Raw genomic sequence first — 57,671 nt, 5'->3', positions numbered from 1 at the left:
CTGCAGCTACGACTTCCAGGGCTTCATGGAGGGCGGTGCCACCGAGGGCGAGAGGGCGGCGCGGGAGGTGATCGCGGCCCTCACCTGAGGTGCCTCAGGCCGGCCGGATGTTGTGGTTGAAGCGGAAGACGTTGTCCGGGTCGTACTGCCGCTTCACCCGGCCCAGCCGGCGCATGTTGTCCGCGCCGAGCCCGGAGACCACCCGGTCCGAGCCCTCGTCCCCGGTGAAGTTCAGGTACACCGCGCCGGTGCTCCACGGCTGCACGTCCGCGCGGACGTCCTTGACCCACTGCCGGCAGCGTTCGTCGTCGGCCGGGTCCTCCCAGATCCCGAACGGGTGCACCGCCCAGGGGGAGTCCCGGTACGGCACCGGATAGTCGGCCGGGCCGGAGGCGATCGCGCCGCCCTGCGGGAACAGGATGTGCTGGGTCCCGGTCGGCACAGGCATCGACGAGGCCCTGGAGCAGAACACGTCGACGAACGCGTCCGGTGCGGCGGTCAGGTACTCCGCCGACCAGTAGTTCCGCATTCCCGGCGGGTCGTCGATCATGCACTGGAGATCGGCGTACGGGATGGCGGTGACCATCGCCGCCTCGTGCGGCAGCGCCAGCAGCGGCTCGGCCAGCCTGCGCAGCCGGTCCTCCGGCCCCGCGTACGTGAGCAGCGCCGCGCACACCAGCCGCCCGGCGAGGTGCGGGGGCACGAGGTCGTCGTCCGGGGGGCCGGTCAGGTAGATCACGCCCCCGCCCGCCTCCGCCGGCCCGTTCTCGAGCAGGTCCCGGTAGGTCCGCACCACCTCGGGGCCGCTCTCCGGCAGGTACAGGACGAACGCGATCGCCATGGCGGGCAGTTCGTGCAGCCGCAGGGTGATCGCGGTGGCCACGCCGAAGTTCCCGCCGCCGCCGTGCAGGGCCCAGAACAGCTCCGGGCGCTCCTCCGCGGTGGTCTCCACGACCGATCCGTCGGCCGTCACCAGCTCCACGCCCAGCAGGTTGTCCACGGCCAGCCCGCACTTGCGGTCCAGCCAGCCGCTGCCGCCCCCCAGGACGAAGCCGCCGACCCCGGTCGTGGAGGCACGGCCCCCGGTGGTGGCGAGCCCGTACGGGGCACAGGCCCGGTCCAGGTGGCTCATCGTCGCCCCGCCCCCGACCCGGACCGCGCGGGCGCCCGGGTGGACGGTGACCTCCTGCATCCGGCGGAGGTCGATCACCAGGGCGCCGTCACCGAGGGCGGAACCGGAGACGCTGTGCCCGCCGCCGCGCACGGCGATGTGCAGGTCCAGCTCCCTCGCGAAGCGCACGGCGGTGACCACGTCCTCCGCGCTCTCGCACCGGGCGATCACCGCAGGCCTGCGGTCGATCATCGCGTTGAAGACGGTCCTGGCCTCGTCGTAGCCGGGATCCTCCGGAGCGAACACCTCACCGGACAGATCCTCGCGGAGCGCGGTCAGGGCCGCGCCCGCCTTCGAGAGGGGAGCCATGGCTGCCCCTTCCAACGGAGGGAGGGCATAAGACCCTTCCAGCCTAGGCCCGCGGGATCAGCCGGGCGCGGTGGGCGCCGGGCACCGCCGGACGGCGGTTCGGGTGTCCGCCCGCAGGCCCTCAGCCCCCGTACGCGCCGCTGGCGGTCAGCCGCAGGGCCGTGTCGATCAGCGGAACGTGGCTGAACGCCTGCGGGAAGTTCCCCACCTGCCGCTGGAGCCGCGGATCCCACTCCTCCGCCAGCAGGCCCAGGTCGTTGCGCAGCGCGAGCAGCCGCTCGAACAGCCGCCGCGCCTCGTCCACCCGGCCGATCATCGCCAGGTCGTCGGCCATCCAGAACGAGCAGGCCAGGAAGGCTCCCTCGTCGCCCTCCAGGCCGTCCACACCGGCCTCCTCGCCCGCGGTCGGGTAGCGGAGGATGAAACCGTCGGGGGTGGACAGCTCGCGCTGGATCGCCTCGATCGTGCCGATGACCCGCTTGTCGTCCGGCGGCAGGAAGCCCATCTGCGGGATCAGCAGCAGCGAGGCGTCCAGCTCCTTCGACCCGTACGACTGGGTGAAGGTGTTGCGTTCCTTGTCGTAGCCCTTCTCGCACACGTCCTGGTGGATCTCGTCGCGCAGCTCCCGCCACCGCTCCAGCGGGCCGTCCGCGTCCCCGCTCTCGATCAGCTTGATCGTGCGGTCCACGGCCACCCAGGCCATCACCTTGGAGTGCACGAAGTGCCGGCGCGGGCCGCGCACCTCCCAGATGCCCTCATCCGGCTCGGACCAGTGCGTCTCCAGGTACCGGATCAGCTTGAGCTGGAGCAGGGAGGCGTAGTCGCTGCGGGCCAGGCCGGTCATGTGGCCCAGGTGCAGGGCCTCGGTGACCTCGCCGTACACGTCGAGCTGCAGCTGGCCGGCGGCGCCGTTGCCGACGCGGACCGGGCGGGAGCCCTCGTATCCGGGCAGCCAGTCCAGCTCGGTCTCGCCGAGCTCCCGTTCGCCTGCGATCCCGTACATGATCTGCAGGTTCTCCGGGTCGCCGGCCACCGCGCGCAGCAGCCACTCGCGCCAGGCGCGGGCCTCCTCGCGGTAGCCGGTGCGCAGCAGCGAGGAGAGGGTGATGGCCGCGTCCCGCAGCCAGGTGTAGCGGTAGTCCCAGTTGCGGACTCCGCCGATCTCCTCCGGCAGGGAGGTGGTCGGCGCGGCGACGATCCCGCCCGTGGGGGCGTACGTGAGGGCCTTGAGGGTGATCAGGGAGCGGACCACGGCCTCCCGGTAGGGCCCGTGGTAGGTGCACTGGTCGACCCACTCGCGCCAGAACTCGGTGGCCGACTCCAGGGCAGCCTCGGCGTCCGGGGCCTCGGGCGCGCCGCGGTGCGAGGGCTGCCAGCTGATGCTGAAGGCCACCCGGTCGCCGGGTCCGACGGTGAAGTCGGAGTACGTCGTCAGGTCCTTGCCGTACGTCTGCGCCTCGGTGTCCAGCCAGACGGAGTCGGGACCCGCGACGGCGACGGTGCGGCCGTCGACCTTGTGCACCCACGGCACCACCCGGCCGTAGCTGAAGCGCATCCGCAACGTCGAGCGCATCGGAACACGCCCGCTGACGCCCTCCACGATGCGGATCAGCTGCGGCGCGTGGTCCTCGCGGGGAGGCATGAAGTCGATCACGCGGACGTTGCCCCGCGGGGTGTCCCACTCGGACTCCAGCACCAGCGAGTCGCCGCGGTAGCGGCGGCGGGTGGCACGCGGGGCCTCGGAGCCCGCCGGGAACGACGGCCCGATCCGCCAGAACCCGTGATCCTCGGTGCCGAGAATGCTCGCGAACACGGCATGGGAGTCGAAGCGGGGCAGACACAGCCAGTCCACCGCCCCGTCCCGGCAGACCAGCGCCGCGGTCTGCATGTCACCGATCAGTGCGTAATCCTCGATGCGCCCGGACACGTGCATCTCCAGTCGAACGGCCACGTCCGCCCCGAAGGGCGCTTGCAATGCGCGTTTGCGCGGTCTCCTGTGTGCAGGGATCTCCGCGTGAGCCCATGATTCCGTATATCGGGCCGGTTAGGCCGTCCGACGGACTGCCCGGCGGTGATGTGTGCAATATCCGAGCAGGATATGTCGGCACCCTAGTGATCTTCTCGAGGCCGCGGGCAATGCCGTTCGGCCGAACGGGTGAGCCGCGAGATCTCCGCCCCGGCCCCGATCGGCGCTCTGCTACGAGCCGTCGACGCCGCGTGGCCGGAGGCGGACCGCCCCGGGCGCTGATAGGCTGGTACCCCGTGGACCGGTGGTCTGCCTGTGCGAATCAGGGGCCCCGAAACCGCAGCTTCGGCGCCCCCTGAGACCCTTCCGGATCGACGGTGGCCGGCGCCGGACGCACCTCACCTCGCGACCACGGGAGCCCCCTCTTGGCGATGCCGCCCAAATCCATGACGACCAAGCACATCTTCGTCACCGGGGGTGTCGCTTCCTCCCTCGGCAAGGGCCTGACGGCCTCCAGCCTGGGGGCGCTCCTGAAGGCGCGCGGCCTGCGGGTCACGATGCAGAAGCTCGACCCGTACCTGAACGTCGACCCCGGCACCATGAACCCGTTCCAGCACGGCGAGGTGTTCGTCACCAACGACGGCGCCGAGACCGACCTGGACATCGGCCACTACGAGCGCTTCCTCGACGTCGACCTCGACGGCTCGGCCAACGTCACGACCGGCCAGGTCTACAACACCGTCATCGCCAAGGAGCGCCGCGGCGAGTACCTCGGTGACACCGTGCAGGTCATCCCGCACATCACCAACGAGATCAAGCACCGCATCCGCCGCATGGCGACCGAGGACGTCGACGTCGTCATCACCGAGGTCGGCGGCACCGTCGGCGACATCGAGTCGCTTCCGTTCCTGGAGACCGTCCGCCAGGTCCGCCACGAGGTCGGCCGCGACAACGTCTTCGTCGTGCACATCTCGCTGCTGCCCTACATCGGCCCCTCCGGCGAACTGAAGACCAAGCCGACCCAGCACTCGGTCGCGGCCCTGCGCAACATCGGCATCCAGCCCGACGCCATCGTGCTGCGCGCCGACCGCGACGTCCCCACCAGCATCAAGCGCAAGATCTCGCTGATGTGCGACGTGGACGAGGCGGCCGTGGTCGCGGCCATCGACGCCAAGTCGATCTACGACATCCCCAAGGTCCTGCACACCGAGGGCCTGGACGCGTACGTCGTGCGCAAGCTCGACCTGCCCTTCCGCGACGTCGACTGGACCGTCTGGGAGGACCTCCTCGACCGCGTCCACAACCCCGATCACGAGGTCAAGGTCGCGCTCGTCGGCAAGTACATCGACCTGCCCGACGCCTACCTGTCGGTGACCGAGGCACTGCGCGCCGGCGGCTTCGCCAACAAGGCCCGCGTCCAGATCAAGTGGGTCACCTCCGACGACTGCAAGACCCCCGCGGGCGCGGCGGCCCAGCTCTCCGACGTGGACGCGATCTGCGTGCCCGGCGGCTTCGGCGACCGCGGCGTGAACGGCAAGGTCGGCGCGATCACCTACGCCCGCGAGAACAAGATCCCGCTGCTCGGTCTGTGCCTGGGCCTGCAGTGCGTGGTCATCGAGGCCGCGCGCAACCTCGCGGGCATCGAGGACGCCAACTCCACCGAGTTCGACGCCTCCACCCCCCACCCGGTCATCTCGACCATGGAGGAGCAGCTGGCCTTCGTCGAGGGCGCGGGCGACCTGGGTGGCACCATGCGCCTGGGCATGTATCCGGCCAAGCTCGCCGAGGGCTCCATCGTGCGCGAGGTCTACGGCGACCAGGCGTACGTGGACGAGCGCCACCGCCACCGCTACGAGGTCAACAACGCCTACCGCGGCGAGCTGGAGAAGAAGGCGGGCCTCGTCTTCTCCGGCACCTCCCCGGACAACAAGCTCGTCGAGTACGTCGAGTACCCGCGCGAGGTCCACCCCTACCTGGTGGCCACCCAGGCCCACCCGGAGCTGCGCTCGCGCCCCACGCGCCCGCACCCGCTGTTCGCGGGTCTGGTCAAGGCGGCCGTGGAGCGCCAGCAGTCCGCGAAGTGAGCGTCTGACCGCATAACGTAGACGGCCGGGGTACGGAAGATCCGTACCCCGGCTGTCGCGCGTTGTGGAGGGCTTCGGGCATGAACATCAAGGACACGGCGGAATCCTGGGAGACGCTGTCGACCCGGCGGCCGTTCCAGGGCGCGAAGACGGCGGTGGACTCCGACGAGGTCCGGATGCCGGACGGCTCGACGGCCCGCCGCGACTACCAGGTCCACCCCGGTTCGGTGTGCGTGCTCGCGCTGGACGAGGAAGGACGGGTGCTGGTCCTCAGCCAGTACCGGCACCCGGTGCGGCGCCGGCTGTGGGAGCTGCCGGCCGGCCTGCTGGACGTCCCCGGGGAGAACCCGCTGCTCGGCGCGCAGCGCGAACTCTACGAGGAGGCGCACGCCAAGGCGGAGGACTGGCGGGTGCTCGTCGACTTCTACGCATCGCCGGGCGGGTCCGACGAGGCCGTCCGGGTCTTCCTGGCCCGGGGCGTCTCGGATGCGGACGGCGAGCGCTACTCCGAGGCCGGCTCGGAGGAGGCGGACATGGAGGTGGCCTGGGTCCCGCTGGCGGAGCTGGTGCGGGGGATCCTGGCGGGCGAGCTCGGCAACCCGGGGCTGGTGACCGGGGTGCTGGCGCTGTCCGCCGCACTGGCCTCGCAGGGCGGTGTCGACGCCCTGCGCCCGGCCCTCGCTCCCTGGCCGGCCCGGCCGTACGAGGCGTAGCCGCGGATACCGCTCGTGGCGCCGATGCGGGGCGCAGGCCCGAACCCGCCCACCGGCGGGCACGGGTTCTCCCGGCCCTGCCGGCGATCGGGGCGCGGGGGCCGGGGCAGAGCCCCGGGGGAACGGCGGAAGGGCGGGCAGGGACGGCCCCGGGCACGGCCAACCCGGCCCGTGCGGCGGGCCCCCGGCCCCGCGGGCAGCGGCACCTGCGCCCGCTGCCCGCCCCGGCAGCGGGGGTCCTTCCCTCGCGGCGACCAGAAAAGCGGACCATCCGCTGATCCGATCGGGGGATTTACCCGCCGCGCTCCACACGGGCCGTCGCTCTGCGTGAACTACGCTCGCCATCCGAAGGCAGGGAGAGGAGCGGATCCGTGACGGATTTCGTCGGGCGGCGGCGTGAGCTCAAAGAGCTGCGCGAGGACATCGCGCGGACCGGGCTCGACACCCTCTCCGGCCGCAAGGCCAAGGCTCCCCGGGCGCGGGTGCTGCTCGTCGCCGGACGCCCCGGATCCGGCCGGACCGCCCTCGCCGAGACGTTCGTGCGCGAGGTCGCCGACCAGTACCCCGACGGGGTCCTGCGCACCAGGCTCACCGCCCCCGGCGGGGAGCCCGTGGCCACCGAGCGCGCCCTGCGAGGCCTGCTGGCGGAACTGGGACGGAGCACCCCGCCCGGCGCCGGCGAGGAAGAGCTCAGCTCCGTCCTGCGCACCGCGCTCCAGGAGCGGAAGGCGATCATCCTGATCGACGATGCGGCCGATCCGCACCAGGTCGACGCCCTGCTCCCCGACACCCCCGAATGCCTCGTGGTGGTCACCGCCGAGGGCCCGCTCACCGGCATCCCCGACGTGCGCCCCTGCACCCTCGGCGGCCTGGACGCCGTCTCCGCCGTCGGGATGCTCGCCCGCTGCATCGGCGACACCCGCATCGCCGCCGACCCGCGGGCCGCCGAATCCCTCGCGGAGGCCTGCGGGGGCCAGCCAGCGGCCCTCGAACTCGTCGGCGGCTGGCTCGCGTCCCGCCCCAAGGCCGCCGTCGCCGACGTGGCCAAGCAGCTCCACGACATGCCGGCCGGTGCCGGCGGCCCGCTCGGCCGCGCCTTCCGGCTCGTGTACGACTCCCTGCCGCAGCCCGCCCAGCGGACCCTGCGCCTGCTGCCGCTCGCCCCCGCCGGCCTCGTCGACTCGCACACCGCCTCCGCCCTGGCCGGCTGCTCCGTGGCCGCCGCCCAGTCCACGCTGGACGACTTCGCCGGGCTGGGACTCGTCCGGCACGCCCCGGACGGCCTGTTCCTGCTGCCGGGCAGTCTCGCGCCGATGCTCCAGGCGCTGCTGGAGGCCAAGGAGCGCCCCGCCGAGGTCCAGCTGGCCCGAGCCCGGATGCTGGAGCGGACCGTCCGGCTGCTGCACTCCTGCCGGGCCATGGCGGCCGCCGAGGGCGACGACCTGGACCCGGAGCTGCAGGAGCTGCTGGACGGCCTCCCGCGCGCCCTGCGTTTCCCCGACCGGCGGGCCGCCGCCGTCTGGCTGGACACGCGCCTCCCGGCGCTCACCGCGGCCGCCTCCCTGGCGGTGGCCGACGGCGAGTTGGACACCCTGGCCCGCCGGCTGGTCGCCGCCCTCGTACGGGCCCTCGCGGACCACCGCGGCACCGCGGCGGCCGCCCCCGAGCTGTACGGGCTGCACCGCCTGGTCCTGGACGTGGCCGAGCGCCGCGGCCTGTACCGGGAGCAGGCCGCGGCGCTGTTGAACCTGGCCGACCTGGACGCCGAGACCGGCCGCACCCAGGAGGCCCTGGAGCGCTACCGGGCCGCCCTGGACGCCGGAAGGGCGGCGAACGACCCGTACGCGACGGGCCGCGCGATGGAATCCGTAGGCGGGGCCTACCAGGAGCTGGCGGACTGGCACCGGGCCTCCGACTGGTTCGGCCGGGCGCTCGCCCAGGCCCTCTCGCGCGGGGAGCGCGCGGACGAGGCCCGGCTGTACGGGCGGCTGGGGAACGTGCACACGTACGCGGGCCGCTACGGGGACGCGCTGCGCAGCTGGCGGGCCGCTGCCGCGGGCTACCGGAAACTGGCCGATGTCCCGGGCCAGGCCAAGGCGTTGAGCGAGATGGCGCGTATCCAGGAGTACGCCGGCCGGCCCGAGGAATCCCTGCACACCTGCCGCGAGGCGGTGGAGCTGGCGCGCCGGGCCGGCGACCAGCGGCTTCAGGCCGCGCTCCAGGTCCGGCTGGCCGACACGCTGGACCGGCTCGGGGACCCCGCGGCCGCGAGGCTGCACCGTTCCGCGGCAGACAGATTGCTGGGAGACGACCCCGCTGCCTGCGAAATCCGCAGTGGATCCGACTGAGATTATTGGTTTGCAAGGCTAGACAGCGACTCATCCTTCATTAAACTGGCTTCACCACGTCATCTCGTGGTGCATCCCGTTGCGCACTCTTGTGGGCGGGTATGTATGGAAGTGCCCCGTTATTTCCCCCTGAGTCAAGGACCGTGATCGACGATGAAGGTCGGCATCCCCCGCGAGGTCAAGAACAACGAGTTCCGGGTCGCCATCACGCCCGCCGGCGTGCATGAGCTGGTCCGCAACGGCCACCAGGTCTTCATCGAGCAGAACGCCGGCGTCGGCTCCTCGATCACGGACGCCGAGTACGTCGCGGCAGGCGCGGAGATCCTCGGCACCGCCGACGAGGTCTGGGCCACCGCCGACCTGCTGCTGAAGGTCAAGGAGCCGATCGCGGAGGAGTACCACCGCCTCCGCAAGGACCAGACGCTCTTCACCTACCTGCACCTGGCGGCCTCCCGCGAGTGCACGGACGCCCTGCTGGAGTCCGGCACCACCGCCATCGCGTACGAGACGGTCGAGCTCGCCAACCGCGCGCTCCCGCTGCTCGCCCCGATGTCCGAGGTCGCGGGCCGCCTGGCCCCGCAGGTCGGCGCCTACCACCTGATGCGCTCGGCCGGCGGCCGCGGCGTCCTCCCGGGCGGTGTCCCCGGCACCCACGCCGGCGAGTGCGTCGTCATCGGCGGCGGCGTCTCCGGCTGGAACGCCGCGCAGATCGCCATCGGCATGGGCTTCCACGTGACCCTGCTCGACCGCGACATCAACAAGCTCCGCGAGGCCGACAAGATCTTCGGCACGAAGATCAAGACGATCGTCTCCAACGCCTACGAGCTGGAGAAGGCCGTCGTCGAGGCCGACCTCGTCATCGGCGCCGTCCTGATCCCGGGTGCGAAGGCCCCGAAGCTGGTCACCAACGAGCTCGTCGCCAAGATGAAGCCCGGAAGTGTACTTGTCGACATTGCGATCGACCAGGGCGGCTGCTTCGAGGACTCCCGTCCGACCACCCACGCCGAGCCGACCTTCCAGGTCCACAACTCGGTCTTCTACTGCGTCGCCAACATGCCGGGCGCGGTGCCGAACACCTCCACCTACGCGCTGACCAACGCCACGCTGCCCTACATCGTGCAGCTCGCGAACCTCGGCTGGGTCGAGGCGCTGCGCCGCGACCCCGCCCTGGCGCTGGGCCTCAACACCCATGACGGCCAGGTCGTTTACGGTCCGGTCGCCGAGGCCCACGGCCTCGAGACCCTCGAGCTCGGCACGCTGCTCGGCTGACCCGTCAACGACTGACGTCAATCTCACGTATCCGGCCGGACCTTGCCCGCAAGGTCCGGCCGGACGCGTTTGCCGACGGCTTCAAGGCCCCGCTCAACTCGCCTCGAACGTAACCCTTTAACCCTTTCGCGCACCCGCGAAACTTCGGGGCGACAGCGCGGACGCCCTTGACAGAGCGGTGTTCGGTTGCCGACACATCGTGCCGGGTCCGGCGGATTGTGTTGCCGCTGAGTGGTGACACGCCATAGAGTCGCCAACCGTCGGCATGGTGCCACGCTGACCTATCGATAAGTGTCCTGGTCACGTCCGAGGAGGTAAGACGACTTGTGAATGAGTCGACATTTACTCCTGGGGGTGGTGGAGCAGGCGTCCCTGAGCGGGGCCAGAGTCCTGCCGGGCTCGAAGCTGTCGGCTCCGTCGCAGTACGCACCTTCGCAAACCACCAGCACATGACGACGCCCCAAAAGAGCATGGACGGCCTAGACGTGAACTCCAGGGCCGGCGACCTGAGCGGCGATACGCCCACGGGATTCGCCGACTACGACAATGTGCCCGAGGGGCACTTCTACGACCCCGACGCGGAGTACGAACCGGACCCCGAGTACGCGGCCACCCTCGCCCCCGACGCTGCCCGCCAGCGCCGTGAGCGGATCGGCCCGACCGGACGCCCGCTCCCGTACTTCCCGATCCCGGGTCCGCTGACCGACCACGGTCCCGCGAAGATCATCGCGATGTGCAACCAGAAGGGCGGCGTGGGAAAGACCACGTCGACCATCAACCTGGGTGCCGCGCTCGCCGAGTACGGGCGGCGCGTGCTGCTCGTCGACTTCGACCCGCAGGGCGCTCTGTCCGTGGGTCTCGGCGTGAACCCGATGGAACTCGACCTGACGGTCTACAACCTGCTCATGGAGCGGGGCATGTCGGCCGACGAGGTGCTGCTCAAGACGGCGGTCCCCAACATGGACCTGCTGCCGAGCAACATCGACCTGTCCGCTGCGGAAGTGCAGTTGGTCAGCGAGGTCGCGCGCGAGTCCACCCTGCAGCGGGCCCTGAAGCCCCTGATGGCCGACTACGACTACATCGTGATCGACTGTCAGCCCTCGCTCGGTCTGCTGACCGTGAACGCCCTGACGGCGGCTCACAAGGTCATCGTCCCGCTGGAGTGCGAGTTCTTCGCGCTGCGCGGCGTGGCGCTGCTGACCGAGACCATCGAGAAGGTGCAGGAGCGGCTCAACCCCGAGCTGGAGCTCGACGGCATCCTCGCCACCATGTACGACTCCCGTACGGTGCACAGCCGCGAGGTGCTGGCGCGCGTCGTCGAGGCCTTCGACGACCACGTCTACCACACGGTCATCGGCCGGACGGTGCGCTTCCCGGAGACCACGGTCGCCGGTGAGCCGATCACGACGTACGCCTCCAACTCCGTCGGTGCCGCCGCCTATCGCCAGTTGGCCAGGGAGGTGCTCGCCCGGTGTCACGCCGAGTGAGTCTGCCCGGCGCCGACGAACTGTTCCGTACGACCGGTGGGATGGCGCTCCAGTCGTCCTCGCCGCGCCGCGGGGCCGACGAGGCATCCGCCGCGGAACACTCGGCCGCTTCGGCCGGGGGCACGGCGGGAGGGGGCCGCAGCCGGGAGGCTGAGGCCGCTACGGAGGCGGACGGCCCCGTGGTGGGGCAGCCGCGGCGACCGCAGGAAGGTTCTGTCAGCCAGGCCGGCCCGACCGCCGGGGCGGCTTCCGCCCCGGCCGGGGCGACCCGGCGGGGCAAGGGCCAGGGCCGCGGCGCGAACCGGCGGCCCAGCGGCCGCGAACGGCACGACGAGAAGATCACGGTCTACGTCTCCGCCGAGGAACTGATGGACCTCGAGCACGCGCGGCTGGTGCTGCGCGGGGAGCACGGCCTGGCCGTCGACCGCGGCCGCATCGTCCGCGAGGCGGTGGCGGTCGTCCTGGCCGACCTGGAGTCCCGCGGGGACGCCAGCATCCTGGTCCGTCGCCTCCGCGGGCGCTAGCCGGCCCGCAGCCGCCTTCCCGCCGCCTGCCAGCCGCTTGCGGCTCCGCCCGGCCGGACCGTACGTGCCGTACGTGCCGCGCCAGTGGTGCCCGGTGGCGCTGCCGCGCCCGACGTTCGCCGAGAGGCCGCCGACCCGCCGTCGGCGGCCTCTCGCCGCTTGCGGCTGCGCGCCCTGCAGGAGGCGACGATCCCGGTCCGGCGTCTGCCGGCCGCTCACCCGGCCGAAGGTCCTGTGAGGGCACTGTCCGCGCGGAACGGCCTGCGGGGAGATCAGCGGTACCGCCGTGCCCAGGCCGCTCCGGGCCGGCCGTGTCGGCTGCGGTGTGTGTGCCGGGCCCGCTCGCGTGCGCCGGCGTGCTGATCGGCCCTGTAGGGGTGCTGGTGGCGTCGTCTGCGGCTTGCGCCGTTGCGCCGTTGCGCCGTTGCGCCGCCGGGCAGCCGCGTCGCCAGCGGCGGGCCGATCGGCACGCCGGGGCGCCCCGCCGGGCCGCTGCGGTACGGCGCGTCGCGCTGTGCCGGGCGGCGGTCGCACGGTCCCGGCCCGCCGGGCGGGGAATCGTTCGGGCAGGGCCTAGGCTTCCTGGGGCGACCTGCCGTTTCTCCCATGACCCACTGGACCGCCATGCCCCCCGAACACGACGCCGCCCGCCCGGTCCGCCGGAGCCTGGGGCGCGGGCCGGGTGCGGGCGCCGGGCCGCAGGCCCCCGGTCCCCTCGCGCCGGAGCCGCTGTCCGGCGGGGCAGCTGTCGTGCAACCCCAGGCCCCCGCCGCGGGTACGGCGGCCGTGGCCCCCGTCGCGGGTCCGGCAGGGTCCCCGGGAGGGGCAGAGCCCGCCGCGGTATCCGGGGGCGGCGTCCCCGCGGTCCCGGCCGGGGGTGACGGGCGGTTCACGTTGCGGCTCGACAACTTCGAGGGGCCCTTCGACCTGCTGCTCCAGCTGATCTCCCGGCACAAGCTCGACGTCACCGAGGTCGCGCTGTCCAAGGTCACCGACGAGTTCATGACGTACATCCGGGCCATGGGGCCCGACTGGGACCTCGACCAGACCACCGAGTTCCTCGTCGTCGCCGCCACCCTGCTCGACCTGAAGGCCGCCCGGCTGCTGCCGGTGGCCGAGGTCGAGGACGAGGCCGACCTCGCCCTCCTGGAGGCGCGGGACCTCCTCTTCGCGCGCCTGCTCCAGTACCGTGCCTACAAGCAGATCGCCGAGATCTTCGAGCGGCGCGCGGAGATCGAGGGCCGGCGCTACCCCCGCACGGTCGGGCTGGAGCCGCACCACGCCGACCTGCTGCCGGACGTCGTCATCAGCATCGGCGCGGAGGGCTTCGCCCGGCTCGCCGTCAAGGCCATGCAGCCGAAGGCCAAGCCCGAGGTGTACGTGGACCACATCCACGCGCCCCTCGTCAGCGTGCGCGAGCAGGCCGGCGTCGTGGTGCGGATGCTGAAGGCGCGTGGCGAGGCCACCTTCCAGGAGCTCACCGAGGACGCCGAGGACACCCTCACCGTCGTGGCGCGCTTCCTCGCCCTTCTGGAGCTCTACCGGGAGAAGGCGGTCGCCCTCGACCAGGAAGAGGCCCTGCGGACCCTCACCGTGCGCTGGAGCGGCGGGGACGGCGACGGCATGCCGACCGTGACCGACGAGTTCGACCAGATCGTGGAGGCGAAGGATTGAGCAGCGACGGCGGCGCGGTGGCCGCGCCGGAACTGAAGCCGGCCCTGGAGGCCGTCCTCATGGTCGTGGACGAGCCCGCGACCGAGACGCACCTCGCCAAGGTGCTGGAGCGCACGCCGCGCGAGGTGGCGGACGCGCTGCGGGAGCTCGCCGACGAGTACACGGCCGCGCGCAGGGGCTTCGAGCTGCGGCTCGTCGCGGGCGGGTGGCGGTTCTACACCCGGGCGGAGTACGCCCCGGCCGTCGAGGCCTTCGTCCTGGACGGCCAGCAGGCCCGGCTGACGCAGGCGGCGCTGGAGACCCTGGCGGTCGTCGCGTACCGCCAGCCGGTGAGCCGGTCGCGGGTCTCCGCCGTGCGCGGAGTCAACTGTGACGGGGTCATGCGGACCCTCCTCCAGCGCGGTCTGGTGGAGGAGGCGGGGACGGAACCCGAAACAGGTGCGATCCTATACAGGACGACGAACTACTTTCTGGAGCGGATGGGCCTGCGCGGCCTGGACGAGCTCCCGGAGCTCGCGCCCTTCCTCCCCGAGGCGGACGCGATCGAAGCCGAGACGCAAGAAGGTGTGCCGTCGTTCGATCCGGACGCACCGGACACCGATGAAGACGACAAGACGACGGAACTTTGATGCGAAGCAGCGGCAACGGCAACGGTGGCAACAGGAACAGCGGCGGCGGTGGCGGCGGCGGGCGTGGTAGCGCCCGTGGCGGCGGCTCCGGCGGCGGCGGTGGCTACCGCGGCGGCGGCTCGGGCAGCGGTGGCGGCGGCTACCGCGGCTCCGGCTCGGGCTCCGGCGGCGGCGGTGGCTACCGCGGCGGCTCGGGCTCCGGCTCCGGCGGCGGCTACCGGGGCGGCCCCGGCTCCGGCTCGGGCAGCGGTGGCGGTGGTTACCGCGGCGGCCAAGGCGGCGGCCAGGGCGGCTCGCGCGACCGTGACCGCGACCAGGCTCCCCAGCGCCCCCGCAACCCCCGCCCCGAGGAGCGCCGCTACGACGTGGGCCCCGAGGGCGAGCGCAGCCGCGGCAGCGCCCGCGGCGACGCTGCGCGCGGCGGTGCCAAGGGCGGCCCCCGCGCGCCCAAGACCCCCGGCATCGGCGGCGCCGGCGGCCCGCGCCGCGGTCCGGGCAGCCGCAGCGGCCAGTCCCGCCCCCGCGAGCTGGACGCGCGCATCGAGGAGCGCGTGCGCGACCGGTACGCCGACAAGCCCGTGATCAAGACCCCGAAGACCTTCCCCGGCGCCGAGCTGGAGGGCGAGCGCCTGCAGAAGGTCCTCGCCCGCGCCGGCATGGGCTCGCGCCGCGCCTGCGAGGAGCTCATCGAGCAGGCCCGCGTCGAGGTCAACGGCGAGATCGTCACCGAGCAGGGCAAGCGCGTCCAGCCGAAGGACGAGATCAAGGTGGACGGTCTGACCGTCGCCACCCAGTCGTACCTGTTCTTCGCGCTGAACAAGCCGGCGGGTGTCGTCTCCACCATGGAGGACCCGGACGGCCGCCAGTGCCTGGGCGACTACGTCAACAACCGCGAGACGCGCCTGTTCCACGTCGGCCGGCTGGACACCGAGACCGAGGGCATCATCCTGCTCACCAACCACGGTGAGCTGGCCCACCGCCTGACCCACCCGAAGTACGGCGTGAAGAAGACCTACGTCGCCGCGATCACCGGCTCGCTGCCGCGCGACATCGGCAAGCGGCTCAAGGACGGCATCGAGCTCGAGGACGGCTGGGCCCGCGCCGACAACTTCCGCGTCCTGGACCAGGTCGGCAAGAACTACATGGTCGAGGTGACCCTCCACGAGGGCCGCAAGCACATCGTGCGCCGCATGCTGTCCGAGGCGGGCTTCCCCGTCGACAAGCTCGTCCGGACCTCCTTCGGCCCCATCGAGCTGGGCGACCAGAAGTCCGGCTGGCTGCGCCGCCTGACCAACACCGAGGTCGGCATGCTGATGCGCGAGGTCGGCCTGTAGGCCCTCCGCTCCACCCCGTTCCCACGAGAAGCCCGCAGTGCCCACGGCACTGCGGGCTTCTCCCTTGCCCAGACCCCGCCCTCCTGTTTATAGTCACAGTGACTATTAAAGGAAGTGGGGTCGGGCATGAACTGGACCTTGAGCTGGACCGAGGTGCTCGGGTTCGCCACGGGCGCCCTGTGCGTATGGCTGGTGGCCCGAGAGCACATCGCCAACTGGCCGATCGGCATCGCCAACAACGTCTTCTTCATCGTGCTCTTCGCCCAGGCCGGCCTCTACGCCGACGCCGGGCTCCAGATCGTCTTCATCGCCCTCGCCGCGTACGGCTGGTGGTCCTGGACCCACGGGGGTGGACCAGGAACCGCCGGAGCCCTGCCGGTGCGCCGCACCACGCCCACGGAATGGGTCTGGCTGGCCGCGGCGGGGGCGGCGGGGACCCTCGGCCTGACCCTTCTCCTCGCCCGCGCCACCGACTCGACCGTCCCCCTGTGGGACGCGGCCACGACGGCGCTCTCCCTCGCGGCGACCTACGGCCAGTGCCGCAAGCTGGTCGAGTCCTGGTGGCTCTGGATCGCCGCCGACCTCCTCTACATCCCCCTGTACGTCCACAAGGGGCTCCACCTCACCGCCCTGCTCTACGTCGGCTTCCTCGCGCTGTGCGTCGCCGGCCTGCTCGGCTGGCGGCGCACGCTCCCGCAGCGCGGCGCCCGTACCGCCCTGGAGGCGACGGCATGAGGCGCTTCGGCCACGGGCTGGTGCTCGGCAAGTTCTACCCGCCGCACGCCGGCCACCACCACCTGGTGCGCACGGCCCAGGACCGCTGCGAGCGGCTGACCGTTCTGGTCTGCGCCGCCTCCGTGGAATCGGTGCCGCTGGCCGACCGCGTCGCCTGGATGCGCGAGGCCCACCCGGACGCGGACGTCGTCGGAGCCGTCGACGACATCCCCGTCGACCTGCACGACCCGGAGATCTGGGAGGCCCACATGGCGATCTTCCGGGCCGCCGTCGGCCGGCGCGTGGACGCCGTCTTCACCTCCGAGGAGTACGGGAGCGAGCTCGCCCGCAGGTTCGGCGCCGAGGAGGTCTGCGTGGACCCCGCCCGGACCCTGTTCCCGGTCTCCGGGACCGCCGTTCGGGCCGACCCGGCCGCCTGCTGGGACTTCCTCGGCCCGGCCGTGCGGGCCCGCCTCGCCCGCCGTGTCGTCGTCCTGGGGGCCGAGTCCACCGGGACGACCACGCTGTCCCGGGACCTGGCCGCGCACCTCCGGGCGCGCGGCGGCGTCTGGGCCGCCACCGGCTGGGTCGAGGAGTACGGGCGCCGTTACAGCGAGGACAAGCTCGCCGCCGCCCGGGCCGCCGACCCGGGCGCCACGTGGGCGGACGTCTCCTTCACCTCCGAGGAGTTCCCCGTGATCGCCCGCCGTCAGGACGAGGCCGAGGAACGGGCGGCGCGCACAGGCTCCCCGGTGCTGGTCTGCGACACCGACTCCTTCGCCACCGGCATCTGGCACGAGCGGTACATGGGCGCCCGCAACCCGGAGGTCGAGCGGATCGCCGCCCTCACCCACCGGGACCTCTACCTGCTGACCGAGGACGCCGGCGTGCCCTTCGAGGACGACGGGCTGCGTGAGGGGCCCGCGCTCAGACCCTGGATGACCAGGCGGTTCCGCGAGGAGCTGGAGGCGACCGGACGGCGTTTCCTGTCCGTGCGCGGGGACCGGCGCGAGCGGCTGGCCGCGGCCGCCGCGGCCGTGGACGAACTGCTCGCCGAAGGCTGGCGGTTCGCCGACCCCCTCCCGGAGAACCGATGAGCGGGGCGGTGGACCCGGGCTATGACCCGCACGCCTTCGAGCCGTTCGCGGTGACCGTCGACCTCGCCGTCTTCACCGTGCGCGGCGGAGCCCTGCACGTGCTGCTGATCCGGCGCGGCCAGGAGCCGTACGCGGGCTCCTGGGCGCTGCCGGGCGGGTTCGTCCTGCCGCGGGAGTCCGCCGAGAGCGCCGCCCGCCGCGAGCTGGCCGAGGAGACCGGCCTGCCCGACCCGGTCGTGGCCGCCCTGCACCTGGAGCAGCTGCGCACATACAGCGAACCGGACCGCGATCCCCGGATGCGGGTCGTCTCGGTGGCCTTCACGGCCCTCGTCCCCGACCTGCCCGAGCCGGCCGCCGAGGGCGGCGGGGACGCGGCGCAGGCCCGCTGGCTGCCGCTGGGCGAGGCCCCGGACCTGGCCTTCGACCATGCGGTGATCCTGGCGGACGCACGCGAACGGATCCGCTCGAAGCTGGAGTACACCTGCCTGGCCACCGCCTTCTGCCCGCCCGAGTTCACGCTCGGGGAGCTCCTGGCCGTGTACGAGACCGTCTGGGACACCGTGCTCGACCGCCCCAACTTCCGCCGCAAGGTCCTGACGACACCCGGGTTCGTCGAGGCCGTACCGGGCGCCGCCCGGCTCACCGGGGGCCGCGGCAAACCGGCCGCCCTCTACCGGGCCGGCCCGGCGACCGCCCTCCATCCACCGCTGCTCCGACCGGAAGGACCCTCCCGATGACGAAACGAGCCGCGACCGGCGCGCTGGTCGGCCTGGCCCTGGGCGACGCCCTGGGCTTCCCGACCGAGTTCAACGACGTTCCCGCGATCCTCGCCAAAACCGGCCCGTGGCGCGAGATGCGGCTGCCCCGCCCGGCCATCGTCACGGACGACACCCAGATGACCCTCGCCCTGGCGCGCGGCATCCGGACCGCGACGGACCGCGGACGCATAGGCCCGCTGCACCTGACCCGCCCGGTCCGGGAGGAGTTCGTCGACTGGTACCACTCCCCGGAGAACAACCGGGCGCCCGGCAACACCTGCCTGCGGGCCTGCGACCTGCTGAACGACCCGCAGCGCGACTGGCGCGACGCCAGCCAGACCGGCTCCAAGGGCTGCGGCGCGAACATGCGGGTGGCTCCCGTCGGGCTGGTGCCCGGCTGGACCGACGAGGAACGGGCCGGCGCGGCCCAGCTCCAGTCCGCCCTCACCCACGGCCACCCGACGGCGCTCGCCGCCTCCGACCTGACGGCGCGGGCGGTGCACCTGCTGGCCGCCGGCACCGAGGTCACCGGCCTGGTCGGGCGGCTGCGCTCGTACGCCCTGGAGAACCGCACCCGTTACCACGAGCGCTGGCTCGGCGACCTGTGGATGCGCACCGCGAGCGACGCCACGCCGGAGTCCTTCATCGCGCGCGGCTGGGACGAGTGCCTGGAGGTGCTGGACCGGCTCGCGGCCGCCCTGCGCTCCCCGTCCCCGGAGACCGACCCCTGCCTGACCACCGGCGACGGCTGGATCGCCGAGGAGGCCCTCGCCACCGCACTGCAGTGCTTCCTGCTCTTCCCGGACGAGCCCCTGACGGCCCTGCGCCGTGCCGCCTGCACGAAGGGCGACTCCGACTCCATCGCCTGCCTCGCCGGCGCCTTCGCCGGAGCGCACCTCGGGGCGGACGCCTGGCCGCTCGAATGGGAGGGCCGCATCGAGTACCGGGACGAGCTCCTGGCCTTCGGCACCCTCTGGGATGCTTGATCCATGCTGGACGCCCTGAGCATCGACCTGACCCCCGTCGTGGCGGAGCAGCCCGATCCGCTGCTCTTCGCCACGGTCTCTGGCGCACACCTGTACGGCTTCCCGTCGCGGGACTCCGACATCGACCTGCGCGGAGCGCACCTGCTGCCCGTGGCGGACCTCCTGGGCCTGCGCGAGGCCGAGGAGACCCGGACCCGCATGTGGGACCGCGACGACGTGGAGATGGACCTCGTCACGCACGACCTGCGCAAGTTCGTCCGGCTCATGCTCAACCGCAACGGCTACGTGCTGGAGCAGCTGCTCTCCCCGCTCGTGGTCCACACGACGGCTGCGCACCAGGAGCTGGTCGCCCTGGCCCCGGGCGTCCTGACCTCCCACCACGCCCACCACTACCGGGGGTTCGCGAACACCCAGTGGCGGCTCTTCGGCAAGGCCGCCGAACTCAAGCCGCTCCTCTACGCCTTCCGGGCCCTGCTCACCGGCATCCACCTGATGCGGTCGGCCGAGGTGCAGGCGCACCTGCCCACCCTGCTGGAGGAGGTGCCGGAGGCGCCGCCGTACCTCGCCGGGCTGATCGAGGCCAAGGCCGCCGCCGAGCACGGGGGCTACGAGGGTCCGCCCGTCGCCGCGGTACGGGGAGACTTCGAGACGCTGCACGCGGTGCTGGACGCCGCGCAGTCGGCCACGGCGCTGCCCGCGTACGGGTCGGCGTTCGAGGCGCTGGACGCGTTCGTCGTGCGGCGGCGGACCCTAGGAGGCTGACGCCCGCCGGGTGCGGACGAGGAAGTCCTCCACCCGGGCGCGGTCGGGATCCTCCGGTAGGGGAGTGCCGGCCCGTGCGCTCTCCGTCTCCTCCTGCAGGCGGGCCATCCAGGAGTCGACCTCGTCCCAGGCGAGTTCCCCCCGGCGGACGGCGAGGAGGCGGTCGCGGTACGGGCCCGCGTCGATGCTCAGGAGGCCGGTGCGCAGCAGGTCGCGGCAGGACAGGAGCAGACGCAGCAGGTGCATGGCGTGCTTCCAGCGCGGCGCACCGTGGACGCGGACGTCCGCGACGAGCTTGCCGTGCTGGGACGCCGCATACCGGCCGAAGCTCGTGTGGGCCCGGCGCGAGAGGAAGGCCCCGCGCAGGGAGAGCAGTTCCGCGCCGACCGGACTGACGTGTTCCACCAGGGGGGAGTGCAGGCACTCCAGGACGTTCGGGTTGGCCCGCAGGGCGAGTTCGCAGAAGCGCTCCAGCTCCCAGGAGAACTCCTCGTCCCGCGGGCCGTCCACGTGCGTGGGGGGCTTCTCGAACCGCCAGAACAGCGGCGTCGGGGCGAGGTAGACACCGCGCCGGTCGGTGTCGCTGGCCTCGGTGGCCAGGCCGAAGGCCCGGGAGCCCATCACGCACCGGTACACCGTGTGGTCCCGTACCAGCGTCAGATCGTCCATCCCGGGAGCCTACGCCGGGACGCACCCGCCCTGCCGGGCCTTTTCCGCAGGCCGGCAGGGCTGCGAGCGCCCGCTACGCGAGAGTGATGCTGCCGTCCGCGGCGACCGTGATCTTCTTCTCGGCCAGCCCCTTGGTGGCCGGCCCCTTGATCACCGCACCGTCCGTGGCCTTGAACTCGCTGTTGTGGCAGGGGCAGTCGATTGTGTTGTCCTCCACCTTGTTCACGAGGCAGCCCTGGTGGGGGCAGACCGCCGTGAAGCAGCGGAAGGAGCCCGCCGTGGGCTGCGTGATGACGAGCTTCTCCTCCTTGAGGACCTTGCCGCCGCCCACGGGGACGTCCGCCGCCTTGGCGATGGACTTCCCGCCGGCCGCGCCGCCGGCCGACGGGGCGGCGGGGGCGGACCCGGGCGGCGGGGTGGCGGCGCCGTTCGGTTCGCCGGACGCGGTGTTCCCGCCGTCACCGCCGCTGCCGCATGCGGTCAGCGCACCGCCGGCCAGGGCGGCCGCGCCGATCGCCAGTACCTTGCGCCGGACGGTTTGCGTGGGGTCGCTCATCAGTCTCTCCTCGCTCTGTGGCCGGATCGGCGTGCAGCATCCTGGCCTGCGGCGGGCCTCAGGTGAAGCCTGCCGCGCCGTTTCACGAGCCCGGCTGCCACGGTGCCAGTGAGGCAGGTGTGCCGGGTGTGCGTACGACCTCCCACACGTGGACCACGGCGTCCCGGTTCAGCGGGCCGAAAACATGGGGGAAACGGCCGCCGGAATCACCCTCCCGCCGGACTTCCGCGGTCAGGGCGTCCTCGTCGAACTCGACCGCCAGCAGGGTCCCCGGCTGCGCGCGGTAGTGCGTGTCGGCGATGCCGAGCACCGTCGCGCGGTCCGCCGAACAGTGCACGAATCCCTCCGAGTCCAGCGAGGGCGGGGCGTACGGGAGCTCGGGAGCGGCGGTCCAGTCGGCGAGCGGGACGATGTGGAAGATCATGCCGAACGTTCTACCGCAGCGGCGGCCGCCCCGGGTGCCGGCCGGCGATGTCATCCGCCATGGGTGCCGTCGACCGGGTCTCGAAGCCGGGTACGGTGCTGTCCGCGGCGCCGTCCGGCCCTCCTGCGAAAGGCGTGGCGCCGGGCACGACCTCGGCTCGCTCCTCGGCGGAGTCCTCGGCGCAGAGATCCCCTCCGGTTCGATCGAGGCCGTCATCGGGCAGCAGGAGTTGTGAGGACGCCGCGAGGGCCCGGCCGCCGTCCCGCCGCCGTCCCACAGGGCGGGCAGGCAGGCCCTCGCGGCGTGACGTCTGGCTACCCTGAGTCAGAACCTGTCGTCACGCACCCGTGGAGCGCCCCGTGAGAACCGCCGTCGTCATCGGAACCGGACTGATCGGCACCTCCGCGGCGCTCGCCCTGACAGCCCGCGGGATCACGGTGCACCTCGCCGACCACGACCCGGACCGGGCCCGCACGGCGGCCGCCCTCGGGGCAGGCACCGACGAGCCCCCGCAGGAGCAGGTCGACCTCGCGATCGTCGCCGTACCGCCGGCCCACGTCGCCGCGACCCTGGCCGACCTCATAGGACGCGGCGCGGCGCGCGCCTACGTCGACGTGGCCAGCGTCAAGGGCGGACCGCGGCGGGAACTCGCCGCTCTCGGCGTGGACGCCACCGCCTATATCGGCACGCACCCGATGGCGGGCAAGGAGCAGTCCGGGCCTCTCGCAGCGAGCGCGGACCTCTTCGAGGGCCGCCCCTGGGTGCTCACCCCGACCCGGGACACCGACCACGAGGTCCTCAACCTCGCCCTGGAGCTGGTGGCCCTCTCCCGGGCCGTACCGGTGGTGATGGACGCGGACGCCCACGACCGTGCCGTCGCGCTCGTCTCGCACACCCCGCAGCTGGTCTCCAGCATGGTCGCGGCCCGCCTCGAGCAGGCCGACGAGACGGCCGTCCGGCTGTGCGGGCAGGGCATCCGGGACGTGACCCGGATCGCCGCCTCCGACCCGCGGATGTGGGTGGAAATCCTGTCGGCCAACCCGGGACCGGTCGCCGACGTCCTCGCCGGAATCGCGGCCGACCTGGAGGAGACCGTGGACGCGCTGCGCAGCCTGCAGTCCGCCGACGTGGAGAAGCGGCGCGGCGGAGCCGCGGGCATCGAGGACGTACTGCGCCGCGGGAACGCGGGCCGGGTGCGGGTCCCGGGCAAGCACGGAGCGGCCCCCGCGGTCTACGAGACAGTGGCCGTGCTCATCAGCGACCAGCCGGGCGAGCTGGCCCGGATCTTCGCCGACGCCGGCCGCGCCGGGGTCAACATCGAGGACGTGCGGATCGAGCACGCGACGGGCCAGCAGGCCGGTCTCGTCCAGCTCATGGTGGAGCCGCGGGCCGCGGCGGGCCTGACCGCGGAGCTGCGGGAACGGGGCTGGGCCCTGCGCAAGCAGTAGCCCGGGGACCGGAAGACGCGGGCCGGCCGGGGGCGCTCGGGGGATGCCTCGTCGGTCGGCCGGATCAGGGAGCGGCGCACGGCGCCGTGGACCGCAGGGCGGGGAGAAAGGCGGTGCGGAGCGTCGCCGACGGAGGACGGCCCGGCGGGCGCACTGCCATGCGCCGTGAGCCCGGCCCGACCGGCAAGACACTCTCCCGGGGCCCGGTAACCTTGGAGAGGGGCTCTTTGCCGCGCCCTGACACGCACGCGCAACCAGGAAGGTGCCCACACCGTGGAAACCGCAGCTCCGTCCGCCGTGATCGTCGCCATCGACGGTCCCTCCGGCACGGGCAAGTCCAGCACCTCCAAGGCCGTGGCCGCCAAGCTCGGGCTGCGCTACCTGGACACCGGTGCCCAGTACCGGGCCATCACCTGGTGGATGATCTCCAACGGTGTCGACACCGACGACGCGCAGGCCGTGGCGGTCGCCGCCGGCAAGCCCTCCATCGTCTCCGGCACCGACCCGGCGGCCCCCACCATCACGGTGGACGGCCTCGACGCCGCCGGTCCCATCCGTACCCAGGAGGTCACCTCCAAGGTCAGCGCCGTCAGCGCCGTCCCCGAGGTGCGCACGCTCATCACCGAGCTGCAGCGCTCCATCGCCGCCGAGGCGGCACGGGACGCGGACGGGATCGTCGTGGAGGGCCGGGACATCGGCACCACGGTCCTGCCCGACGCCGACCTCAAGGTCTTCCTGACGGCCTCCGCCGAGGCGCGCGCCGCCCGGCGCAGCGGAGAACTCCGCGGCAAGGAGGCCGCCGACCTCGCGGCCACCAAGGCGGCGCTGATCAAGCGCGACGCCGCGGACTCCGGCCGCAGGACCTCCCCGTTGGCCAAGGCCGGCGACGCGGTCGAGGTGGACACCACCGAACTCACGCTCGACCAGGTGATCGAGTGCGTCGTGACGCTCGTCGAAGAGAAGCGGGCGGGCCGCAAGTGAGCCAAACGCCCTCCCTGAAGGGTGCGGCGGTCGGCAGGCGCATCGGCATCGGTCTCATGTACGGGCTGTGGAAGCCGCGCGTACTGGGCGCCTGGAAGGTGCCGGCGTCGGGCCCCGTCATCCTCGCCGTGAACCACACGCACAACATAGACGGCCCCATGGTGATGGGCACCGCGCCCCGCCCCCTGCACTTCCTGATCAAGAAGGAAGCGTACGTGGGCCCGCTCGGCCCCTTCCTGGACGGCATCGGGCAGGTCAAGGTCGACCGCTCCGGCGCCGACCGGGCGGCGATAGGCCGCGCCCTCGCCGTGCTCGACCAGGGCGGGGCGCTGGGCATATTCCCCGAGGGCACGAGGGGCGAGGGCGACTTCGCCTCGCTGCGCGCGGGACTGGCGTACTTCGCGGTCCGCAGCGGCGCGCCCATCGTGCCCGTCGCCGTCCTCGGCAGCGCCGAGGGCCGGGGCCGGCTGATCCCGGGGCTGCCGCCCTTCAAGAGCCGGGTCGACGTCGTCTTCGGCTCTGCCTTCGACGCCGGGGACGGCAGTGGCCGCCGTACCCGCACCGCGCTGGACCGGGCCACCGTACGCATCCAGGACCGGCTGACCGCCCACCTGGCCGACGCCAAGCGCCTGACCGGGCGCTGAGCGAGACTTGACCTAGTAGTGGAACCGCGCTGCGCGGGCACCACCGATCACCACGAACGACGAGGAACGGACTTCATGAACGACCAGCACGACCACGGAGCACTTGGCGACGCCGAGTACGCGGAGTTCATGGAGCTCGCCGCGGAAGAGGGTTTCGACCTCGAAGACGTCGAAGGCGCCATCGAGGAGGCGGGCCACGGCCCGCTGCCCGTCCTCGCCGTCGTGGGCCGCCCCAACGTCGGCAAGTCGACCCTGGTGAACCGCATCATCGGCCGCCGCGAGGCGGTCGTCGAGGACAAGCCCGGCGTCACCCGCGACCGCGTCACCTACGAGGCGGAGTGGGCCGGCCGGCGCTTCAAGGTCGTCGACACCGGCGGCTGGGAGCAGGACGTCCTCGGCATCGACGCGGCCGTCGCCGCCCAGGCCGAGTACGCCATCGAGACCGCCGACGCGGTCGTCTTCGTCGTCGACGCCAAGGTCGGCGCCACCGACAGCGACGAGGCCGTCGTCAAGCTGCTCCGCAAGGCGAAGAAGCCCGTCGTCCTGTGCGCCAACAAGGTCGACGGCCAGAGCGGCGAGTCCGACGCGGCCTCGCTGTGGTCGCTGGGCCTCGGCATGCCGCACCCGGTCTCCTCCCTGCACGGCCGCGGCACCGGCGACATGCTCGACGCCGTCCTCGACGTCCTGCCCGATGCCCCCGAGCAGACCTTCGGCGGCGTCGCTCCCGGCGGCCCCCGCCGTATCGCGCTGATCGGCCGCCCGAACGTCGGCAAGTCCTCGCTGCTGAACAAGGTCGCGAAGGAGAACCGGGTCGTCGTCAACGAGCTCGCCGGCACCACCCGCGACCCGGTCGACGAGCTGATCGAGCTCGGCGGCGTCACCTGGAAGTTCGTCGACACCGCCGGCATCCGCAAGAAGGTCCACCTCCAGCAGGGCGCCGACTACTACGCCTCGCTGCGCACCGCCGCAGCCGTCGAGAAGGCGGAGGTGGCGGTCATCCTGATCGACACCACCGAGACCATCAGCGTCCAGGACCAGCGCATCATCACCATGGCCGTCGAGGCCGGCCGCGCGATCGTCATCGCCTACAACAAGTGGGACGAGCTCGACGAGGAGCGCCGCTACTACCTCGAGCGCGAGATCGAGACCGAGATGCAGCAGGTCTCCTGGGCGCCCCGGGTGAACGTCTCGGCGCTCACCGGCCGTCACATGGAGAAGCTGGTCCCGGCGATCGAGACCGCCCTCGCGGGCTGGGAGACTCGCGTCCCCACCGGCCGGCTGAACGCCTTCCTCGGCGAGGTCGTGGCCGCCCACCCGCACCCGATCCGCGGCGGCAAGCAGCCCCGCATCCTGTTCGGTACCCAGGCGGGGAGCAAGCCGCCGCGGTTCGTCCTGTTCGCCTCCGGCTTCCTGGAGCACGGCTACCGGCGCTTCATCGAGCGCCGCCTGCGCGAGGAGTTCGGCTTCGAGGGCACCCCGATCCACATCTCGGTGCGGGTGCGCGAGAAGCGCGGGGCCCAGTACAAGAAGAAGAAGTAGCGGCGGTCCGGGGTCAGTAGCCCCGGCGCGGAGCGGGCGGCAGGGCCGCCGGGATGTGGGTCATCCCGGTCTGGTGCTGCCGCCCGTCGGCGTATCCGGGGCTGCCCGCGTACGAGTAGGCGGGCTGGGGCTGCGACTGAGTCGCGGACGGCGTCTGGGAAGGCGCCGACGAGCCGTAGGAGGGCTGCCATTCGGCCCGCTGCCAGGTCGAACCGGTCCAGCCGCTGCCGTACGTGCCGCCGGTGTAGCCGCCCCCGTAGGAGAAGGACGTGAACCCGAGGTCCTCCTCGCCCGTACGGTCGCCCGGCAGGGCCCGGAAGGCGCGCAGGTACTCCGAGTACAGCGTGTCGTAGATCGGGGTGTGCGAGACGGCCGGAGAGCTGTCCCGGTCGCGCACGGGACGCATGGCGGGGACGGTGCCCGGAGAGGACGGGGCGCGGGAGGAGTCGTATGGATGCACGTATCAGCCAACGAAATCGGCGCGCTGCGGATGCGGGGTGAACGGGCCGGAAACGCAGATCGCCGGGGGTGTGCGGGACGGACCGCACACCCCCGGCGCATGCCGCCCGGCCCCCTCGGCGGGGGCCGGGCGGCCGCTTTCCCCACCGGCTGGGATCAGGCGCCGGGCGTCCCCGCCAGCGGCATCGCGGCGGCCACGAGCTTGCCCGCGGCGGCGGCCTTGTCCAGCGCGTCGCGCAGCAGGTCCTCGCGGGGCTGCTGGCCGATGGAGCCGACCGGGGCGGCGTAGATGAGTACACGCTGGGTCTTCTGGACGGCGGTCCGCCAGCCGTCGGTGACCGACAGCGCTTGGTGCGCCTGCCACCAGGCGACCTGGCCGCCGTCGGTTCCCGGCTGGAGCACGGCGTGCAGCTGCCCGGCCGCGAGCAGGACCGACCAGCCGCCGAGCAGGGTGGGGAGTTCGGACGTGTCGGTCACCGGGATGAAGCCCTGCTCGATCAGGAGCGGCAGGAAGTCGTCACCGGGGCCGTCGCTGCCCGGGCGGGCGATCGGCGCGGTCGGCTCGACGACCAGGGCCGGGTGCAGCTCGCCGCCGATGAGCACGAGGCCGCTGGTGATGCCGAGGACGGCCTGTCCGCCGGGGACGTTCTGCGGGGCGGGCGCGCCCGTGTCCGACGCGGAGGCCGGGCTGTCGCCGGTGATGCTGCGGACCGCGCCCTGGAGCTGCTCCTCGGAGACGGAGACGACCTGCGAGGGGATGCAGGTGGCGTGGGCGAAGGCGAGGACGGCGGTCTCCTCGCCGACGAACAGCACCGTGCTGGTGCGGTCGTTCTCGGGGTCGCCGGGAGTGCGGCAGGAGGTGCAGTCGTAACTGCGCGGCGCGTCGTCGCCGACGAGCAGCCTGTCGGCTTCTTCGTCGCCGATCTCGGCACGTACCTCATCACTGACGTCGAGCATGCGCGGCACGGGGTGGCTCCTCGGCATAGGTGCGGGTCCGGGAGGCTCCCGGCTCGCCGGGCACAACGCAGGAGCCGCGGCCGGGGTCACGCCATTTGAGGGAACGGATTCGAACCGGACGCCCGGAAGGGTGAACCGTGCGACCAGGGCTTCGCTTTTGTGCCAACTGTTTTCTGTTTGTGCGCAGTTGGTGGCCGGATGCGGCCGTATCGGGGGGTCGTGGCGGTCGGCCGAGCGGGTGGGGTGGCGTGCCCCGCCGCGTGGCGGGCCGTGGAGCGTCGTGGGGCGCTGCATAGCGTGACCCGATGCCCAACCTCCGGATCCCCCGGGCCGCCCGCGCCGTCGCCGTCGCCGCCGTCGTGCTGGCGCTCGTACCGCCCCAGGAGGCGGCCGACGCGGCGCCGCCGCCACCCGCTCCGGGTCCCGCCGGGGCCGCGCACCCCGGCTCGCCGGGGGTGATCGGGAGCGGGCCCGGGGACTGCGGGCCCGGCGGGGAATGGCCCTGGGACTGCGTGGCCGACTGCGAGAGCGGCGGGCGGTGGGCGGTCAACACAGGCAACGGCTTCTACGGCGGGCTGCAGTTCTGGCAGCCGACGTGGGAGGAGTACGGCGGCCTGGTGTTCGCGCCGCGGGCCGACCTGGCGCACCGCGTGCAGCAGATCCGGGTGGCGCAGGAGGTCCTCGCCGCGCAGGGATGGAACGCGTGGCCGGTCTGCTCGAAGCGCTACGGGCTCGCCGGGCGGATGCACACCGTGCGGAGCGGGGACACGCTGGTCACGATCGCCCGCGACCGCCGGGTGGAGGGCGGATGGCAGGCGCTGTACGAGGCCAACCGGGAGGTGATCGGGCCGGAGCCGGCGGCGATCGCGGTGGGCATGCTGCTGCTCCTGCCGGAGCCGGTCCCCGTGCCGGCGCCCAAGCCGAAGCCGGTGCCCGGGGTGAAGCCGGTCCCCGCGTCTGCGGCCAAGCCGAAGCCTGTGCCTGCGGGCGTGCCGGTCCCCGCGTCTGCGGCCAAGCCGAAGCCTGTGCCTGCGGGCGTGCCGGTCCCTGCGTCTGCGGCCAAGCCGAAGCCTGCGCCGCCTGCCGGGGTGTCCGAATCCTTGCCGGGGGCGAAGCCGAAGCCGAAGCGGGAGGTCGAGCCGGGCCGGGGGTGAGGCCCGTGCACGCCGCGAAGCCGGGGTCCGACGTCCCGCCCGTCCGGCCGGGCCGTAGGCCTCCCCGTCCGCCGGGCCGCGCCGGCCGCCGGCGGCCCTCGGCGGCCCCGAGCCGATCACGGCAGCCCTTCACCGCATCCCGGCCGTGCGCGGCGGCGCCACTGGCAGACTCGGAGGATGCTCGAGACCTCCGCACGCCTGCTGCGCCTGCTCTCCCTGCTCCAGGCCCACCGCGAATGGACCGGCGCCGACCTGGCCGACCGCCTCGGCGTCACCGCCCGGACGGTTCGGCGCGATGTGGACCGGCTGCGGGAGCTCGGGTATCCGGTGAACGCCACTCCCGGGACCGGAGGCGGATACCAGCTGGGGGCGGGGGCCGAGCTGCCGCCGCTGCTGCTGGACGACGACGAGGCCGTGGCCGTCGCCGTCGGGCTGCGGACCGCCGCGGGCAACGGCGTCGAGGGGATCGGGGAGGCCTCCGTACGGGCCCTCGCGAAGCTCGAGCAGGTGCTGCCGTCGCGCCTGCGCCGGAGGGTGTCCGCGCTCAACGAGTTCACCGTGCCGATGCTGCGCGGGGCCCAGCGCTCCACCGTGGACGCCTCGGTGCTGACCGAACTGGCCTCGGTCTGCAGGGACGCCGAGCGGCTCCGCTTCGGGTACCGGGACCACGAGGGCAGTGCCAGCCGCCGCACCGTCGAACCGCACCGGCTCGTCTGCACGGAGCGCCGCTGGTACCTGGTCGCCTGGGACCTCGACCGCGAGGCGTGGCGGACCTTCCGCGCCGACCGGATCGAGCCCAGACCGCCCCACGGACCGCGGTTCACCCCGCGCCCGCCACCGGCCGAGGACCTCGCCGCGTACGTCTCCGAAGGCGTGTCGCAGCGGGTCTACGCCACCCGCGCGGTGGTGCGGCTCAAGATGCCGCAGCAGGAGGCGGCGCAGATCATCGGGCCGAGCGACGGGGTCCTGGAACCGGTCGACGCACACACGTGCCTGCTGCGCACCGGAGCCGTGAACCTGGACGTTCTGGTGATTCACATCATGCTGCTCGGTTGTGAGTTCGAAGTGGTCGAGCCGCCCGGTCTCACGGACCGGATGAGGGACCTCAGAGATCTCCTGGGCAGGGCCGTCGGCCCGGAGAAGTGAAGGAAATGTAGCGGATCTGAGGGTGATTCAGCTGGTCCGGTACAAGGGGTCCATGGAAATGGAGCGCGGCAATTCCACGGTTCGCGGGAGAAATGCGAATGCGCCCGAACCCCGGGCGTGTCGCGGTCCGGAAAACAATTGGCGACTGTAGATATTCTGTGACACAAGCGTGACCCGGGACGGACGAACGTCCGGGCGTGGCGCTGACGAACGCCGAAGGCGGGCCGGGTCGATGACCCGGCCCGCCTTCGCGTTGCGGGGGTGGATTGGTGCGTACCGCCCCCGCCGTGCCGTCAGCCGCCGGCGACCGGACGGGCGGCGGTGCCCCGGGTTCCGGCCCGCTCCGGGTGCGCGGGGTGGGCCGGACGGCGGCTGCCGACCGGGGTGACCGGCGTCCGCTCGGAGCGGATCAGGTGCGGCCGGTTGGCCGGGTGCACGGCCGGCCGGTGCGCCGGGGAGTGTCCCGCGGCGGCGCCCGCCGACGCGGCCGCGGCGGGCGCCGCGGCCGGCTCCCCGACTGTCTCGGCGACGGGCTTCAGCTGCCACTTGCCGCCCGCGGAGAGCAGCGGGGTGAGCGCGGAGACCACCGGGGCGGGCATCCGTCCGGTCTCGGCCCGGCGGCGCAGCAGCTCGCGCAGGTCGAAGACGTAGGCCTCGGTCCGTGCGATGAGCGGCTCGAACCAGGGCAGCGCCAGCAGGATCAGCAGACCCGCGGACCAGCCCAGCAGGACGTCGCTGACCCAGTGCGTACCCAGGTACACGGTGGTGGCACCGACGCTCAGCGAGACCACCGCGGACACCACGGACAGCACCCGCCGAGTGACCACGGTGGACGCCAGATAGGCCAGGATTCCCCAGGTCACGACGGCGTTGGCGGTGTGGCCGGAAGGGAATATATCGCCGCCCGCGAAGAGTTCGGCCGAGCCGATCTCGGTGGCGTAGTGCGGGCCGAGCCGCCCCAGGCCCAGCTTCACGGAACCGACGGTGACGTTGAGCAGCAGCAGCGCGACACCGAGGGTGATCAGCGGGCGGAGGGTGTGCTGCCGCCAGGAGCGCCAGCCGAGCCACGCGGCGACCATGACCGCGGTGGGCCCGCGCTGGCCGAGCACGACGAGGTAGTCCAGGAAGGCGTGCAGCTGCGGCCACTGCTCGTAGGGCCGGAAGAACATGATCTGCCAGTCCAGGCGGACCAGCCACGACGTGGTCAGCACGGCCACGACGATGGCGAGGTAGAACGCGAGGGTCGATCCCAGGAGCACGACGCGGTGCCGGCTCATCTGCGGAGTCTGCAGATGAGCCGGTCGCTCTGGTTCCCGGTCCAGCCGGGCGAAGACCCGCTCCAGACGGGTCAGGATTTGATCGGTACGCACTCAATCGACGTTACCGCCCGGCGATGGTCGGCCCGGGCGAATCGCGGGCTTTGTGATGACCATGTGATGTGGAGTTGGTCTCACGCGGCCCCTAATTCCCGCTATTCCGGCAGGGGTTGGATCCTTCTCGATCCGGCGTCCGGGAATTGTTTCGACTGCTTATTCGGGCTTTATTGCCGCAGGTCGATTACCGTGCCCGTGACCGCCGGGAAGGCTCCGGCGGCGGCCGCGGACCCTACGGAGGGCCCGAGCCGTTCAGCCAGAACGCCCCGTACACCGCGGAGGCCAGGGCTGCCGCAGCCACCACCACGACCGCCCGCCGGGTCCGCCACCGGGCGAGCGCCACCGCCGGCACCAGCATCAGCGGGAAGGCGGGCAGCAGAAGCCGCGGCTTCGAACCGAAGTAACCCGAGGCACACAGCGCCAGCGCCACGACGATCCCGCAGTACACGAGCAGCGGGGCCGGCTGCCGCTGCCGCACGCACGCCGCGAACAGCCACAGCACCAGGGCGACTCCCGCGATCAGCCCCAGCCCGGCCGGGAAGGCGGACGAGGCCAGCTTCGCCCCGACGAAGCGGGCGAAGGCCCAGCCGCCGTCGAAGCCGTTGCCCCAGCCGCCCTGCACGTCCAGGTACCCGAGCAGGCCGCCCCCGGTGCGGGCCCCCACCCACAGGACGTACGCGGCCGCGCCCGCCGGAGCCAGCAACGCTCCCGCCGCCATCCGCCACGACCGCTCCCCGCGCCGCCAGGCCAGTGCGACGGCCACCCACACCGCCGCGACGACCGCCGCGCCGACCGGGCGGGTCAGCCCGGCACCGGCGGCGAGCAGGCCGGCCGTCAGCCACCGGCCGCGCAGGGCACCGTGCAGCGCCCACGCGGCGAGCGCGGTGAACAGCGACTCGCTGTACGCCATGGACTGCACGATCCCGACGGGCAGCGCCGCCCACACGGCGACGGCGAACACCCCGGCGCGGCGGCCGTGCAGCAGGTCGCCCACGGCGAAGATCCCCCACGCCGCGGCGAGCCCGGCGAGCACCGACACCGCCAGGCCCGCCGATCCGTACGAGAGCCCGGTCGCCGCCGACACCACGCGTTCCAGCCACGGCAGCAGCGGGAAGAACGCCAGGTTCGAGTGAACGTCCCCGTTCGGGAGGACGATCTCGTAGCCGTACCCCTCGGCGGCGATGCGGGCGTACCAGAGCGAGTCCCAGCGGGCCGACAGCAGTGTGTGCGGGCTGCTGCCCGCCGCCGCCCCCCACGCCGCGAGCACGGCCAGCCCGAGCAGCCGGACCGCCGCGAAGGCGGCCAGCGCGGGCGCGGCCCGGCGAAATCCATGATCTTCCACAGGCATGATTATCGGTGGCGTCCGAACCGGGGCCGGCGCCGAGAACCACGGAGCGTGATCGGGCGTGTACGCGGGGGAGGGCGTCGGGGTGGGGGAGTGGCGCACGCCACACGGGGGGCGCCGCCGGTATGAGAGCTTGGCCACGTGTCGGGCACGCGAACTCGCGTACGCTGACCGTTCACTCGCGTGTCGATGCCGGACCCCGTTGGATGCCGCACAGCGCACCACCCCCCGTGGCTCCGCCAGACGCTGGTCCACCGAGCGCGAGGGATCACCTGGGAGGTACATGCATGGCGGGGACGAACGCGGCCACGGCCGGGACCCCTTCGCCCTGGCAGCGGCTGGGAGCGGCCTCCGGCGGTGCCAACCGCTGGGTCGTCCTGGCCGTTCTCTGCGTCAGCCTGGTTCTCGTCGCGCTCGACGCGACGATCCTGCACGTCGCGGTTCCGTCCGTCACGGAGGACCTGCGGCCCGGCCCGATCGAGCTCCTCTGGATCGTCGACGCCTACCCGCTGGTGTGTGCGTCGCTGCTGATCCTCTTCGGCACCCTCGGGGACCGGGTGGGCCGCCGCCGCATCCTCCTCCTCGGCTACGGACTCTTCGGCGCGGCCTCCGCGATGGCGGCCCTCGCCGACAACGCCCAGGTCCTCATCGCCGCGCGCGCCCTGCTGGGCATCGGCGGCGCGATGATCATGCCTGCGACCCTGTCGATCCTGCGCCAGGTCTTCCCCGACCGGCGCGAGCGGGCCCTGGCGATCGGCATCTGGACCGCCGTCGCCGCGGTCGGCGCGGCCAGCGGCCCGGTCCTGGGCGGCTTCCTCATAGAGCATTTCTGGTGGGGTTCGGTCTTCCTCATCAACATCCCGCTGATGGCGCTGATCCTCCCGCTCGGCCGCTGGCTGTTGCCGGAGTCGCGCGGCTCCGCGGACGGGCCGTGGGACGTGCTCGGCGCGCTGATGGCCGCCGCCGGCGTGGTCGGCGCGGTGCTCGGGATCAAGCGGCTCGGCGCCGAACGGAACCTGCTCGACGCGGAGGCGCTGGTACCACTGCTGCTCGGCGCGACGCTGCTCGTCCTGTTCGTACGGCGCCAGAAGCGGCGCGAGCACCCGTTGATCGACATGCGGATGTTCTCGCGGGCCGCCTTCTCCACCTCCGTCGCCTGTATCGTGCTCGCCATGCTCGCGCTGGTGGGGCTCGAGCTGATCGCCGTCCAGTACCTCCAGCTGGTGCTGCACCTCAGCCCGCTGGAGACCGGCCTGCGCCTGCTGCCGCTGACCTTCGCGGCCATGGCCGCGGGCGCCACAGGCTCCTACACACTGGCCCGGGTCGGGCCGCGCACCATGGTGTCGCTGGGCTTCCTGCTGACGGCCTTCGCCGTGCTGCTGTTGACGCTGATGGGCCAGCAGGACCGGCCGGTGCTGCTGACCGTCGGTTTCATCCTGCTCGGCTTCGGACTGCAGACCACGCTGTTCGCCGCGTACGAGTCGATGCTGAGCGAGGCGCCGGCCGAGACCGCGGGCGGGGCGGCCTCGATCGGCGAGACCTCCTACCAGCTGGGCGCGGGCATCGGCATCGCCCTGCTGGGCAGCGTGATGAACGCGGCGTACCGGCCGGGGCTCGCCTCGGTGCCGGGGGTATCGGCCGCGGAGTCGGCGGGCGCGGCGAACTCGCTGGGCGAGGCGTACCAGATCGCCTCGGGCCTCGGAGGCCCGGCGGGCGCCGCCCTCTACGCGGCGGCACGGCACTCCTTCGTGCACGGGCTGCACATCACGCTGCTGGTGAGCGCGGCGCTGCTGTTCGCGGGGGCTTTGATGGCGCTGAAACTGCCACGGGTGATGGACTGCGGGGCGACCGAGGAGGCCGAGCCGGTGCGGTTGCCAGCGCAGGCGAAGGGCGAGCCGCGGCCGACCCCGGTCGAGCAGGCGGGCTGACCGCGCGCCTCCCCCCGATGCGGCGCCGTCGCCGGGAGCGCCGCCCCGGCCCCCGCCCCCGCCTCGGCAGGGCCGAAGTGGTGCGGGCCGACCGGTGCCGGAAAGCGGGGGCTGGATTTGCCCGCCCGAGGCCAATAGCTTCGGGTGGGCGCAAAAACTTGCGCCCAGGTTCCTGCTCAGGCCGCCGGGAGGCCCCGTGTCCTTCGTTCCCACCGATCCGCTCGGGCTCGACGAGCTCCTCGGGCCCGAGGACCTCGCCGTCCGGGACACCGTCCGCACCTGGGCCGCGGACCGGGTGCTGCCGCACATCGCCCAGTGGTACGAGAGCGGCGAGCTGCCCGCGATCCGCGAGCTGGCCCGCGAGCTCGGTGCCATCGGGGCGCTCGGCATGTCCCTGGAGGGCTACGGGTGCGCCGGTGCCAGCGCCGTCCAGTACGGCCTGGCCTGCCTGGAGCTGGAGGCCGCCGACTCCGGCATCCGCTCGCTGGTCTCCGTACAGGGGTCGCTGGCCATGTACGCGATCTGGAAGTACGGCTCGGAGGAGCAGAAGCAGCGCTGGCTGCCCGGCATGGCCGCGGGCGAGTTGATCGGCTGCTTCGGGCTCACCGAGCCCGACGTGGGCTCCGACCCCGCCGCGATGCGGACGTACGCCAAGCGCGACGGCACGGACTGGGTCCTGAACGGCCGCAAGATGTGGATCACCAACGGCTCCGTCGCCTCGGTGGCCGTGGTGTGGGCGCAGACCGACGACGGCATCCGCGGCTTCGCGGTGCCCACCGACACTCCCGGCTTCTCCGCTCCGGAGATCAAGCACAAGTGGTCGCTGCGGGCCAGCGTCACCAGCGAGCTGGTCATGGACGACGTACGGCTGCCCGCCGACGCGGTGCTGCCGCTCGTCACCGGGCTCAAGGGGCCGCTCGGCTGTCTCAGCCACGCGCGGTACGGCATCGTATGGGGATCCATGGGCGCGGCGCGGGCCAGTTTCGAGGCCGCGCTCGACTACGCGAGGACGCGGGAGCAGTTCGGCAAGCCGATCGGCGGCTTCCAGCTCACCCAGGCCAAGCTGGCGGACATGGCCCTCGAACTCCACAAGGGCATCCTGCTCGCCCACCACCTGGGCCGGCGGATGGACGCGGGCACCCTGCGGCCGGAGCAGATCAGCTTCGGCAAGCTCAACAACGTCCGCGAGGCCATCGAGATCTGCCGCACCGCGCGGACCATCCTGGGCGCCAACGGGATCTCGCTCGAATACCCCGTCATGCGGCACGCCACCAACCTCGAATCGGTGCTCACCTACGAGGGCACCGTCGAGATGCACCAGTTGGTGCTGGGCAAGGCGCTCACCGGGCTGGACGCCTTCCGGTGAGAGCCCTGCTCAGCTCTGGTTGAAGAAGTCGCGCGAGCGGCCGCCGGGCTCGCCGCTCACGATCTGGGTGTCGGCCGGGGTCAGCAGGAAGACCCTGGTCGCCACCCGCTCGATCGAACCGCGCAGACCGAAGGTCAGTCCGGCCGCGAAGTCGACGACGCGCTTCGCGTCGGTCGGGTCCATCGACGACAGGTTCACGATCACCGGGACCCCGTCGCGGAACAGCTCGCCGATGCCACGCGCGTCACGGAACCCGTCCGGGGTGACCGTCGCGATCCGGCGGCCGTGCTCCACGGCCGACTCGGAGGCCACCTTGACGCGGGGATCGGTCACCCACTGGTCACCGGGGCCCGCGACGGAACCGTGGGCGGCCTCCGCGTAGTCGTCGTCGTAGTAGCGCTCGTCGTCGCTGTCCTCCACGAGACCCAGCCAGGCACTCGCCTTGCGCACCGAACCCATGGACTGCCTCCTTTCACCGCGGTCACTCTGTCTTTCTCTCCGCTGCCCCTATGCTCGTCCATGATGCTGACAACGCGCCAAGTGGATAGTCGCCGCGCACGGGTTTCGTGACGGTACTGGTGCAGAACATCCGTTGCACGGTCAAGGATCCTGGTCCTCGGCGCTGCTGACTGAGTGAAAATACGACCGCAGCCGCCGTACGGGTGGGCGGTGGGGACGTACGGGTGAAAGACGCGGGTCGATACGATGCCCGGCAGGCACGCGTACGACACACGGGGGAAGCAGCTTGTTCGGCATAGTCAGGCCTTGCACGCACCGGCTCGGTGAGCGGTTCAAGGCGGAGTGGATGGCCCATCTGTGCGGGCTGTGCCTGGCACTTCGGGGCGACCACGGGCAGTTCGCCCGGGTCGTCACGAACTATGACGGGCTGCTCGTCTCCGTTCTGACGGAGGCTCAGTCCGGTCCGGCGCCCGGGTCGCGGCGCACCGCCGGCCCCTGCCCGCTGCGCGGCATGCGCACCGCCGCCGTCGCCAAGGGCGAGGGCGCCCGGCTCGCGGCCGCCGTCTCGCTGGTCCTGGCCTCCGCCAAGGTGCGCGACCACGTGGCCGACCGGGACGGGCTGTTGGCCCGCGCCCCGATCGCCGCCGCCGCGCGCAGGGTGGCCCGCGGCTGGGACCGGGCCGGTGCGCGCACCGGCGCCTCCCTCGGCTTCGACACCGCGGTGCTCGTGGACGCGGTGGACCGGCAGGCGGGCATCGAGACCCTGGCCGGCCCCGGCACTCCCGTGCTCGTGGTGACCGAGCCGACCGAGACCGCGACGGCCGCCGCGTTCGCGCATACCGCGCAGCTGGCCGGAAGGCCAGGCAACGCCCCCGCGCTGGCGGAGGCCGGCCGGTACTTCGGGCGGCTCGCGCACCTGCTGGACGCGGTGGAGGACCAGGGAGCCGACGCGCAGGCGGGTGCCTGGAACCCCCTCACCGCCACCGGGACCCCGCTCACCGAGGCCCGCAGGCTCTGCGACGACGCCCTGCACGGCATCAGGCTGGCACTGGGCGAGGTCGAGTTCGCCGACGCGGGGCTCGCCCACCGGCTCCTCGTGCACGAGCTGCGCACCTCGGTGGACCGGGCCTTCGGGACCATGAGCTGCGGCCACACCGCCACCGCCTCGGCCGGACAGGGCCCGAACCCGTACGCCTCCGATCCGTACGGCGGGAACGGCGGCAACCCCTACGGGGGCGCCCCGTACGGCGCGAACCCCTACGGCCCGAACACCCCCCAGGTACCGGGCGGCCCGCCGCCCGCGAGGTCCGGCGGGTACGGCGGTGGCGGCGGGCTCGGCGGCGACGGCTCCGGGGGCGGCGGAGGCGGCGGCTTCGGAGGCGGTGGCTTCGGAGGCGGCGGACGGCACCCGCAGCGACCGCGCCGCGGCCTGCTGGCCGGCTGCGCGGTGGCCATCGGGCTCTTCTGCACCTGTCAGATGTGCTGCACCGAGCACGAGGGCCCCTGGTCACGCAAGAAGCGGGACCCGTGGTGCGACGCCTGCGAGTGCTGCAACTGCTGCCAGCCGCACTCCTCGGGCACCGGCGGTGCCGAGGGCGGCTCCGGTGGCGGTGGCGGTGGCGGCTGCTGCGACTGCAACTGCGGCTGCTGCGACTGAGTTCGCGTCAGTTCCACGCCCCCGGACGGCGTATGGGGGGATTCCCGCCCGGACCCGCGTGGAAGGGCTGAGCGGGATGAGCGATGACGCAGACGATCCGCACGCGGCCCGGCGGACACGGCGCGGGCACGGGGCCGAGGCCGTCGTGTCCGCCCCGTGCGGCCTTCTCGCACCGTGTGGCGGCCCCCGCCCCGCCGACTACACGGAAGGTCGAATTCCGGCCGTTCCGGGCCCGCACGGTCCTGCCCGTTTCGAGGCGCCGGGCACCGCACCTCGCCGCGTTCCCGGGCGCGCCCGAGTGCGCCCGGTGCGCGGGAGGCGCCCCGGCCCGCGGAACGGGGGAGACCGCACGGCACCGCACGCCGCCGGGTCCGAGCACCGGGCGGCAGGTGCTGCTGCGCGGACGCGCCGCGGGCGCACCCGCGCCGGCGACGCGCGCCGCACCGCCCCCGGCGAGGACGGCACACGGCGAGCCCGCCCGCCCGCCGCGGAGGGGGCCGTCCCGGCCGCCGCAGCCCTCCTGCCGGCCCGCTCCCGGCCTCCGGCCGTGACCGCACGGGCCGTCGTGATCCGGTCCGAAGGGCATCGGGCGGCACCCGCCTTCGGCCTTGTCACCGAGGGTGCAGAAGCCCACCCGGGCACCCCCGCGTCCGCGCCGCCGGGGCCTCCCACGTCGTACGCGCCCGACCGTACCGGCCGGAACCCGGCCGTCCTCCCCGAGGGCGCCGGACCCGTCCTTCCGGGCGCCGGATCCGACGTCGGCGCCCCGCGCGGCAGGTGCCGCGTCCACCGCCCGCAGGCCGGCATATCCGGCGCGCGGGGCGCGAGCACCCCGGAGCCCGACCGGCCTCCGCCGCGCCGCCCGACCGCGCCCCCGTAGCCCCCGACCCCGGCCCCCCGCAACGCCCCGGAACACGCCACCTGCACGGTGAAAGACGGCGTGCGGAGGCCGAAAGCCGCTCTTGCGACCGGTATCCGACGACAGGACACTCCCGACAGCGCTTGTCAGGGACACGGCCAAAGTTCATGCGCCCGCCGTGCCCCCGGCTGCGCCTCACGGGCTCTGGCACCCCCACGACCGCCGGGCCCCCGACCCTCTCCAGGAGGACGAGAAGTGAGGATCAAGCGCACCACCCGTAACAGGCTGCTCGCGGTGGCCACCGGCCTGGCCGCCGCCGCAGCGCTCGCCGCTCCCACCGCGGCGAGCGCGGACCCACAGGACGGCGGGTTCAGCGCCGACCGGCTCGCCTCCGCCGGCGCCTCCGTCCTGCGGGCCGACGTAGCGGGCACCGCCTGGCACGCCGACCCCGCCACCGGAACCCTCGTGGTCTCCGCCGACTCCACCGTCTCCGCCGCCGCCATCGCGAGAATCAAGCGCGAGGCCGGAACCGACGCGGGGGCGCTGCGCATCGAGCGCATCCCGGGCAAGCTCACCAAGCTCGCCTCGGGCGGCGACGCCATCTACGCCAACAGCTGGCGCTGTTCGCTCGGCTTCAACGTCCGAAGCGGAAGCAACTACTACGCCCTGACCGCCGGACACTGCACCGACGGCGCGGGCACCTGGTGGACCAACTCCGCCCGCACGAACGTGCTCGGTTCCACGACCGGGTCCAGCTTCCCGAACAACGACTACGGCCTCATCAAGTACGCCAGCAACTCGCCCGTACCGCCGGGGACCGTCGGCAGCCAGGACATCACCAGTGCCGTGAACGCCACGGTCAACATGTCCGTGACCCGGCGCGGCTCCACCACCGGCACCCACAGCGGCCGCGTCACCGGCCTCAACGCGACCGTCAACTACGGCGGCGGCGACGTCGTCTACGGCATGATCCGCACCAACGTGTGCGCCGAGCCCGGCGACAGCGGCGGCCCGCTCTACTCGGGCACCCGTGCGGTCGGCCTCACCTCCGGCGGCAGCGGCAACTGCTCCTCGGGCGGCACGACCTTCTTCCAGCCCGTGGTCGAAGCGCTCAACGCCTACGGGGTCAGCGTCTACTGACCCGTGCCCCGCGCGCCCCTGTCGGCACCCTGGACGTCCTCCCGCCTTCTGGGAGGATGTCCAGGGCGGCCGTGTCCCCGGGGGAAGCAGGTTCCTGCATGAAACGCATCGGCGTGACCGGGCACCGGTCCATCCCGGACTCGGTGCTCGGCCATGTGGAGAGCGGCCTGCGGGCCGTACTGGGCGGCCACGAAGGACCGCTGGAGGCCCTGTCCAGCCTCGCCGACGGAGCGGACCAGCTGTTCGCCGCCATCGCACTCGAATACGGTGCCGACCTCACCGTGGTGATCCCCAGCGCGGACTACGAAGAGGGCTTCGAGGGCGCCGAGGCATTGGACCGCTACCGCAGTCTCAGACTCCGGGCCGCCCAGGAGATCCGGATGGACTTCGCCCGCTCCACGGACGAGGCCTACTACGCCGCGGGCACCTACATCGCCGACTCCTGCGACCGGCTCGTCGCCGTCTGGGACGGCCGGCCCGCCCGCGGGCACGGCGGCACCGCCGAGATCGTGGCCTACGCCCGGGCCCTGGGCAAGCCGGTCACCGTCCTGTGGTGCGAGGGCGTGGCCCGGGACTGAGCCACGCCCACCGACCGGTGGCACCTCAACTGCTGTGCCGGGCCAGCCAGTCCGTGTGCTGCGGCGAGACGTACCGCTCGGTCTCGTACACCGACGAGGGCCACTGGGACTCGGTGATGGTCGTCTGCATCACGACCATCATCGCCGCCAGGTCCTGCTCGATCAGGGTGTGCGCCTCGATCAGCGGGTGGTGGCGGCGCACCTCGTTCCAGGCGATACCGGCCGCCGCCGCCGTGCTCAACAGCCCCGTCAGGCCCGCGCCCGGACCCGAACCGAACGCCCTCAGCAGGGCGAACATCAGAGCCAGACAGGTCAGCAGGACGATCGTCCACGACCACAGGTGCGTGGCCCGCCGCGACACCTCCGTCCGCCGCCGGTACCAGTTGCGCTGCTCGATCAGCCGGTCCCGGACGTACGTCTCCCGCCGCACGTGGTAGTCCCTGCCGCGCAGCCGGTGCATAGCGCCGGTGATCTCCGCGCCCTCCGGCACCGAGCCCGCCGTCCGCGGATCCTCCCAGCCCATCTTCCGCAGCTCGGCCAGCCCGGCCTCCAGCCGTGTCCGGTACGCCTCCCCGGGGTCGGCCACGTCACTGCCGAACGGCGCCCCGTGCACCGCGTACCGCCAGGCGAGCGACTTGATGAACTCCGCCGCGCTGCGGTTGAGCTGCCACTGCGGGCGGGCCCGCCGCCTGGTCGCCCGCATGCCGACGGCCAGCACCCCCGCGTAACCGAGCACGCTGAGCAGCCCGAACAGGTGCAGCGAGCCGAGCTCCGGCCCAGGCGGCAGCGCGGCGGCCCCCGCGGCCGCGACGAGCAGCAGCAACTGCGCCCTCGTGGCCTGGGTGGACTCGCGCTGCCGGGAGATCGCCGCCTGGTCCGTGTGGTGGAAGAGGGCCGGCAGGTCCTCGTTTCGAAAGGTCATGCTGTCGTTCACAACGCCCCCCTCGAGTCGGGTGGCGGGCGGCGGGGGCCGGTGGCCCCCGCCGTCCTCCGTCGGATCACACGGCGAGCGGCTCCAGGTCCCGGTGGATCCGCCGCTCATCCCGCGCGTACCGGGTCAGGCTGTGGTCCTCGCCGAGCAGCCGGGTCAGCTCGACCACCGCCTCGTTCCGTACCCGGGCCGCCTCCTCCTTGCGGCCCATCGAGTCCAGGCTGACCGCCATGTTGGAGCCGCTCGCCAAGGTCTCGGGATGGTGCGCCCCGAGCACCTCGCGGAGCCGCATCACCGCGAGCCGCTCCAGTTCCAGGGCACCCTCCGGGTCACCCTGATCGGCCCGCGCGTTGGCCAGGTTGAGCGTGGCGAAGACCGTGTGCGGGTGGTTGTCGCCCAGGACGTCCCGCATCAGCCGGATCGTGTGCCGCAGCATCGCCTCCGCCTGCTCCGCCGAGCCCGTGCCCCAGTGGAAGACCGCCAGGTTGTTCACGGCCGCCAGCGTGTACGGGTGCCGCTCGCCCGGGACCTTCATGTACTCGTCGACCACCTCCTGCGCCAGGTCCCGTGCCCCGCCCGGGTCCCCGGTCGCGAACAGGTCCGAGGCCAGGTTCAGTTCGCAGGAGAGCAGGTCCGGGTTGACGGAGGTGTACTTGGCCCGGTAGCGGGCCCGGGTGGCCGTCGTCAGCCGCAGCGCGTCCTCCAGCTGGCCGGCCCGGCGCAGCGACACCGCCAGGTTCTTCGCGGCCGACAGGGTGCCCGGAAAAGCCCGCCCCAGCGTCCGCTTGTAGATCTCGTACGTCCGGCTGAGCAGCTGGACCGAATCCTCGTACCGGCCCACCTCACGCAGGTCGCGGGCGAGGTTCTGCGCGGACGACAGGGTGTACGGGTGCTCCGGGCCCAGCACCTCCGTGCGCAGGTCGTACACCTCCTGGTCGATCTCACGGGCTCTGGTGTACTGGCCCACCAGCCGCAGGTTCAGCGCCAGGTTGTTCGCGGCCGCCAGGGTGCGCGGGTGCGCCTCGTGGAAGATCTGGCTGAAGCCCTCGTGGGCGTCGGTCGCCAGCTCCATCGCCTGCCCGTACTGGCCCAGCGCGCCCAGCGTGTTGGCCAGACCGCTCGTGGTCATGTACGTGTGCGGGTGCGAGGGGCCGAGCACCGCCCGCTGCCGCTCCAGCGTGACCTCGTCCAGCTCCTTCGCCTCCACGAACCGCCCCTGCGAACGAAGGATGTTCGACAGGTGGAAGCGCAGGTACAGGTACTGCAGGTCGTCGTTGCCCAGCATCTCCTTCCAGGCCTCGCGCAGTTCCTCGCCGAGCTGGTAGGCGGCCTTGAAGTCGCCGCGCTTCCAGAGGTAGCGGACCCGGTCGATCAGCAGTCGGCGCGTCTCCGGCTCCTTGCAGTACCGGGCCTCGGACGGGGTGAGGTGCGACCAGATGGTGTTGAAGCGCGGCCACGTCTCCGGGTTGTCGATCGGCTCGTCGTCGTCCGGCCGGGCGCCCGCCAGGATCCGGTGGACGGCGTGGCGGGCCTCCCGCTGGTCCTCCTCCGGCATCTGCGACCGGATCACGGCCTGCACCAGCCGGTGCACCTGGATGCTGTTGCTGACCTGGTCGACCTTGGCCAGCGCGAACCGGCCGATCTCCCGGATCACCCGGCCCAGCACCAGCTTCTCCTGGAGCGAGGCGTCGTACGGCTTGAGGGCGTCGATCATCTCCTTGCTGTACAGCAGGTTCGCCGAGATCGGCTCGGGAGCCAGGAAGGCGCACAGCTGGAGCAGCCGCACGGCGGCCGGCGAACGGGACTGGAGCCGCTCTATGGAGATGTTCCAGGTGGCGGCCACCGGCTCCGGATATCCGGGCGGCTGGTTCAGGCCCAGGACGCTCGCGGCCTGCTGGGCCAGCTGCTCGATGTACGCGGCCACCGGGGTCGCGGTCTCCGCGATCCAGGCGCCCGCCTGTTCGACGGCCAGCGGCAGGTCGCCCACCGCGATCGCCACCTGCTCGGCGTCCTCCTTCGTCAGCCCCGGGGCCCGCCGCTGGAGGTGCTCGATGGACTCCTCGCGCAGGAACACGTCCACCGGCAGCGCGTCACCGTACTGCGACCAGGACTGGTTGCGCGAAGTCACCAGGACATGGCCCGGACCGCCCGGCGGGAAGAACCGCTTGAGGGTCTCGGGATCGTCCGCGTTGTCGAAGACGAGCAGCCAGCGGGACGACGGCACCCCGCGCCGCAGCAGGTCGATCGCCTCCTGGGAGGCGGCCGCCATGTCCTCACCGGTCTGTGCGCCCAGCCGCACGGCCAGCTCCGCGAGCGCGGCGACCACATCGTCGGTCTGCTCCGAGGAGATCCACCACACCAGGTCGTAGTCGGCCATGAACCGGTGCACGTACTCCAGCGCCACCTGGGTCTTGCCGACTCCGCCGAGGCCGAACAGGGTCTGCGGCTGCGGGAGCACCACGGCCATGCCGCCGCCGAGCTGGTCGCGCATCCGCTCCAGCACGATGCTGCGGCCGGTGAACCCGGGGTTGCGGGGCGGGGCGTTCCAGATCTTCGGAACGGTCCCCGGGAAGCGGGGACCGGGCTGCGAGGCGCTCGCCACGCTGTCGGGCAGGGCCATGGGCCGCTCCACCGCGCGCAGCAGGGCGGCGGTGGCGTGCACCTCGTCGAGCCGGAAGAGGTCCACCGGGTTGCGGTCGATGTACGGCGTGGACAGCCGCACGTCGCCCACCCTCAGCGGCACCAGCTGGCGCCGGCCCCCGGTCGGGTCCTCGGCGGCCGCCCGCTCCCACACGTCCACGGCCCGGGCCGACTTCAGGTAGGCCGTGGAGAGCAGCACCACCGTGCGAGCGGCGGTGTCGATGCTGATGCCCGTGCCGCCGCCCAGCGTGTCCCCGGCGGAGCCCGACCCGGCCGCCGCCGGCGGCCGCTCGGCCGAGACGTCCTTGGGTACCACCCGGAAACCGGCCCGGGTGAGCACCGACTCGATCCAGTCGGCCCACATCCGGTTCTCGGCCACATAGGACAGGAACAGGTCGGCCGGCAGCGCCGGACGGCGCCGCGTGAAGGCGTCCCTGATGCGCAGGCGGACCTCCTCGCCGATGGCCGGCATGGAGGTGATCTCGCCCTCGGTGACCACGGCGGTCAGCCGCTCGAACGCCGAGAGCAGGGAGTTGGTCAGCCCGGCCTCGTCGCCGAAGGTGGCCAGCGTCTCCTCGTAGGCGTAGTACGGCCGGTACGGGATCTCCACCGCCCCCCAGTAGGAGGTCAGCTCGTCCCCGACCAGGCCGCCCGGGAACCGGTCGAACTTGATCCGGGCCAGCGCCCGGCCCGCGTCGGCCTTCTCCTTCTCGCCCTCGTCGATCCGCATCGGAACCGGATAGATCTTGATGCCGCGGTCGTTGAACCGCTCGTCGATCTGGCGGGCCACGGACGCGGCACCGTCGATGGACTGGTCGGACAGGGTGAAGCAGTCGACGAGGACGTCAGGGAGGTGCACGGTGCAGATGTCCGCGATGTCGGACAGGCCGGTGCGGCTGTCGATCAGGACGTAGTCGTAGTTCTGCTTCATGTCGGCGCGCAGGGCGTCGAAGAACAGGCCGCCGCCGAGCCGGTCGTAGAAGTTGTCCCAGTCGAAGGTGGACACCGTCGCGGAGTACTCGCGGTTCTGCCGGCCCGCCGACACGAAGTCGAGGGTGCCGCCGTCCGGGAACTCCCAGCCCAGGGTCTCCGGGGTGAGCGAGACCGCGTGCGGCTGTATCCGCGCGTAGTCCTTGTGCCAGTCGTCGGCGCGCGCCACCGGACTGGTGGCGGCCCACGCGTACTCGCTGATCAGGTCGATGACCCCGGTGGTGGCCCCGAGCGTGGACGGGTCCAGGAACGGGTGGAAGAAGCGGTGCAGGCCCGGGGCCTCAAGGTCCCAGTCCACCGCCAGCACCCGCTTGCCGTTGGCCGCCAGGATCCATGCGGTGTTGGCCAGCGCCATGGTGCGGCCCGTGCCGCCCTTGTACGAGTAGAAGGTGACGATGCGCCCGTCACGGCCGTCCCTGCTGTCACGACTCGCTGTCATCCGCGTCCCCCCGGTCGGTGTCGTTGCTGTCGTTGCCGTCGTTGTGGCCGCCGAACGTGTCGGGCGGGAAGGGCGCCCGCGGCGGGGCCGGAGGCCCGCTCATCCCCATCGGCCCGAGCAGCCGCGGACGTTCGGTGTGGGTGTTGCCGGCCGGCAGGTAGACCTGGGCGTGTCTGAGGAACTGCTGCGCCGCGGCCTCGACCACCTGCGGCAGGATCTGTCCGAGGGTCTCCATGTTGGCCACCCCGTTGGCGGCGGCCCGGCAGGCGGCCCGGCCCTGGCCCATCTTGACGGGCAGGGTCTCCTCGAGCCGCTGCGCCAGCTCGATCTCCTTCGCACGGCTCTGGTGGTCGTAGCGGTTCCACGGCACGACCACGTTGACCCACGGGCGGGACTCCTGGTCGAAGGCGGCCAGGCGCTGGCGGCGGTGCTCGTCCTCCACCACCCAGCGGTCGACGATCAGGATCTCCGGCCGGGTCGGCGGCTGCTTGCTGTCGTAGTGCCCGGCCTCGTCGTCGAAGGACCCCATGCTTGTCTGGTAGTTGAGGTTCTTGACGAGGTCCTCGGCGACGTAGGCGATGGGCCGCTGGGCCACCGGGTGGTACGGGTTCCACTCCAGGGCGTTGTCCCCGTAGTACTCGGGGCTGCGCCCGTCCGGCAGGTCGTGCCGGGAGGCGGCCGCCACGGTCACGTGCAGGGTGCGGGCGGGGCTGCTGCTGCCCGTGGGGCCGAAGGCACTCGGCACCCCGCGGTAGTCCAGCGGGCGGACGGGTTCGAGCCGGACGGTCTCGGCGACCCGGACGATGCGCTTGGCGAGCTCGTACACCGCCCGCTCGTACTGTTCGGCGTAACCGCGCAGTTTGATCAGCCCGTACAGCCCGTCGGTGACGTAGCGCTCGCCGAAAGTGTTGTGGTTGAACTGCAACCGCTCCGCGGGCCCGGGCAGTTGCGTCGGGGGAACCGGCACCCACAAGGCGGGCACGATCGCCTCGGCGGGCTGGTTGCTCAGGGCCCCCTGGTGGATCGCCCGCTGCGCGAAGGCGTACCACTCCTTGCCGCACATCTCGCTGGCGAAGTACCGCGGGGAGAACAACGGGACGAAGACCCGGCAGGTGGCGAGCGCCGCCCCGAGCCGCTCCGACCAGCCCTCGCCGCTGCGTATCTCCCGGTCCATGAAGCCGGCCTCGGCTCCGGCGGGCAGATCCGTCAGCGCCATGACATGGCTGCAGAGATCGCGGAACAGGCGCTCCACCCACATGTCGGGGTCGGGCCCCCCGGCCCCGAACCTCGGTGTATGCGCATAACTGAGAAAAAAATACGGCTGCACTGATGCGGGCACACGCCCCCCGTCCCGAAGATGCGAGCGAAGAAACATCATTCCGGAGCTGCTTCGCCACATCCCCTCATCGTTCAGTCAATCAGCATCGGTTTTCGGTCATCCACTCAAGGGCGTGGTCGACGGCTTCCGGAACGGAGAAGAGCATGGTCGACGCCCCTGCGACCCGCCCCCTGCGCACCCGCGAATCCGGGAACGCCCTGCCGATCTCCGCGAAATCGCCGTCATCCAGCGCGACGTCCTCGTATGCGGTCCACTCCCCCTCCTGGCGGGGCCCCTCGTACCCCTCCGGAAGGTTCACCTTCACCACACACTCGTACATGCGCAAGGGGGGCTTCGGAATTCGATACTCCGCGAGATGGAAAGCGGTGCAGACGGAAAACCCCACATTGATCATGAGTACCTGTCCCCCCTCCCAGCACAGCTTTCCCAGCGGTGACTCCTCACCCAGGTGGCTTTCGAGGCGGTGCCCGCCGCAGAGCCGCTCGGCATCCGCACCGAGCGCCGCGAAGGAGGTCTGCGGGTGGGAGCTGCGCGCGGCGCCCGGCGCGGTGCGGACGGCCTCCGCCAGGGAGCCCATGCCGTGACTGGGGGTGCTCGCCGGGTCGAAGGCCGGCATCCGGTCGCGGAAGGCCCGCACCGCGGCCTCGTCCATGCCGGCGATCCGCTCCAGGTGGGCGCTGGAGGTCCGGGAGTTCTCCGGGGTGAACGCGGGCACCACCAGGGTCCCGCGCGGGCCCAGGACGCCCGTCAGGGCGTCGCGCAGCTGCTCCGCGCGCAGTCCGGTACCGCGCAGGGAAGCGTGCACCAGGAGCCGCATCCCCGGCCGTACGCCGAGCAGTCGCAGCTGTACCGCGAGCTGGAGGGCGCCCGGCGCCCGGCGGCCCCGGCCCGGACCGGCCGGGGAGGGGGCGGGAGAGGGGGAGTGGGCGCTCACGCGTCCACCGCCTTCAGTTCGTAGCGCAGCTCCGCCACCAGCTGCTTGCCGGTGACCGTCAGCTCGGCAGCGGTCGAGAGCCGGTCCAGGGCCTCGTGGATGCGGTCCGAGCCGCCCGGCTCGGGACCGGCCGTCGCCCGCCGGTACGCCTCCACCGCCACCCGCTCGTGCACGTCGGCCAGCAGCCGCGACACCGGCACCGGGTGCGACCGCCACGGCGACGGGTGCTGCCACTCCCCGTCCAGCGCGTACAGGTCGGTCACCTCGGCCAGCGCCCGCAGCCGGGTCCGCCGCCGCCCGGTCAGCAGCGCGAGCGCGGTCTCCCGTACGCCCGCCGCGTACGGCACCCCGAGCGCACCCGGCCCGTGTCGGCCCGCCTCGCCCCAGCCGCCGGCCCGTGGGCCGCCCGCGAGCGGGGTCAGCGTCGTCAGCCCGGCCGCCGCCGCCCGGGCGAACCCGGGCACCGCCTTGTGCAGCAGCGCCCAGGCCCGGTCGAGCCGGCCCCGCCACTCCTCGGTCTCGCCGGAGCCGAGCCGGAGCCTGGGCGGGCGGGGGAAGCAGTTGCGGTAGGGGTCGAGGTCCTCCAGCGCCACCGGCGCCGCGTCCGGACCGGGCGACCAGGTGCGTACGGGCTGCCAGCGGGCGTCGCCCGCCGCCGGCCCGAAGCGGTGCTCGGAGAGGCCGTCCCGGGCCGCGTAGCCGTCGTCGGTGACGTGCAGCGAGGCCCGGCCCTGCGTGCCCGGCTCCCCGAGCCGCAGCAGCCCGAGCGTCGGCAGGTAGACCTCACCGTCCCGGTAGGCCACCTCGGCCGGCAGGTCCAACCCGCCGCGCAGCACGGCAGCGGCGGCCAGCGCGGTGAGCCTGCGGGCCGCCTCGGCGCCGCGGGGCCGGCCGTCACGCGCGGCGTCCAGGGCCGCCAGCACCCAGGTCCGGGTGAACGGGTGGTCCAGTACGGCGTCCAGCGCGTCGGCGCCCGCCTCCCCGGCCCGCTCCACCGCGGCCACCAGCTCCCAGGCGGGTGCCCAGTCGGGGTCGTCGGCCAGGTCCGCGTTCAGCCGGGCCAGCAGGATCCGGGTCAGCTCCTCCTGGGAGCGGGCAAGTTCGGCTGGGTCGGACAGCTGCGGAGCGGTCTCCCGGGGCGCCGTGCGTCCCTCCACACCGTCCACCAGTTCACGCAGGTCGGTGCAGTACACGGAGGGGTTGTCGAAACCGTTGCGGTGGCGGTAGCGGTGGGTGTAGAGCCCGCCCCCGCACGAACGTACGACGGGGCAGCGTCGGCACGAGTCGCTGACGCCCGCCAGGCCCAGTTGCCTGGCGCGGACTCCGGGATGGGCGGCGACCCGGTCGAAGGCGTGGTCGAAGACGTTGAAGCCGGTGGCCGCCGCTCCCTCGAATGCGCTCTTGAGGGAGTCGACCTGTTCCAGGGTGCCGTCGGTCTCGACGACGACGAGGTCGGTGGGCGCGAGGCCGAGCGACTCGGTGAGGCTGGGTCCGCCGCGTAGCGTCGACAGGAGGGACTCGAAGAGCCGTACGGGCACCGGACGGCCCAGCAGCTCCCAGTGGTCGAAGATCCGCAGGAGCCAGCGGGCGTAGGCGTCCGGGGCGTCGTCGGGTCGCACGGGCGGCATTTCCCAGGTGGCGTGCGGGAGGAGGAAGTCCACCCGCGGGGGCTCGAGTTCGACGAGCGCGTCGAGCACGGCGACGGGGTCGTTGGCCACGTCCACGGTGCAGAGCAGACCCTGGTAGAGGTGGCGGTAGGGCGCGGAGCGCAGCAGCGCGACGGCCGCGAGGACCAGCGGATGGCTCGTACGGCCGTCCGCGAAGCGGCGGTGGCGGTCGTTGGCGGCGCGGTCCCCGTCGAGGGAGATGCCGACCCGGACGCCGAACTCGGCGAAGAGGTCGAGGTAACGGCTGCTGAGCTGGAGCCCGTTGGTGTGGATCCGCAGGTCGAGGGCGGCGATCCCGGTGAGCGCCCGGCTGAACTCCTCGCAGACGAGTCGGAGCCGGGCCGTGCCCGCCAACAGGGGTTCCCCTCCGTGGAGAATCACCGTGACGGAGGGGAGTGCATGGTCACGGGCATGTTCGGCGAGCCTGGACGCGGTCCGTGAAATAACCTCGGGGGAGATCACTTTCGGCCGGGCCCGCCAGCTCTGATCTGCATGTTCGTAGACGTAGCAATGATCACAAGCAAGATCGCATCTGCTGTGAACTTTCAGGACGATCTCGCGAAATGCGATCAGGCCGGTCATTCCGCCAGTCTAGAGCTCTCGCTCCGCCTCAGAGTGCGGAGTTGAAGATCGGCGCCTGAACCGGACGGCCGGATTCGGCCGGGAGCACGCGACCGAGCGTCGCGGCCGCGGACGCGGTCTCGACGTCGATCTTGGCGAGCGGGACCCGGCGGGCCTTGACCGTGCTGGTCGCGGGGGTTGCGGAAGTGTTCACGACACCGTCCTCGGGGAAGCCATATGGAATGGGCATGTGAATGACAACAGCGACGCGCTGCCGTCAAGCGTGGACTTTACTCGGCCACACCCCAATGGCAACCGAGACATGACGCCTGGTCAACCGTTCTATAGAGAGGGCCACGCATTTCCCGGGGCGGCTTATTCGGCCGTTCGCCGGACGGCAAGATCCATTTCTCCCGGCCCCGTGTCCGCCCGGGGCGGTCGGCGGGCGCGGGGCGCGTCGGGGGCGACGCCGGAGCCGTACTGGGCGAGGGGCCTGCGCACCGGTCCCGATGACCAGGGAGGCGGCCGGCGCGGACGCGGCCCCCGCCGGCCGGGTGGCGCGTCCCGGCCGGCGGGGGGTGCTCGCCGCACGGGCCGGAAGTGCCCTGGTCGCGGCGGGGCACCGGCGCGGCCGACCGCCTCCCCCGCCGCCGAAACCGGCGCAACGACCCTGGCGACCTGTCGGAGGGTGAACGGCCGCCCCTACGCGGGCTGCTGTTCGCTGAGGGGCGGGGTGGGGAGGTCGCGCAGCAGCCAGTTCAGTACGTCGGGCAGCGCACGCAGGGCCGCGAAGTGCGCGGCGGCCGGCTCGATCGCGGTGGTGGCCCCCGGGATCCGGCGCGCCAGCCAGCGGGAGTGGCCCACGGGGGAGAACACGTCGAGCTCCCCGTGCCAGATCAGCACCGGGCAGCGGATGTCGGCAGGGTCGAATCCCCAGGGGCGGCTGAAGGCCAGGACGTCGTCGATCCATCCGTAGGCCGAATGGCGCAGTCCCTCGCGGTAGTTCCGCAGCAGCATCGACCGCAGGCCGGCGTCCGAGACGATCATGCGGTCGTTGTCGGTCAGTTCCCGGCGCAGCTCGTCCAGCAGCCGCCCCGGGTCCTTGCGGATGCCGGCGGCCCGCGGGATCAGCCGGGCGGCCAGTTCCTCGGGATCGGTGGAGGCGGTGGTGTACTCCCGGACGTTCGACGCGGCCATCCCGGCGAACCAGTCCAGGTCCTCCGCGTCCCGGGGAGCCAGTCCCACCATCGCCGCGGTGCGGGTGACCCGCTCCGGCAGCAGGGCGGCGCAGGCCAGGGCGCCCGCGGCGCCTCCGGAACGGCCCGCCACGGCGAACCTGTCCAGGCCGAGGGAGTCGGCCACGGCGGCCACGTCGTGCGCCACGTCGGCGACGGTGCGGCCAGGGTGGCGGTCGGAGCCGCCGTAGCCGGGTCTGTCATAGGCGATGAGCTGCATCCGGCGCTGGTAGAGGACCATGCCGCGGGGAGCCGGGCCCAGGCGGCTTCCGGGCATGCCGTGGAGCAGGAAGACGGGCTTGCCGTCCGGATCGCCCCAGCGCTCCACGGTCAGAGCGCGCCCGTCCGCTGTGCGCACCTGATTGCGCACGCGCTCCCTCCCTCACGATCGGTGTGCGTCGTCACGGCGATTGTGCTCGCTGGGGGAGGAGTGCGGTAGGGCGCACTTCGGGGGCGATTCCCGTGCAGGAACCCCCGTGCGCGCGCCGCCGATTGGTGGGGTTGGAGATGCGGGAGGGCCGTTGTCGAAGGGGCGGCGGGGGCTCAGAGGTGTCGGATCAGCAGGGCCGTCGCCGAGCGCGCCCGCTCCAGCGCCCGCACCCGTTCCGAGTCCCGCTGGCCCAGCACCACCCGGGTGCTCAGCCCGTCCAGCAGCGCGAGCAGCTCCGAGGCCCGGTCGGCCGTGTCCGTCGGGGCGAAGCGGCCCTGCTCGACGCCCTTCGCCAGCAGCGCCCGGAGGTCCTCGTGCCAGCCCGCGTCGATCTCCTCCTGGGCCGCGCGCAGGTCCTCGTTGGACGGCGTACGCGCCCACAGCTCGAGCCACAGCGTCCAGCGCGGGTCGCGCGGGCCGCGCGGCAGGTACAGCTCCAGGAAGAGTTCCAGCTTGCGGGCGGCCGGGACGCGGCGGCGCAGCAGGGCCGCGCGCTCGACCGCGAGCTGCTCCTCGCTCCAGCGCAGCGCCTCCAGCAGCAGCCGGTCCTTGCTGCCGAAGTAGTACAGGATGTGGCCGCCGCTCGTGCCGAGCCGGTCGGCGAGCTTGGACATGGTCAGCGCCGCGAGCCCGTCCTCGGCGATCGCCGTCATGGCCTCTTCCAGCATCCGCTCCTGGGCGACCCGCCCGTCGCGCCGCCGTGCCGCTCCTGCCACCGCTGCCGCCTCCCGATCTTCGTGGGCCGACCTTATCCCGGACAGGGTCTTGACGGGGGTCCCGTACACCCCTCATCTTGAATGCCATTCAAGAACTTAGAACGCCATTCAAGATCAGGGGTGCGTGCAGCGATGAGTGACGAGATCTTCAGAGTCGAGACGCGCGGCATCGACCCGATTCCGGACAGCGAGCGGCACGGCAGGGCGCGTGACCTCTTCTGGCTCTGGTTCGGCTCCAACCTGACCTTCACCTACGTGATCAACGGAGCCCTCGCCGTCGCCTTCGGCCTCACCTTCTGGCAGGCCACCGCGGTGGTCGTGGTCAGCGGGCTGGCCTTCTTCGCCATCAGCGCCGCCGGACTGTCCGGCATCCGGACCGGCACCGCCACCCTGGTCATCTCCCGCGCAGCCTTCGGCGTCCGCGGCAACCTGCCCGCCGGAGTCCTCAACTGGTTCGTCGGGATCGGCTACACCATCCTCAACACCGTCGTCGGCACCCTCGCCCTCGAGGTCTTCCTCGAAGAGCTGGGCCTCCTGCACGGCACCGCCGGCCGGGCCGCCGCCCTCTTCGTCACCCTCGCGCTGACCTTCGTCGTCGCCATGTGGGGGCACGCCACGGTCCAGTTCGCCGAACGCTGGATGGCCTACGCCCTCGCCGCCGGCTTCACCGCTCTGCTCGCCTTCCTGCTGCCCGGCGCCGACACCACCGCCCCCGCGACCGGCGTGCCCGGCGCCTCGGGCTGGAGCCTGGCCTTCGTGATCATGCTGGCGGCCCCCTTCTCGTACCTGCCGATGCCCGCCGACTACACCCGCTACCTCCCCCGCACCACCTCGCTGAAGTCGATCACCTGGTACGGAGCCCTCGGCGGCTTCCTCTCCTCCGTCGCCCTCGGCATCGCCGGCGTCGCCGCAGCCACCCGCACGGACATGACCGACGCCGTCGCCGGCACCGAGAGCCTGCTGCCCGGCTGGTTCCAGCCCGTCTTCCTGGCCCTGGTCCTCGGCGGCTCCGTCACCAACTCGATCATCACCCTGTACTCCTCCAGCCTGAACCTCCAGGTCCTCGGCATCCCGTGGAGCCGCTCCCGGGCCATCGTCGTCAGCGCCGCCATCACCGCCCTCGGCTCCCTCGCCGCGCTCTTCCTCACCGACTTCACGAGCGCGCTGACCTCCTTCCTCTCCCTCCTGATCATCGTGTTCGCGCCCTGGGGCGGCGTCTTCCTCGCCGACATGCTGCTGCGCCGCTGCCGGTACGACGGCCACGCCCTGCACACCACCGGCCCCGACGGCGCCTACTGGTACCGCTCCGGCTACCACCCGGCCGGCCTGGCCGCGCTCCTCGCGGGCATCACCTTCGCCGCCCTGACCTGCGACTCCGAACTGTGGACCGGCCCGCTCGTGTCACCCCTCGGCGGCGCCGACCTCACCCTGCTCGGCGCCGTCGTCTCCGGCCTCGTCTACACGGCGCTCCACCGCAGGACCCCCGCACCCGCCGACGTCCCGGCCGCCGCCTGACCCCTCCCACCACCGCACCAGGAGCACCACCCATGAACCACCCCGCCGACCTGCTGCTCACCGGCGCCCGCATCCACACCGTGGACCCGGACCTGCCCGAGGCGGAGGCCCTCGCCGTGCGCCACGGCCGCATCGTGTGGATCGGCCCCGACCGCGAGGCCGCCGCCTGGGCGGGCCCGGACACCGAACACGTCGACGCCGCCGGCCGCCTCGTCCTCCCCGGCTTCATCGACGCGCACAACCACGTCCGCCTCGGCTCGGACGACGCCTGCGTCCAACTCGCCGGGGTACGGACCCTGGAAGGCATCCACGAGAGGATCCTCGCCTGGCGCAAGGACAACCCCGACACCGAGTGGATCGAGGCCGAAGCCTTCGACTACTCCGCGATCCCCGACGGGCGGATGCCGTGCGCCGCGGACCTCGACCCCGCCACCGGGGACACCCCGGCGATCGTGCTCTCGTACGACGTGCACACGGCCTGGCTCAACACGGCGGCCATGCGCCGGCTCGGCGTCACCCGGGACCGCACGGACCTCCCCTTCGGCACGGCGGCCGTGGACCCCGGGACCGGCGAACCCACCGGATTCGTCAAGGACTTCGCCGTCAAGGGCCTCTCTCGCGAAGGCCACCGCGCACTGCGCCACCTCGGCGTCCCCTGGGCCTCCCCGGACCGGCAGTACGGGCGGCTCGCCAAGAGCCTCGACGACGCGATCGGCTTCGGCATCACCACCGTCGTGGAACCGCAGAACTCCCTCGACGACCTCGCCCTCTTCGAGCGGGCCAGGGCGGAGGGCCGCCTGCGCTCGCGGATCGTCGCCGCGCTCTTCCACCCGCGCGGCACCACGCCGCAGGACCTGGACGACTTCGAGGCGGCCGCCCGTTCCTACGCGGGGGACCGGCTGCGGGTCGGCCCGCTCAAGCTCTACATCGACGACGTCGTGGAGCCCCGCACGGCCGCGCTGCTGGAGCCGTACACGGGATGCGGCGCGCACCGCGGCGAGACCTTCTACCCGGCCGGGGAATTCGCGGAACTGCTGGCCGGCCTGGACGCGCGGGGCTTCCAGTGCTTCGTGCACGCCACCGGCGACCGGGGCATCCGCACCGTCCTGGACGCCGTCGAGCACGCACGGGCGGTGAACGGCCCGCGCGACGCCCGCCACCAGGTGGTCCACGTGGAGTGCCTGGACCCGGCGGACGTACCGCGCTTCGAGGAGCTCGGAGTCGTCGCCTGCATGCAGCCGAGGCACTGCGCGCCGGAGATCGCCGGCCCGGGCAAGGACTGGGCGGAGAACGTCGGCGAGGACCGCTGGCACAAGGCCTGGCCCATGCGCAGCCTGCACGAGGCGGGAGCGGTACTGGCGTTCTCCAGCGACTGGAACGTGGCGGAGATGGACCCGATGATCGGCATCTACACGGCCGTGACGCGCCGCCCGCTGTCCGGCGACGGCCCGGCCTGGCAGCCGGCCGAGACGGTGGACGTCGCCACGGCGGTGCACGGTTACACGATGGGCTCCGCACACGCCAACTTCCTGGAAAAGGAACGCGGTTCGCTCACCGTGGGCAAGATGGCGGACTTCGTCGTCCTCTCCCGCGACATCCTCGCCGTCCCGGTGGACGAGATCCCGGGCACGGTGGCCGAAACGGTGGTGGTGGGGGGCGAAATCGTCCACCGGGCGCGCTGACCTCCGTGGGCCCCTGTGCCCAGGGTGGCACTCCGGGGGGCGTCGAACCCGCGGGAGGGGTGGGGGACATGGAAGTGATCACGCTCGTCGAAACCGTGGTGCTCGGGCTCGGGCTCGCGCTCGCGCTCGTCGCCGTCCTGGCCGGGGCGCTGATGCGCCGGACGGTCGCCCGCCGGGCCGCCGGGCGCACCGCGACGGCTGTCGGCGGGGCCGCCGAGGCCGTGCCCTGCCAGGCGCGGTGGCGGCAGGGCGTGCGGCGGCGGTTCTTCGGCTACGGCAAGCTGGGCGCGGGCCCGGACAGGGCCGGCGCGGTGTTCAAGGCCCCGCTGCGGCCGGCGGTCCGGCTGCCCGTGGGCGGCCGGGCGGCCGTACGGGAGAGCGGGCGGCCGGGTATGCGGGTGCTGGAGTACCGGACGCCGGACGGGCGGCGCATCGACTTCCAGGTCTACGACGCCGAGGCCGGCCGCGCGGCGCGCCTGCTGGGGATGCCGGATCCGGCGGACCGGTGACCGGGCGGGGGATTCAGCGCTTGGGCCAGTACCAGAGGGGCTCGTCCAGGGGGCCCTCGCGGCCGGCCACCTCGGTCCGGCCGAAATCCTTGACCAGCTCGACCGTGCGCAGGTCCACCCGGTGCCGGCGGGCGCCCGCCGCCAGGGCGTCGGCCAGGGCCTCCGCGTGGGTGACGACCACCGTCTGGGTGTCCCGGGCGGCGGTCAGGATCAGGTCCGCGAGTGGAGCCAGCAGGTCCGGGTGGAGGCTGGTCTCCGGCTCGTTGAGGACCATCAGCGCCGGCGGCCGCGGGGTCAGCAGGGCCGCCGTCCAGAGCAGGTAGCGCAGGGTCCCGTCGGACAGCTCGGCCGCGCCCAGCGGGCGCAGCAGACCGTGCTGGTGCAGCTCCAGCGCGAAGCGGCCGTCGCGTTCGGTGACGGAGATCCGGCTGCCGGGGAAGGCCGCGGACACCGCCTCGTCCAGCGCCGCCCCGTCCCCGGTCTCGCGGATCGTCTGGAGTGCGGCGGGCAGGTCGGAGCCGTCGGCGCCGAGCACCGGCGTACGGGTTCCGATCCGCGGGGTCCGGGCCGGGGCCGCGGCGTCGGTGCGGACGTGGTCGTAGAACCGCCAGGACCGCATCAGCTCGCGCAGGGCGAGGAGGTCGGGGGCCAGCTGGGGGTCGGCGAGTTCGCTGAGCATGGAGTCGTACGGGCGCAGGGCGTTCTGCGTACGGTGCCAGCCGCCGTCCGCGGTGCGGGTCCGCACGGCGGGCCCCGACCGGTCCGACAGGATCGCCGACGGGCGCAGGACCGGCCCCGACCAGGTGCACTCGCGCTTGATCTCGGGGTCGAGGGAGAAGAGGGAGTCCGCGACCGGCGCCGGGTGCCCGAAGTCCACGGCGTAGCCGAACTCGTCGCCCGCGAAGCCGAGGCGGAGGCTGACCGGTTCGGTGCGGACCGTGCCCTGGAGGGGCTGGTGCCCCTCGCGCACCGCCCGACCCAGCTTCTCCGGGCCCGCCCACAGGGTGGAGGGGAGCCCGCCCTCCCGGGCCAGCGCGGCGATCGCGCCGCCGCGGGCGGAGTCGGCGAGGAGGCGCAGGGAGCGGTAGAGGCTGGACTTGCCCGTGCCGTTGGCTCCCGTCACGACGGTGAGCCGGCCGAGGGGCACGATCAGCCGGCGGAGGGAGCGGTAGTTCTCGACGGCGAGGGTGGTGATCACACCCCGATCATGCCGGTTCGCTCCCGCCGGGGTGGCCGGGGGCCGGGGCTTCGGCGGGGCCGGAGTTCCTGGTTCGGGGTGGTGGCGGGTGCCTCTGCGGGGTCTCGGGGGCGGTTCGGCGCGGCCGGAGCGGCAGGGCGGGATGGTGCCCCGCCGGAGTTTCTCCCCGGCTCGGCGCGTGCGGCCGGGTCCCGGCGAGGGGGTTGCGCGCTCGTCCCGCGGGAGCGGCGGCCCCGCGACCTGCCCGGCACCGAGCCCGGATCCCGATCCGCCCTGCTCCCCGCGGAGGGGGACGGTTGCGGGCCGGGTTCCCGCCCGGCGGACCGTCCCGGCCCGGCCGGGGTTTGCCTTGCGGAACCGGGCTCGCGCCTGTGGAGC

48 protein-coding genes (1 of these 48 only partly in view) are annotated in these 57,671 nt (G+C 72.9%); 29 read left to right on the top strand and 19 right to left on the bottom strand.

What is annotated here, in order from left to right:
* Positions 1-88 carry the end of a flavin monoamine oxidase family protein gene (locus tag ACZ6JS_RS15240; RefSeq protein WP_469298074.1) on the top strand. 1,538 nt of this gene lie to the left of the window's left edge, so the window shows 88 of its 1,626 coding nt (coding positions 1,539-1,626); the start codon falls outside the window, past its left edge; the stop codon is at positions 86-88.
* A 6-nt stretch (positions 89-94) separates the two neighbouring features.
* Here the strand turns inward: ACZ6JS_RS15240 and ACZ6JS_RS15235 are convergent, their stop codons facing one another.
* Complete coding sequence (locus tag ACZ6JS_RS15235) at positions 95-1,480, bottom strand: FAD-binding oxidoreductase (RefSeq protein ID WP_469298073.1); 1,386 nt, start codon at positions 1,478-1,480, stop codon at positions 95-97.
* A gap of 121 nt (positions 1,481-1,601) precedes the next feature.
* Positions 1,602-3,431: a glycoside hydrolase family 15 protein gene (locus ACZ6JS_RS15230; protein WP_469298072.1), complete on the bottom strand. Its 1,830-nt coding sequence runs from the start codon at positions 3,429-3,431 to the stop codon at positions 1,602-1,604.
* Positions 3,432-3,877: 446 nt separating this feature from the next.
* Between ACZ6JS_RS15230 and ACZ6JS_RS15225 the strand changes: the two genes are divergently transcribed.
* From ACZ6JS_RS15225 to ACZ6JS_RS15160, 14 genes are all read left to right on the top strand, one after another.
* Positions 3,878-5,530, top strand: a complete 1,653-nt coding sequence (locus ACZ6JS_RS15225; protein WP_469298070.1) for a CTP synthase — start codon at positions 3,878-3,880, stop codon at positions 5,528-5,530.
* An 80-nt stretch (positions 5,531-5,610) separates the two neighbouring features.
* Positions 5,611-6,243 (top strand): NUDIX domain-containing protein, encoded by a 633-nt coding sequence (locus ACZ6JS_RS15220; RefSeq protein ID WP_469298068.1) that lies wholly within the window; start codon positions 5,611-5,613, stop codon positions 6,241-6,243.
* Positions 6,244-6,614: 371 nt separating this feature from the next.
* Positions 6,615-8,591, top strand: a complete 1,977-nt coding sequence (locus tag ACZ6JS_RS15215) for a tetratricopeptide repeat protein (protein WP_469298067.1) — start codon at positions 6,615-6,617, stop codon at positions 8,589-8,591.
* Between the two features lie 153 nt (positions 8,592-8,744).
* Positions 8,745-9,860 carry an alanine dehydrogenase gene (gene ald / locus ACZ6JS_RS15210; protein WP_030855324.1) on the top strand — a complete coding sequence of 372 codons (1,116 nt, stop codon included), beginning with the start codon at positions 8,745-8,747 and terminating at the stop codon, positions 9,858-9,860.
* A gap of 449 nt (positions 9,861-10,309) precedes the next feature.
* Complete coding sequence (locus ACZ6JS_RS15205) at positions 10,310-11,347, top strand: ParA family protein (RefSeq protein WP_225884681.1); 1,038 nt, start codon at positions 10,310-10,312, stop codon at positions 11,345-11,347.
* Complete coding sequence (locus ACZ6JS_RS15200; RefSeq protein ID WP_469298065.1) at positions 11,332-11,871, top strand: hypothetical protein; 540 nt, start codon at positions 11,332-11,334, stop codon at positions 11,869-11,871. Before ACZ6JS_RS15205 ends, ACZ6JS_RS15200 begins: the two co-directional genes overlap by 16 nt.
* 606 nt (positions 11,872-12,477) lie before the next feature.
* Positions 12,478-13,545: a segregation and condensation protein A gene (locus ACZ6JS_RS15195; protein WP_469298064.1), complete on the top strand. Its 1,068-nt coding sequence runs from the start codon at positions 12,478-12,480 to the stop codon at positions 13,543-13,545.
* Positions 13,542-14,174, top strand: a complete 633-nt coding sequence (gene scpB / locus ACZ6JS_RS15190; protein WP_469298063.1) for an SMC-Scp complex subunit ScpB — start codon at positions 13,542-13,544, stop codon at positions 14,172-14,174. Before ACZ6JS_RS15195 ends, scpB begins: the two co-directional genes overlap by 4 nt.
* A complete protein-coding gene (locus ACZ6JS_RS15185) occupies positions 14,174-15,508 on the top strand; it encodes a pseudouridine synthase (RefSeq protein WP_469298061.1) in 1,335 nt (444 codons plus the stop codon). The genes scpB and ACZ6JS_RS15185 overlap by 1 nt, the downstream gene beginning before the upstream one ends.
* Before the next feature lie 126 nt (positions 15,509-15,634).
* Complete coding sequence (pnuC, locus tag ACZ6JS_RS15180; protein WP_469298059.1) at positions 15,635-16,243, top strand: nicotinamide riboside transporter PnuC; 609 nt, start codon at positions 15,635-15,637, stop codon at positions 16,241-16,243.
* Entirely contained in the window at positions 16,240-17,319 is a 1,080-nt protein-coding gene (locus ACZ6JS_RS15175; protein WP_469298057.1) for an AAA family ATPase, read from the top strand. Before pnuC ends, ACZ6JS_RS15175 begins: the two co-directional genes overlap by 4 nt.
* Positions 17,316-18,056: an NUDIX hydrolase gene (locus tag ACZ6JS_RS15170; RefSeq protein WP_469298056.1), complete on the top strand. Its 741-nt coding sequence runs from the start codon at positions 17,316-17,318 to the stop codon at positions 18,054-18,056. The genes ACZ6JS_RS15175 and ACZ6JS_RS15170 overlap by 4 nt, the downstream gene beginning before the upstream one ends.
* The gene (locus tag ACZ6JS_RS15165) at positions 18,053-19,063 is read left to right on the top strand and encodes an ADP-ribosylglycohydrolase family protein (protein ID WP_469298055.1); all 1,011 of its coding nucleotides are present in this window, start codon (positions 18,053-18,055) and stop codon (positions 19,061-19,063) included. Before ACZ6JS_RS15170 ends, ACZ6JS_RS15165 begins: the two co-directional genes overlap by 4 nt.
* A 3-nt stretch (positions 19,064-19,066) precedes the next feature.
* Positions 19,067-19,825, top strand: coding sequence for a nucleotidyltransferase domain-containing protein (locus ACZ6JS_RS15160; protein WP_469298054.1), 759 nt, complete (start codon positions 19,067-19,069; stop codon positions 19,823-19,825).
* Here the strand turns inward: ACZ6JS_RS15160 and ACZ6JS_RS15155 are convergent.
* The 3 genes from ACZ6JS_RS15155 to ACZ6JS_RS15145 all read right to left on the bottom strand — a co-directional run bounded on the left by ACZ6JS_RS15155 (position 19,814) and on the right by ACZ6JS_RS15145 (position 21,474).
* Entirely contained in the window at positions 19,814-20,494 is a 681-nt protein-coding gene (locus tag ACZ6JS_RS15155; protein WP_469298052.1) for a nucleotidyltransferase domain-containing protein, read from the bottom strand. The genes ACZ6JS_RS15160 and ACZ6JS_RS15155 overlap by 12 nt on opposite strands.
* A gap of 73 nt (positions 20,495-20,567) precedes the next feature.
* The gene (locus ACZ6JS_RS15150) at positions 20,568-21,050 is read right to left on the bottom strand and encodes a Rieske (2Fe-2S) protein (protein ID WP_469298051.1); all 483 of its coding nucleotides are present in this window, start codon (positions 21,048-21,050) and stop codon (positions 20,568-20,570) included.
* An 82-nt stretch (positions 21,051-21,132) separates the two neighbouring features.
* Positions 21,133-21,474, bottom strand: a complete 342-nt coding sequence (locus ACZ6JS_RS15145; protein ID WP_469298050.1) for a DUF952 domain-containing protein — start codon at positions 21,472-21,474, stop codon at positions 21,133-21,135.
* A 359-nt stretch (positions 21,475-21,833) separates the two neighbouring features.
* Here ACZ6JS_RS15145 and ACZ6JS_RS15140 point away from each other — a divergent pair, with 359 nt between their 5' ends.
* The 4 genes from ACZ6JS_RS15140 to der all read left to right on the top strand — a co-directional run bounded on the left by ACZ6JS_RS15140 (position 21,834) and on the right by der (position 26,086).
* On the top strand, positions 21,834-22,922 hold the full coding sequence (locus ACZ6JS_RS15140) for a prephenate dehydrogenase (RefSeq protein ID WP_469298048.1): 1,089 nt from the start codon (positions 21,834-21,836) through the stop codon (positions 22,920-22,922).
* A gap of 273 nt (positions 22,923-23,195) precedes the next feature.
* A complete protein-coding gene (gene cmk / locus ACZ6JS_RS15135; protein WP_469298047.1) occupies positions 23,196-23,903 on the top strand; it encodes a (d)CMP kinase in 708 nt (235 codons plus the stop codon).
* Positions 23,858-24,547: a lysophospholipid acyltransferase family protein gene (locus ACZ6JS_RS15130; RefSeq protein WP_469298045.1), complete on the top strand. Its 690-nt coding sequence runs from the start codon at positions 23,858-23,860 to the stop codon at positions 24,545-24,547. Before cmk ends, ACZ6JS_RS15130 begins: the two co-directional genes overlap by 46 nt.
* A 75-nt stretch (positions 24,548-24,622) precedes the next feature.
* Complete coding sequence (der, locus tag ACZ6JS_RS15125; protein WP_046780586.1) at positions 24,623-26,086, top strand: ribosome biogenesis GTPase Der; 1,464 nt, start codon at positions 24,623-24,625, stop codon at positions 26,084-26,086.
* 13 nt (positions 26,087-26,099) lie between these two features.
* Here der and ACZ6JS_RS15120 read toward each other — a convergent pair whose 3' ends face one another.
* Together ACZ6JS_RS15120 and ACZ6JS_RS15115 are read right to left on the bottom strand one after the other, a co-directional pair.
* Positions 26,100-26,492, bottom strand: coding sequence for a hypothetical protein (locus tag ACZ6JS_RS15120; protein WP_469298044.1), 393 nt, complete (start codon positions 26,490-26,492; stop codon positions 26,100-26,102).
* A gap of 209 nt (positions 26,493-26,701) precedes the next feature.
* Positions 26,702-27,511, bottom strand: coding sequence for a hypothetical protein (locus ACZ6JS_RS15115; protein ID WP_469298043.1), 810 nt, complete (start codon positions 27,509-27,511; stop codon positions 26,702-26,704).
* A gap of 296 nt (positions 27,512-27,807) precedes the next feature.
* Between ACZ6JS_RS15115 and ACZ6JS_RS15110 the strand changes: the two genes are divergently transcribed.
* Together ACZ6JS_RS15110 and ACZ6JS_RS15105 are read left to right on the top strand one after the other, a co-directional pair.
* Positions 27,808-28,656 (top strand): LysM peptidoglycan-binding domain-containing protein, encoded by an 849-nt coding sequence (locus ACZ6JS_RS15110; protein ID WP_469298041.1) that lies wholly within the window; start codon positions 27,808-27,810, stop codon positions 28,654-28,656.
* A 177-nt stretch (positions 28,657-28,833) separates the two neighbouring features.
* A complete protein-coding gene (locus ACZ6JS_RS15105) occupies positions 28,834-29,802 on the top strand; it encodes a helix-turn-helix transcriptional regulator (RefSeq protein ID WP_469298039.1) in 969 nt (322 codons plus the stop codon).
* 293 nt (positions 29,803-30,095) lie between these two features.
* Here the strand turns inward: ACZ6JS_RS15105 and ACZ6JS_RS15100 are convergent, their stop codons facing one another.
* Both ACZ6JS_RS15100 and ACZ6JS_RS15095 read right to left on the bottom strand, forming a co-directional pair.
* Positions 30,096-31,172, bottom strand: coding sequence for a phosphatase PAP2 family protein (locus tag ACZ6JS_RS15100; protein WP_469298038.1), 1,077 nt, complete (start codon positions 31,170-31,172; stop codon positions 30,096-30,098).
* A 235-nt stretch (positions 31,173-31,407) separates the two neighbouring features.
* On the bottom strand, positions 31,408-32,523 hold the full coding sequence (locus ACZ6JS_RS15095; RefSeq protein ID WP_469298036.1) for a hypothetical protein: 1,116 nt from the start codon (positions 32,521-32,523) through the stop codon (positions 31,408-31,410).
* A 284-nt stretch (positions 32,524-32,807) separates the two neighbouring features.
* On the opposite strand from ACZ6JS_RS15095, the gene ACZ6JS_RS15090 reads away from it, so the two are divergent.
* A complete protein-coding gene (locus ACZ6JS_RS15090; protein WP_469298035.1) occupies positions 32,808-34,448 on the top strand; it encodes an MFS transporter in 1,641 nt (546 codons plus the stop codon).
* A gap of 196 nt (positions 34,449-34,644) precedes the next feature.
* Positions 34,645-35,814 (top strand): acyl-CoA dehydrogenase family protein, encoded by a 1,170-nt coding sequence (locus ACZ6JS_RS15085; protein WP_469298033.1) that lies wholly within the window; start codon positions 34,645-34,647, stop codon positions 35,812-35,814.
* A 9-nt stretch (positions 35,815-35,823) separates the two neighbouring features.
* Here ACZ6JS_RS15085 and ACZ6JS_RS15080 read toward each other — a convergent pair whose 3' ends face one another.
* Positions 35,824-36,273: a cell division protein SepF gene (locus ACZ6JS_RS15080; RefSeq protein WP_030030440.1), complete on the bottom strand. Its 450-nt coding sequence runs from the start codon at positions 36,271-36,273 to the stop codon at positions 35,824-35,826.
* 286 nt (positions 36,274-36,559) lie between these two features.
* Between ACZ6JS_RS15080 and ACZ6JS_RS15075 the strand changes: the two genes are divergently transcribed.
* From ACZ6JS_RS15075 to ACZ6JS_RS15065, 3 genes are all read left to right on the top strand, one after another.
* Entirely contained in the window at positions 36,560-37,930 is a 1,371-nt protein-coding gene (locus ACZ6JS_RS15075) for a DUF5685 family protein (RefSeq protein WP_469298032.1), read from the top strand.
* A 1,114-nt stretch (positions 37,931-39,044) separates the two neighbouring features.
* Positions 39,045-39,929: a S1 family peptidase gene (locus ACZ6JS_RS15070; protein WP_469298031.1), complete on the top strand. Its 885-nt coding sequence runs from the start codon at positions 39,045-39,047 to the stop codon at positions 39,927-39,929.
* A 98-nt stretch (positions 39,930-40,027) separates the two neighbouring features.
* The gene (locus ACZ6JS_RS15065) at positions 40,028-40,507 is read left to right on the top strand and encodes an OTU domain-containing protein (protein WP_469298029.1); all 480 of its coding nucleotides are present in this window, start codon (positions 40,028-40,030) and stop codon (positions 40,505-40,507) included.
* Between the two features lie 25 nt (positions 40,508-40,532).
* Here the strand turns inward: ACZ6JS_RS15065 and ACZ6JS_RS15060 are convergent, their stop codons facing one another.
* From ACZ6JS_RS15060 to ACZ6JS_RS15025, 8 genes are all read right to left on the bottom strand, one after another.
* Entirely contained in the window at positions 40,533-41,429 is an 897-nt protein-coding gene (locus tag ACZ6JS_RS15060) for a DUF4231 domain-containing protein (protein WP_469298028.1), read from the bottom strand.
* 76 nt (positions 41,430-41,505) lie between these two features.
* The gene (fxsT, locus tag ACZ6JS_RS15055; RefSeq protein WP_469298026.1) at positions 41,506-45,507 is read right to left on the bottom strand and encodes an FxSxx-COOH system tetratricopeptide repeat protein; all 4,002 of its coding nucleotides are present in this window, start codon (positions 45,505-45,507) and stop codon (positions 41,506-41,508) included.
* On the bottom strand, positions 45,491-46,882 hold the full coding sequence (locus ACZ6JS_RS15050) for a TIR-like protein FxsC (protein WP_469298125.1): 1,392 nt from the start codon (positions 46,880-46,882) through the stop codon (positions 45,491-45,493). Before ACZ6JS_RS15050 ends, fxsT begins: the two co-directional genes overlap by 17 nt.
* Positions 46,883-46,925: 43 nt before the next feature.
* The gene (locus ACZ6JS_RS15045; RefSeq protein ID WP_469298024.1) at positions 46,926-47,780 is read right to left on the bottom strand and encodes an AAC(3) family N-acetyltransferase; all 855 of its coding nucleotides are present in this window, start codon (positions 47,778-47,780) and stop codon (positions 46,926-46,928) included.
* A complete protein-coding gene (fxsBH, locus tag ACZ6JS_RS15040) occupies positions 47,777-50,029 on the bottom strand; it encodes a radical SAM/SPASM protein FxsBH, inactivated beta-hydroxylase extension form (protein ID WP_469298023.1) in 2,253 nt (750 codons plus the stop codon). The genes ACZ6JS_RS15045 and fxsBH overlap by 4 nt, the downstream gene beginning before the upstream one ends.
* 28 nt (positions 50,030-50,057) lie before the next feature.
* Positions 50,058-50,222, bottom strand: coding sequence for an FxSxx-COOH cyclophane-containing RiPP peptide (gene fxsA, locus ACZ6JS_RS15035; protein ID WP_469298022.1), 165 nt, complete (start codon positions 50,220-50,222; stop codon positions 50,058-50,060).
* A gap of 488 nt (positions 50,223-50,710) precedes the next feature.
* On the bottom strand, positions 50,711-51,613 hold the full coding sequence (locus ACZ6JS_RS15030) for an alpha/beta fold hydrolase (RefSeq protein ID WP_469298021.1): 903 nt from the start codon (positions 51,611-51,613) through the stop codon (positions 50,711-50,713).
* A gap of 173 nt (positions 51,614-51,786) precedes the next feature.
* Positions 51,787-52,389 carry a TetR/AcrR family transcriptional regulator gene (locus ACZ6JS_RS15025; RefSeq protein ID WP_469298019.1) on the bottom strand — a complete coding sequence of 201 codons (603 nt, stop codon included), beginning with the start codon at positions 52,387-52,389 and terminating at the stop codon, positions 51,787-51,789.
* A gap of 132 nt (positions 52,390-52,521) precedes the next feature.
* Between ACZ6JS_RS15025 and ACZ6JS_RS15020 the strand changes: the two genes are divergently transcribed.
* From ACZ6JS_RS15020 to ACZ6JS_RS15010, 3 genes are all read left to right on the top strand, one after another.
* Entirely contained in the window at positions 52,522-53,904 is a 1,383-nt protein-coding gene (locus tag ACZ6JS_RS15020) for a purine-cytosine permease family protein (protein ID WP_469298018.1), read from the top strand.
* Positions 53,905-53,936: 32 nt separating this feature from the next.
* Positions 53,937-55,586: an amidohydrolase gene (locus tag ACZ6JS_RS15015; protein WP_469298016.1), complete on the top strand. Its 1,650-nt coding sequence runs from the start codon at positions 53,937-53,939 to the stop codon at positions 55,584-55,586.
* 68 nt (positions 55,587-55,654) lie between these two features.
* Positions 55,655-56,095, top strand: coding sequence for a hypothetical protein (locus ACZ6JS_RS15010; RefSeq protein ID WP_469298015.1), 441 nt, complete (start codon positions 55,655-55,657; stop codon positions 56,093-56,095).
* A gap of 13 nt (positions 56,096-56,108) precedes the next feature.
* Here ACZ6JS_RS15010 and ACZ6JS_RS15005 read toward each other — a convergent pair whose 3' ends face one another.
* Positions 56,109-57,293: an AAA family ATPase gene (locus ACZ6JS_RS15005; RefSeq protein ID WP_469298013.1), complete on the bottom strand. Its 1,185-nt coding sequence runs from the start codon at positions 57,291-57,293 to the stop codon at positions 56,109-56,111.
* Between the last annotated feature and the right edge of the window lie 378 nt (positions 57,294-57,671).

It is taken from the genome of Streptomyces sp. NPDC046349 (assembly GCF_055587885.1).
This window is presented reverse-complemented; position numbering and strand designations above follow the sequence as displayed.

Excerpts from the sequence above, each read along its gene's own strand:
- ACZ6JS_RS15090 (WP_469298035.1), top strand. The coding sequence starts at position 32,808 with ATGGCGGGGACGAACGCGGCCACGGCCGGGACCCCTTCGCCCTGGCAG.
- ACZ6JS_RS15145 (WP_469298050.1), bottom strand. The coding sequence starts at position 21,474 with ATGATCTTCCACATCGTCCCGCTCGCCGACTGGACCGCCGCTCCCGAG.
- ACZ6JS_RS15110 (WP_469298041.1), top strand. The coding sequence starts at position 27,808 with ATGCCCAACCTCCGGATCCCCCGGGCCGCCCGCGCCGTCGCCGTCGCC.
- fxsBH (WP_469298023.1), bottom strand. The coding sequence starts at position 50,029 with ATGACCGGCCTGATCGCATTTCGCGAGATCGTCCTGAAAGTTCACAGC.
- ACZ6JS_RS15120 (WP_469298044.1), bottom strand. The coding sequence starts at position 26,492 with ATGCGTCCCGTGCGCGACCGGGACAGCTCTCCGGCCGTCTCGCACACC.
- ald (WP_030855324.1), top strand. The coding sequence starts at position 8,745 with ATGAAGGTCGGCATCCCCCGCGAGGTCAAGAACAACGAGTTCCGGGTC.
- ACZ6JS_RS15050 (WP_469298125.1), bottom strand. The coding sequence starts at position 46,882 with ATGTTTCTTCGCTCGCATCTTCGGGACGGGGGGCGTGTGCCCGCATCA.
- ACZ6JS_RS15175 (WP_469298057.1), top strand. The coding sequence starts at position 16,240 with ATGAGGCGCTTCGGCCACGGGCTGGTGCTCGGCAAGTTCTACCCGCCG.
- ACZ6JS_RS15155 (WP_469298052.1), bottom strand. The coding sequence starts at position 20,494 with ATGGACGATCTGACGCTGGTACGGGACCACACGGTGTACCGGTGCGTG.
- ACZ6JS_RS15060 (WP_469298028.1), bottom strand. The coding sequence starts at position 41,429 with ATGACCTTTCGAAACGAGGACCTGCCGGCCCTCTTCCACCACACGGAC.
- ACZ6JS_RS15225 (WP_469298070.1), top strand. The coding sequence starts at position 3,878 with ATGCCGCCCAAATCCATGACGACCAAGCACATCTTCGTCACCGGGGGT.
- ACZ6JS_RS15170 (WP_469298056.1), top strand. The coding sequence starts at position 17,316 with ATGAGCGGGGCGGTGGACCCGGGCTATGACCCGCACGCCTTCGAGCCG.
- fxsT (WP_469298026.1), bottom strand. The coding sequence starts at position 45,507 with ATGACAGCGAGTCGTGACAGCAGGGACGGCCGTGACGGGCGCATCGTC.
- ACZ6JS_RS15165 (WP_469298055.1), top strand. The coding sequence starts at position 18,053 with ATGACGAAACGAGCCGCGACCGGCGCGCTGGTCGGCCTGGCCCTGGGC.
- ACZ6JS_RS15010 (WP_469298015.1), top strand. The coding sequence starts at position 55,655 with ATGGAAGTGATCACGCTCGTCGAAACCGTGGTGCTCGGGCTCGGGCTC.
- ACZ6JS_RS15095 (WP_469298036.1), bottom strand. The coding sequence starts at position 32,523 with ATGCCTGTGGAAGATCATGGATTTCGCCGGGCCGCGCCCGCGCTGGCC.
- ACZ6JS_RS15195 (WP_469298064.1), top strand. The coding sequence starts at position 12,478 with ATGACCCACTGGACCGCCATGCCCCCCGAACACGACGCCGCCCGCCCG.
- ACZ6JS_RS15065 (WP_469298029.1), top strand. The coding sequence starts at position 40,028 with ATGAAACGCATCGGCGTGACCGGGCACCGGTCCATCCCGGACTCGGTG.
- ACZ6JS_RS15160 (WP_469298054.1), top strand. The coding sequence starts at position 19,067 with ATGCTGGACGCCCTGAGCATCGACCTGACCCCCGTCGTGGCGGAGCAG.
- pnuC (WP_469298059.1), top strand. The coding sequence starts at position 15,635 with ATGAACTGGACCTTGAGCTGGACCGAGGTGCTCGGGTTCGCCACGGGC.
- ACZ6JS_RS15205 (WP_225884681.1), top strand. The coding sequence starts at position 10,310 with ATGACGACGCCCCAAAAGAGCATGGACGGCCTAGACGTGAACTCCAGG.
- ACZ6JS_RS15150 (WP_469298051.1), bottom strand. The coding sequence starts at position 21,050 with ATGAGCGACCCCACGCAAACCGTCCGGCGCAAGGTACTGGCGATCGGC.
- ACZ6JS_RS15105 (WP_469298039.1), top strand. The coding sequence starts at position 28,834 with ATGCTCGAGACCTCCGCACGCCTGCTGCGCCTGCTCTCCCTGCTCCAG.
- ACZ6JS_RS15080 (WP_030030440.1), bottom strand. The coding sequence starts at position 36,273 with ATGGGTTCGGTGCGCAAGGCGAGTGCCTGGCTGGGTCTCGTGGAGGAC.
- ACZ6JS_RS15020 (WP_469298018.1), top strand. The coding sequence starts at position 52,522 with ATGAGTGACGAGATCTTCAGAGTCGAGACGCGCGGCATCGACCCGATT.
- ACZ6JS_RS15235 (WP_469298073.1), bottom strand. The coding sequence starts at position 1,480 with ATGGCTCCCCTCTCGAAGGCGGGCGCGGCCCTGACCGCGCTCCGCGAG.
- ACZ6JS_RS15220 (WP_469298068.1), top strand. The coding sequence starts at position 5,611 with ATGAACATCAAGGACACGGCGGAATCCTGGGAGACGCTGTCGACCCGG.
- ACZ6JS_RS15185 (WP_469298061.1), top strand. The coding sequence starts at position 14,174 with ATGCGAAGCAGCGGCAACGGCAACGGTGGCAACAGGAACAGCGGCGGC.
- der (WP_046780586.1), top strand. The coding sequence starts at position 24,623 with ATGAACGACCAGCACGACCACGGAGCACTTGGCGACGCCGAGTACGCG.
- ACZ6JS_RS15015 (WP_469298016.1), top strand. The coding sequence starts at position 53,937 with ATGAACCACCCCGCCGACCTGCTGCTCACCGGCGCCCGCATCCACACC.